Origin of the sequence: Anabaena sp. CCY 9910 (assembly GCF_963920875.1) — a bacterium.
In the GTDB taxonomy this organism is placed as follows: domain Bacteria; phylum Cyanobacteriota; class Cyanobacteriia; order Cyanobacteriales; family Nostocaceae; genus Trichormus; species Trichormus variabilis.
Genome location: NZ_CAWUDJ010000014.1, coordinates 57,672 through 115,342, shown reverse-complemented (window position 1 = coordinate 115,342; position 57,671 = coordinate 57,672). Strand labels below are relative to the sequence as shown.

The 57,671-nt window shown below is 41.9% G+C and carries 56 protein-coding genes and 2 tRNA genes (2 of these 58 cut by a window edge); 20 read left to right on the top strand and 38 right to left on the bottom strand.

Translation table 11 applies throughout. The features are described from left to right. The 4 genes from ACM5QX_RS13190 to ACM5QX_RS13175 all read left to right on the top strand — a co-directional run. Positions 1-1,157, top strand: partial view of a 4-hydroxy-3-methylbut-2-enyl diphosphate reductase gene (locus ACM5QX_RS13190; RefSeq protein WP_414753902.1) — the 3' portion only. 52 nt of this gene lie to the left of the window's left edge; the window shows 1,157 of its 1,209 coding nt (coding positions 53-1,209); its start codon lies off the left edge, out of view; it ends in the stop codon at positions 1,155-1,157. 421 nt (positions 1,158-1,578) lie between these two features. Further along, a complete protein-coding gene (locus ACM5QX_RS13185; RefSeq protein WP_414753901.1) occupies positions 1,579-2,034 on the top strand; it encodes an EVE domain-containing protein in 456 nt (151 codons plus the stop codon). Positions 2,035-2,541: 507 nt separating this feature from the next. Then, complete coding sequence (locus tag ACM5QX_RS13180) at positions 2,542-3,624, top strand: M4 family metallopeptidase (protein ID WP_414753899.1); 1,083 nt, start codon at positions 2,542-2,544, stop codon at positions 3,622-3,624. A 133-nt stretch (positions 3,625-3,757) separates the two neighbouring features. Next, positions 3,758-4,060 (top strand): protealysin inhibitor emfourin, encoded by a 303-nt coding sequence (locus ACM5QX_RS13175; protein ID WP_414753897.1) that lies wholly within the window; start codon positions 3,758-3,760, stop codon positions 4,058-4,060. Here ACM5QX_RS13175 and ACM5QX_RS13170 read toward each other — a convergent pair. Beyond that, a complete protein-coding gene (locus ACM5QX_RS13170) occupies positions 4,055-4,981 on the bottom strand; it encodes a cobalamin-binding protein (protein WP_414753896.1) in 927 nt (308 codons plus the stop codon). The genes ACM5QX_RS13175 and ACM5QX_RS13170 overlap by 6 nt on opposite strands. A 443-nt stretch (positions 4,982-5,424) precedes the next feature. Between ACM5QX_RS13170 and ACM5QX_RS13165 the strand changes: the two genes are divergently transcribed. Next, entirely contained in the window at positions 5,425-7,146 is a 1,722-nt protein-coding gene (locus tag ACM5QX_RS13165) for an ATP-binding protein (RefSeq protein WP_414753895.1), read from the top strand. 65 nt (positions 7,147-7,211) lie between these two features. On the opposite strand, the gene ACM5QX_RS13160 is transcribed toward ACM5QX_RS13165, so the two are convergent. After that, the gene (locus ACM5QX_RS13160) at positions 7,212-7,646 is read right to left on the bottom strand and encodes a GNAT family N-acetyltransferase (RefSeq protein WP_414753894.1); all 435 of its coding nucleotides are present in this window, start codon (positions 7,644-7,646) and stop codon (positions 7,212-7,214) included. A gap of 58 nt (positions 7,647-7,704) precedes the next feature. Beyond that, positions 7,705-10,710, bottom strand: a complete 3,006-nt coding sequence (pruA, locus tag ACM5QX_RS13155; protein ID WP_414753893.1) for an L-glutamate gamma-semialdehyde dehydrogenase — start codon at positions 10,708-10,710, stop codon at positions 7,705-7,707. A gap of 270 nt (positions 10,711-10,980) precedes the next feature. Here pruA and ACM5QX_RS13150 point away from each other — a divergent pair, with 270 nt between their 5' ends. Then, entirely contained in the window at positions 10,981-11,691 is a 711-nt protein-coding gene (locus ACM5QX_RS13150) for a hypothetical protein (RefSeq protein WP_414753924.1), read from the top strand. A gap of 10 nt (positions 11,692-11,701) precedes the next feature. Beyond that, a complete protein-coding gene (locus ACM5QX_RS13145) occupies positions 11,702-12,514 on the top strand; it encodes a class I SAM-dependent methyltransferase (RefSeq protein ID WP_414753892.1) in 813 nt (270 codons plus the stop codon). A gap of 161 nt (positions 12,515-12,675) precedes the next feature. Here the strand turns inward: ACM5QX_RS13145 and ACM5QX_RS13140 are convergent, their stop codons facing one another. The 16 genes from ACM5QX_RS13140 to ACM5QX_RS13065 form a co-directional block, all read right to left on the bottom strand. Then, the gene (locus ACM5QX_RS13140) at positions 12,676-13,437 is read right to left on the bottom strand and encodes a phycobilisome rod-core linker polypeptide (protein WP_011319684.1); all 762 of its coding nucleotides are present in this window, start codon (positions 13,435-13,437) and stop codon (positions 12,676-12,678) included. Positions 13,438-13,546: 109 nt separating this feature from the next. After that, on the bottom strand, positions 13,547-14,260 hold the full coding sequence (locus ACM5QX_RS13135) for a phycobilisome rod-core linker polypeptide (protein ID WP_011319683.1): 714 nt from the start codon (positions 14,258-14,260) through the stop codon (positions 13,547-13,549). Positions 14,261-14,298: 38 nt separating this feature from the next. After that, positions 14,299-15,042, bottom strand: coding sequence for a phycobilisome rod-core linker polypeptide (locus ACM5QX_RS13130; protein ID WP_414753891.1), 744 nt, complete (start codon positions 15,040-15,042; stop codon positions 14,299-14,301). A gap of 92 nt (positions 15,043-15,134) precedes the next feature. Then, on the bottom strand, positions 15,135-15,974 hold the full coding sequence (locus tag ACM5QX_RS13125; protein WP_414753890.1) for a phycobilisome rod-core linker polypeptide: 840 nt from the start codon (positions 15,972-15,974) through the stop codon (positions 15,135-15,137). A 36-nt stretch (positions 15,975-16,010) separates the two neighbouring features. Next, positions 16,011-16,613, bottom strand: coding sequence for a HEAT repeat domain-containing protein (locus ACM5QX_RS13120; protein WP_414753889.1), 603 nt, complete (start codon positions 16,611-16,613; stop codon positions 16,011-16,013). 94 nt (positions 16,614-16,707) lie between these two features. Further along, entirely contained in the window at positions 16,708-17,538 is an 831-nt protein-coding gene (locus tag ACM5QX_RS13115; protein WP_414753887.1) for a HEAT repeat domain-containing protein, read from the bottom strand. 13 nt (positions 17,539-17,551) lie between these two features. After that, on the bottom strand, positions 17,552-17,797 hold the full coding sequence (locus ACM5QX_RS13110) for a phycobilisome linker polypeptide (protein WP_414753886.1): 246 nt from the start codon (positions 17,795-17,797) through the stop codon (positions 17,552-17,554). A gap of 93 nt (positions 17,798-17,890) precedes the next feature. Next, positions 17,891-18,751: a phycobilisome rod-core linker polypeptide gene (locus tag ACM5QX_RS13105; protein WP_414753884.1), complete on the bottom strand. Its 861-nt coding sequence runs from the start codon at positions 18,749-18,751 to the stop codon at positions 17,891-17,893. Positions 18,752-18,888: 137 nt separating this feature from the next. After that, positions 18,889-19,380: a phycocyanin subunit alpha gene (gene cpcA / locus ACM5QX_RS13100; RefSeq protein ID WP_010994705.1), complete on the bottom strand. Its 492-nt coding sequence runs from the start codon at positions 19,378-19,380 to the stop codon at positions 18,889-18,891. A 90-nt stretch (positions 19,381-19,470) separates the two neighbouring features. Continuing rightward, a complete protein-coding gene (locus tag ACM5QX_RS13095) occupies positions 19,471-19,992 on the bottom strand; it encodes a phycocyanin subunit beta (RefSeq protein ID WP_010994704.1) in 522 nt (173 codons plus the stop codon). Between the two features lie 559 nt (positions 19,993-20,551). Then, positions 20,552-21,193 carry a HEAT repeat domain-containing protein gene (locus tag ACM5QX_RS13090; RefSeq protein WP_414753883.1) on the bottom strand — a complete coding sequence of 214 codons (642 nt, stop codon included), beginning with the start codon at positions 21,191-21,193 and terminating at the stop codon, positions 20,552-20,554. 92 nt (positions 21,194-21,285) lie between these two features. Further along, positions 21,286-22,047 (bottom strand): HEAT repeat domain-containing protein, encoded by a 762-nt coding sequence (locus ACM5QX_RS13085; protein WP_414753882.1) that lies wholly within the window; start codon positions 22,045-22,047, stop codon positions 21,286-21,288. A 72-nt stretch (positions 22,048-22,119) separates the two neighbouring features. After that, positions 22,120-22,956, bottom strand: coding sequence for a phycobilisome rod-core linker polypeptide (locus ACM5QX_RS13080; RefSeq protein WP_414753881.1), 837 nt, complete (start codon positions 22,954-22,956; stop codon positions 22,120-22,122). A 146-nt stretch (positions 22,957-23,102) separates the two neighbouring features. Then, positions 23,103-23,591, bottom strand: coding sequence for a phycoerythrocyanin alpha chain (locus tag ACM5QX_RS13075; protein WP_010994700.1), 489 nt, complete (start codon positions 23,589-23,591; stop codon positions 23,103-23,105). 74 nt (positions 23,592-23,665) lie between these two features. Then, a complete protein-coding gene (locus tag ACM5QX_RS13070) occupies positions 23,666-24,184 on the bottom strand; it encodes a phycocyanin subunit beta (RefSeq protein WP_190566267.1) in 519 nt (172 codons plus the stop codon). Between the two features lie 740 nt (positions 24,185-24,924). Further along, positions 24,925-25,863 (bottom strand): RluA family pseudouridine synthase, encoded by a 939-nt coding sequence (locus ACM5QX_RS13065; protein ID WP_414753880.1) that lies wholly within the window; start codon positions 25,861-25,863, stop codon positions 24,925-24,927. Between the two features lie 827 nt (positions 25,864-26,690). Between ACM5QX_RS13065 and ACM5QX_RS13060 the strand changes: the two genes are divergently transcribed. Continuing rightward, positions 26,691-27,830 (top strand): response regulator, encoded by a 1,140-nt coding sequence (locus ACM5QX_RS13060; RefSeq protein ID WP_414753879.1) that lies wholly within the window; start codon positions 26,691-26,693, stop codon positions 27,828-27,830. Positions 27,831-28,001: 171 nt separating this feature from the next. Here ACM5QX_RS13060 and cobA read toward each other — a convergent pair whose 3' ends face one another. The 3 genes from cobA to ACM5QX_RS13045 all read right to left on the bottom strand — a co-directional run bounded on the left by cobA (position 28,002) and on the right by ACM5QX_RS13045 (position 29,957). Next, the gene (cobA, locus tag ACM5QX_RS13055) at positions 28,002-28,784 is read right to left on the bottom strand and encodes a uroporphyrinogen-III C-methyltransferase (protein ID WP_414753878.1); all 783 of its coding nucleotides are present in this window, start codon (positions 28,782-28,784) and stop codon (positions 28,002-28,004) included. After that, positions 28,781-29,494 (bottom strand): sirohydrochlorin chelatase, encoded by a 714-nt coding sequence (locus tag ACM5QX_RS13050; RefSeq protein WP_414753877.1) that lies wholly within the window; start codon positions 29,492-29,494, stop codon positions 28,781-28,783. The genes cobA and ACM5QX_RS13050 overlap by 4 nt, the downstream gene beginning before the upstream one ends. A 79-nt stretch (positions 29,495-29,573) precedes the next feature. Then, the gene (locus ACM5QX_RS13045; RefSeq protein ID WP_414753876.1) at positions 29,574-29,957 is read right to left on the bottom strand and encodes a DUF4359 domain-containing protein; all 384 of its coding nucleotides are present in this window, start codon (positions 29,955-29,957) and stop codon (positions 29,574-29,576) included. Positions 29,958-30,084: 127 nt separating this feature from the next. On the opposite strand from ACM5QX_RS13045, the gene ACM5QX_RS13040 reads away from it, so the two are divergent. Next, positions 30,085-30,157, top strand: a tRNA-His gene (locus ACM5QX_RS13040). Between the two features lie 476 nt (positions 30,158-30,633). Here the strand turns inward: ACM5QX_RS13040 and ACM5QX_RS13035 are convergent. From ACM5QX_RS13035 to thyX, 3 genes are all read right to left on the bottom strand, one after another. Then, positions 30,634-31,611 carry a carbohydrate kinase family protein gene (locus ACM5QX_RS13035; RefSeq protein ID WP_414753875.1) on the bottom strand — a complete coding sequence of 326 codons (978 nt, stop codon included), beginning with the start codon at positions 31,609-31,611 and terminating at the stop codon, positions 30,634-30,636. Positions 31,612-31,795: 184 nt separating this feature from the next. After that, on the bottom strand, positions 31,796-31,966 hold the full coding sequence (psb34, locus tag ACM5QX_RS13030) for a photosystem II assembly protein Psb34 (protein ID WP_414753874.1): 171 nt from the start codon (positions 31,964-31,966) through the stop codon (positions 31,796-31,798). A gap of 265 nt (positions 31,967-32,231) precedes the next feature. Beyond that, on the bottom strand, positions 32,232-32,954 hold the full coding sequence (gene thyX / locus ACM5QX_RS13025) for an FAD-dependent thymidylate synthase (RefSeq protein ID WP_011319665.1): 723 nt from the start codon (positions 32,952-32,954) through the stop codon (positions 32,232-32,234). Positions 32,955-33,127: 173 nt separating this feature from the next. Between thyX and ACM5QX_RS13020 the strand changes: the two genes are divergently transcribed. Continuing rightward, positions 33,128-33,346, top strand: coding sequence for a chlorophyll a/b-binding protein (locus ACM5QX_RS13020; protein WP_414753873.1), 219 nt, complete (start codon positions 33,128-33,130; stop codon positions 33,344-33,346). A gap of 144 nt (positions 33,347-33,490) precedes the next feature. Further along, a complete protein-coding gene (locus ACM5QX_RS13015) occupies positions 33,491-34,054 on the top strand; it encodes a thioredoxin family protein (RefSeq protein WP_414753872.1) in 564 nt (187 codons plus the stop codon). On the opposite strand, the gene mazG is transcribed toward ACM5QX_RS13015, so the two are convergent. Both mazG and ACM5QX_RS13005 read right to left on the bottom strand, forming a co-directional pair. After that, positions 34,044-34,850 carry a nucleoside triphosphate pyrophosphohydrolase gene (mazG, locus tag ACM5QX_RS13010; RefSeq protein WP_414753871.1) on the bottom strand — a complete coding sequence of 269 codons (807 nt, stop codon included), beginning with the start codon at positions 34,848-34,850 and terminating at the stop codon, positions 34,044-34,046. The two genes, ACM5QX_RS13015 and mazG, sit on opposite strands and share 11 nt — an antisense overlap. 28 nt (positions 34,851-34,878) lie before the next feature. Next, positions 34,879-35,475 (bottom strand): metal-binding protein, encoded by a 597-nt coding sequence (locus tag ACM5QX_RS13005; RefSeq protein WP_414753870.1) that lies wholly within the window; start codon positions 35,473-35,475, stop codon positions 34,879-34,881. A 92-nt stretch (positions 35,476-35,567) separates the two neighbouring features. On the opposite strand from ACM5QX_RS13005, the gene ACM5QX_RS13000 reads away from it, so the two are divergent. The 8 genes from ACM5QX_RS13000 to ACM5QX_RS12965 all read left to right on the top strand — a co-directional run bounded on the left by ACM5QX_RS13000 (position 35,568) and on the right by ACM5QX_RS12965 (position 44,329). Then, a tRNA-Val gene (locus ACM5QX_RS13000) sits at positions 35,568-35,640 on the top strand. Positions 35,641-36,012: 372 nt separating this feature from the next. Then, positions 36,013-37,200, top strand: a complete 1,188-nt coding sequence (locus tag ACM5QX_RS12995) for a DegT/DnrJ/EryC1/StrS family aminotransferase (RefSeq protein ID WP_414753869.1) — start codon at positions 36,013-36,015, stop codon at positions 37,198-37,200. A 272-nt stretch (positions 37,201-37,472) separates the two neighbouring features. Beyond that, positions 37,473-38,393, top strand: coding sequence for a cyanoexosortase B (crtB, locus tag ACM5QX_RS12990; protein WP_414753868.1), 921 nt, complete (start codon positions 37,473-37,475; stop codon positions 38,391-38,393). A 315-nt stretch (positions 38,394-38,708) separates the two neighbouring features. Continuing rightward, positions 38,709-39,437, top strand: coding sequence for a cyanoexosortase B system-associated protein (locus tag ACM5QX_RS12985; protein WP_414753867.1), 729 nt, complete (start codon positions 38,709-38,711; stop codon positions 39,435-39,437). A 44-nt stretch (positions 39,438-39,481) separates the two neighbouring features. Next, on the top strand, positions 39,482-40,822 hold the full coding sequence (locus ACM5QX_RS12980) for a polysaccharide biosynthesis/export family protein (RefSeq protein ID WP_414753866.1): 1,341 nt from the start codon (positions 39,482-39,484) through the stop codon (positions 40,820-40,822). A 285-nt stretch (positions 40,823-41,107) separates the two neighbouring features. Further along, entirely contained in the window at positions 41,108-43,291 is a 2,184-nt protein-coding gene (locus ACM5QX_RS12975) for a GumC family protein (protein WP_414753865.1), read from the top strand. A gap of 75 nt (positions 43,292-43,366) precedes the next feature. After that, a complete protein-coding gene (plsY, locus tag ACM5QX_RS12970; RefSeq protein ID WP_414753864.1) occupies positions 43,367-44,047 on the top strand; it encodes a glycerol-3-phosphate 1-O-acyltransferase PlsY in 681 nt (226 codons plus the stop codon). Positions 44,048-44,074: 27 nt separating this feature from the next. Further along, a complete protein-coding gene (locus tag ACM5QX_RS12965; RefSeq protein ID WP_414753863.1) occupies positions 44,075-44,329 on the top strand; it encodes a TIGR03643 family protein in 255 nt (84 codons plus the stop codon). Between the two features lie 143 nt (positions 44,330-44,472). Here the strand turns inward: ACM5QX_RS12965 and ACM5QX_RS12960 are convergent, their stop codons facing one another. The 11 genes from ACM5QX_RS12960 to ACM5QX_RS12910 form a co-directional block, all read right to left on the bottom strand. Then, positions 44,473-45,576 (bottom strand): polysaccharide pyruvyl transferase family protein, encoded by a 1,104-nt coding sequence (locus tag ACM5QX_RS12960; RefSeq protein WP_414753862.1) that lies wholly within the window; start codon positions 45,574-45,576, stop codon positions 44,473-44,475. Between the two features lie 335 nt (positions 45,577-45,911). Beyond that, positions 45,912-46,874 (bottom strand): hormogonium polysaccharide biosynthesis glycosyltransferase HpsE, encoded by a 963-nt coding sequence (gene hpsE, locus ACM5QX_RS12955; protein WP_414753861.1) that lies wholly within the window; start codon positions 46,872-46,874, stop codon positions 45,912-45,914. 352 nt (positions 46,875-47,226) lie between these two features. Beyond that, on the bottom strand, positions 47,227-47,898 hold the full coding sequence (locus ACM5QX_RS12950; RefSeq protein WP_414753860.1) for a hypothetical protein: 672 nt from the start codon (positions 47,896-47,898) through the stop codon (positions 47,227-47,229). 132 nt (positions 47,899-48,030) lie between these two features. Next, positions 48,031-50,712, bottom strand: a complete 2,682-nt coding sequence (locus ACM5QX_RS12945; RefSeq protein WP_414753859.1) for a DEAD/DEAH box helicase — start codon at positions 50,710-50,712, stop codon at positions 48,031-48,033. Between the two features lie 148 nt (positions 50,713-50,860). Then, positions 50,861-51,673: a pyrroline-5-carboxylate reductase gene (proC, locus tag ACM5QX_RS12940; RefSeq protein WP_011319649.1), complete on the bottom strand. Its 813-nt coding sequence runs from the start codon at positions 51,671-51,673 to the stop codon at positions 50,861-50,863. Positions 51,674-51,771: 98 nt separating this feature from the next. Further along, a complete protein-coding gene (locus ACM5QX_RS12935; RefSeq protein WP_414753858.1) occupies positions 51,772-52,368 on the bottom strand; it encodes a cell division protein SepF in 597 nt (198 codons plus the stop codon). Positions 52,369-52,742: 374 nt separating this feature from the next. Then, positions 52,743-53,411, bottom strand: a complete 669-nt coding sequence (locus tag ACM5QX_RS12930) for a YggS family pyridoxal phosphate-dependent enzyme (protein ID WP_414753857.1) — start codon at positions 53,409-53,411, stop codon at positions 52,743-52,745. After that, entirely contained in the window at positions 53,408-53,686 is a 279-nt protein-coding gene (gene pipX, locus ACM5QX_RS12925) for a transcriptional coactivator PipX (RefSeq protein WP_010994661.1), read from the bottom strand. Before pipX ends, ACM5QX_RS12930 begins: the two co-directional genes overlap by 4 nt. 512 nt (positions 53,687-54,198) lie before the next feature. Continuing rightward, a complete protein-coding gene (locus ACM5QX_RS12920; RefSeq protein ID WP_414753923.1) occupies positions 54,199-55,125 on the bottom strand; it encodes an energy-coupling factor transporter transmembrane component T family protein in 927 nt (308 codons plus the stop codon). A 120-nt stretch (positions 55,126-55,245) separates the two neighbouring features. Next, complete coding sequence (gene der, locus ACM5QX_RS12915; protein ID WP_011319645.1) at positions 55,246-56,607, bottom strand: ribosome biogenesis GTPase Der; 1,362 nt, start codon at positions 56,605-56,607, stop codon at positions 55,246-55,248. Positions 56,608-56,863: 256 nt separating this feature from the next. After that, positions 56,864-57,058 carry a hypothetical protein gene (locus ACM5QX_RS12910; RefSeq protein WP_011319644.1) on the bottom strand — a complete coding sequence of 65 codons (195 nt, stop codon included), beginning with the start codon at positions 57,056-57,058 and terminating at the stop codon, positions 56,864-56,866. A gap of 319 nt (positions 57,059-57,377) precedes the next feature. Here ACM5QX_RS12910 and ACM5QX_RS12905 point away from each other — a divergent pair, with 319 nt between their 5' ends. Further along, positions 57,378-57,671 carry the 5' portion of an SRPBCC family protein gene (locus ACM5QX_RS12905; RefSeq protein WP_011319643.1) on the top strand. The gene runs 270 nt beyond the window's last position, so the window shows 294 of its 564 coding nt (coding positions 1-294); it begins with the start codon at positions 57,378-57,380; its stop codon lies off the right edge, out of view.

The window sequence follows — 57,671 nt, the reverse complement described above, 5'->3', positions numbered from 1 at the left end:
GTAAGGGTTTCGGTCATCAGGCAGAAGTAGCTACCCAATTGCAGTCTGAGTATCAGAGTAGCTTAATTCAAGAAATACGCGATCGCAATTACACTCTGCAAAGAGGCGATGTCACTATCCGACTAGCCCAAGCTTTTGGTTTTTGCTGGGGTGTGGAACGTGCTGTAGCTATGGCTTACGAAACTCGCAAGCATTTCCCCACAGAACGTATTTGGATTACCAATGAAATTATTCATAATCCCTCTGTTAATCAACGAATGCAGGAGATGCAGGTAGGATTTATCCCTGTGGAGGCTGGTAACAAGGACTTTTCCGTTGTTGGCAATAATGATGTGGTTATCCTCCCCGCCTTTGGCGCTAGCGTTCAAGAAATGCAGCTACTCAGCGAAAAAGGTTGCAAAATTGTTGACACTACTTGCCCTTGGGTGTCAAAAGTTTGGAATACAGTAGAAAAGCACAAAAAAGGCGATCACACCTCAATTATTCACGGCAAATACAAGCACGAAGAGACTATTGCTACTAGTTCCTTTGCTGGCAAATATTTAATCGTCTTAAATTTAAAAGAAGCCCAATATGTCGCTGATTACATTCTTCATGGTGGCAACCGAGAAGAATTCTTACAAAAATTTGCCAAAGCTTGTTCCGCAGGATTTGACCCTGATAAAGATTTAGAACGAGTCGGTATTGCTAACCAAACAACCATGCTCAAAGGCGAAACTGAGCAAATTGGTAAACTGTTTGAGCATACCATGTTACAAAAGTATGGGCCTGTAGAATTAAATCAGCATTTTCAAAGTTTTAATACCATCTGTGACGCTACCCAAGAACGTCAAGATGCAATGCTGGAATTAGTACAGGAAAATTTAGATTTAATGATCGTCATTGGCGGTTTTAATTCATCTAATACCACCCAGTTGCAACAAATATCTCAAGAACGTGGACTGTCTTCTTATCACATCGATGTTGTGGAGCGAATTAAATCGGTAAATTCCATCGAACATCGGCAATTAAATGGAGAATTAGTAACAACAGAAAACTGGTTACCAGCAGGAAAAATTGTTGTGGGTGTTACTTCTGGAGCTTCTACACCAGATAAAGTAGTGGAAGATGTGATTGAGAAAATTTTTGCGTTGAAAGCAACAGCAGCCGTAGTTTAGACATTAATAAGGTAGGATTTACATACCCAGGTTGTCTGTTGAGACTGGGTGTAATACCGTTTCTTGATGTAGCTTGTCTGGCGTAGCCATAGATGCACTTTATTCTGTACTGTAGAGACGTTGCATGCAACGTCTCTACATCATTTATTCGGCGCAACTGCATAGAGAATTGGCATAAGGGTATAGGGGTGTAAGGGTTTTAAACATTTACACTCTTATACAGATACTTGATGAAGATGCACTTTATTCTCTACTTATTTATTCGGCGCAAATTCATAGAGAATTGCTATTACAACCTTTTCCAAACCCTAGCATCTTCCCTGCCTAGAAAAATCTGATTAAGACAAAATATCAGATAAAAACTCGCACACACTACACAATAAAGTTTAAATTTACCCTTTATTTTAAAAATCTCAACTCGATGAATTATTGGTTAATGAAATCAGAGCCGGAAGTTTATGGTATTACTCATCTACAAAAAGATCATCAAACTATTTGGGATGGTGTCCGTAATTATCAAGCTCGCAATTTTATGCGACAAATGCAACCAGGGGACTTAGTTTTTTTCTACCATTCTAATACCAATCCTCCGGGTATTGTTGGGTTAATGCGTGTAGTCAAAACAGATATTACCGACCCTACTCAGTTTGATTCCAGTAGTGAATACTATGACCCAAAATCAACTCCAGAAGCCCCACGTTGGCAAACAGTAATAGTAGAATTTGTAGAAAAATTTTCTGATTCCATCTCATTAACAACTCTAAAAGAAAATTTTAGTTCAGAGGAGTTAATGGTGGTAAAACAAGGAAACAGATTATCGGTAATGCCTGTTTCTAACTCAGTAGCACAGAAGATTTTGGCAATGAAAAATACCTGAATTATTAGGTATTTCTGGAATTAATTAAAGAAATACAGGACTTACGCAACTGGCACAATAGTAGGGTGCGTCAGATGCGGAAAATCCTCTAATGTGTACGAAATTATTGGGGCTGACGCACCCTACAGTTACTCATGGTTTTGGTAGGTAATGCTCACCCTACTTTATTCTGGACTGTAGAGATGTTGTATGCAACGTCTCTACATCATTTATTGGGTGCAATTTCATAGAGAATTGGTATAAGCTTTGCCATGCCTCAAAAATATCTGGTGTGAATACATAATATGCTTTATTTCTGAGTTCATTAACTATTAAGAAACTAGAAATATATGTATTTCCACAGAATATTCTATCTGCGATCGCTCTTTAGAAGTACTGTTTACTTTTTAGCAAGATATTGGAAAATGAAGATTAGAAACGGTTCATCAAACTATTAACCAGGGAATTGCCATCTACCTTATTTCCTCTCCTTTCTTAATGCTGAATTCCTTCAGGAGAATAGATTAGATGGCTAGAAATAAAAATAAATCATCTAGATTGAAATGTAATCATACAGTCAATACTAGATGTCCTATTTGCTGTGTCATTCCACCGCATATATTAGAAAATATTGCCCTTAATGGTACGCCACTGCAAAGAAATTGGGCTTTTCAAACATTGAATGTTTCAGCCCAATTGCGCGGACGGAGAAACATCGTTGGCAACGTCTTTCTATCTCCTTCTCCTGGGGAAAAAAGTCGTACTATTTACGATGCTCAAAACACTGAAAAATTGCCAGGAAAGATAGTCCGTGTTGAAGGTGATCCTCCTAGTAGCGATGTGGCAGTCAATGAAGCTTATGATGGGGCTGGAGCTACTTATGACCTGTTCTACGAAATATTTGAGCGCAATTCTATTGACGATAAAGGATTACGTTTAGATTCTACAATCCATTTTGGTGTTAAGTATGAAAACGCCTTTTGGAATGGCGACCAGATGGTTTATGGCGATGGTGATGGTGAATTATTTGATCGCTTTACCAAGTCAATTGATGTTATTGCCCATGAACTAACTCATGGTATAACTCAATATGAGGCAGGACTAATATATTACGGCGAACCAGGAGCTTTGAATGAATCTTTTTCTGATGTGTTTGGTGCTTTGGTCAAACAAAGGGTAAAAAATCAGAAAGCTGGAGAAGCTGATTGGCTGATTGGTGATGCTTTATTAATGCCTACAGTCAAAGGTGTAGGTGTCCGTTCCATGAAAGAGCCGGGAACAGCTTATGATGATCCTGTTTTAGGAAAAGACCCCCAACCAGGTCATGTAAAAGACCAATATACAGGCTGGGCGGATAATGGCGGGGTACATATCAATTCAGGGATTCCCAATCGTGCTTTTTATCTAGCAGCAGTAGAGATTGGTGGCTATGCTTGGGAAAAAGCAGGTAAAATTTGGTATATTGCTTTGCGCGATCGCTTACGTGCTAAAGCTGATTTTACAAAGGCGGCTGATGTCACTACCCAAGTTGCTAGCGAACTCTATGGCGACGGTAGTCTAGAACATAAAGCTGTACAGAATGCTTGGAAACAGGTGGGAGTTTTGAGTTAATTTGTCATAGCCTGCAATTAATCTAACGCCAACGTCATTCGTCATCCCATATTTACCCAATAATTACGCCTGAGTGAATGACTCATTTTTGTTAAACTGGGAGGTGAAAATATCATCTTCCGGTCTGATTTAAATGCGGGTATTATTGGAACGCACAGGCGGATTTGCGGGGATTAGTAAGAAAATTAATATTGATACCAGCCAAATACCGCAGCAGCAGGCTGAGGAACTATCCCGACTGGTGACAGCAGCAGGTTTATTTCAACTACCAACACTTCAAGGTGATGGCGTTCCACCCACCGCAGGCGATCGCTTTCAGTATCAGATAACTTTAGAAGATAATGGTAAAATCCATACGATAATTGTTAACGAAGCAGTATTACCTCATAGCTTAAAAATGCTGATTGAATGGCTAAATCAAGCAGCTTCTTTATAAAGGTTCCCAAGCAGTACCCTTGTAACCATAATCAAAAATTTCTGGATGTAAAATCTCTGACAATATCTCTAGAGAATCTACCAGTCGGGGGCCTGGACGGTTGAAATAGGAATTACCATCAGTGATGTAAACTCTACCAGTTTGGCTGGCGTGCAGTTTTTTCCATTCTGGGTTTTGAGTGAATAGTTGGGCTTCTTGACGAGTTCGTTGTAAGTTAAAGCCACAAGGCATGAAAATTATAATATCTGGATTACTAATTAAAAGATTTTCCCATTCCAAATGTGGGGAAGGCTGACCTATAAGGGAAAATAGTGTTTGTCCCCCAGCTAAGTTGACTAATTCAGGAATCCAATTTGCTGCGGCCATCAGTGGGTCTGTCCACTCAATACAAGCCACAGTCGGTACTTCTTCTAGAGAAAGCCCTTGAATTTTTTGTTGGCAAATTTTGACACGGGCTTCTAAATTATCTAGTATTTTTACTGAGTCTACACCAAAGATATGAGCTACGCGCTCAATATCCTGCCATACATCCTCAAGCAGATTAGGTTGCAAGGAAATGATTTGGGGAGAACTTTGGGTAAGTTCTTTAACCGCTTCTTCTACATCTTTGAGGCTGACTGCACAGACATCACACTGGTCTTGGGTCAAAATATGGGTAGGCTTTAATTGCTCCAAAACGTCTAATTTTACCTGATAAATACTCAGCGCAGATTGCAGTACATTATTCACTTCATGATGAATCTCGCTGCTGGAAGCATCACTATTCAGCCGTGCTTGCGTACAAGTTGGACGATTTTGGATTTCTGGGGGATAATCACATTCATGCGATCGCCCGACAATAGCATCACTCAAGCCCAAGTTTGCTAAAATCTCTGTTGCACTAGGAATCAGAGATACAATTCTCACACTACTATTTTCCATTAGACACCTCTACAACAGCATCTGTGTTCTTAATTCAATTGTTACAGACTTCTAATTCTGGGGTATCTTTCTTCAGGGGAGATTATTTGGCGAAAACCAAAATAGTGAAATCGCAAGCATCACATATTGGTTGGAATGCCCCTAGCTACCCTAGTAATAAATTTACTTATGTTAAATTTATTATGATCAAGTTATAAAAACTTTAAACTTTTTACTTCAGTATGATCGCTTACTACCATTGTGGCGATTATAGTTATAAATGATGAAATTGCGGAACAGATGTTACAAAATCTTGTTCAATTTTTTATCTTAGAAATTATCACCTTTAAGAAAAAAAGATTTTCCAGATATGTAAAACCTTATCTCGTAATTGTATCTACAAAAACAGTTCTATTTTATTTAAAGAACTGCAAGGCAAAGTGATTTCTTTCCAGGAACAACACATGCAGGTGGTAGTGGTTAAAGATATTACAGCAAGCCAGGCAAATCAAGAGGGTATGCGAATCACAGAAAGCGTGCGCCGCAAACAAAATCAGACCCTAGTGCAATTGGCAAGAAGCAAAACATTCCAGCAAGGGCCTCTCAATGCTGTGTTACAGGAAATCACAGAAGCTGCCGCTCAGACACTTTCAGTCGCACGAGTTAGCGTGTGGTTATACAACCAAGATGGTTCAGCCATTGAGTGTATTGATTTATATGATGTCAGCCAGCAAATTCATAGTTCTGGCCAGTCTCTATTAAAGGAGAGTTATCCCATTTACTTCCAAACATTGGAAGAAGAGCGCAGCATTGCTGTATATGATGCCATTAACGATAAAAGAACTCAGGAGTTATCCGCAACTTATCTATCTGTCGCTGGAGTTGTATCTTTGCTTGATGCCCCCATTTGGGTAGGTGGTCGTTTAGTAGGAGTAGTGTTTCATGAACACTGTGGTGAATTACGCCAGTGGACTGTAGATGAAGAAAATTTTGCAGGCTCAATCGCTGATTTTGTCTCTTTAGCGATGGAGACAAGAGAGCGTAATATTGCTCAAGAAGCACTACGAAAGAGCGAAGCACAATTCCGAGCCATTTTTGAACTTTCCTCTATTGGTATTGGACTTGTTGATATGAAAGCTCAGATAGTGGATGCGAACCCTGCTTTGTGCCAAATGTTGGGATATCAACGAGAAGAATTATGTGGTAACCGTTTTACAGATTATATTTCCCAGCAAAGGGGAGATGTAGAACGTTACAAGCAACTTATGACCGAAATTTGTATAGATGCTCAACAACACCACGAAAAGCCGCACCTGGAAATCGAAAGAGCTTTTTTGCATCGAGATGGTAGGTTAGTGTGGACGAGGTTGTCTGTTTCTGTAATTCCCGGTTCTTACGGTGAACCAGAATATTTTTTAGCAATTATTGATGATATTACTGACCGGAAACAAACAGAAATGAAACTGCGTGCTTCCCAAGCCGCAGCCGAAGCTGGTAGCCGTGCCAAAAGTGAATTTTTAGCGACGATGAGTCATGAACTGCGGACACCGCTTAACGCAATTATGGGATTGTCACAGTTATTACAACAAGAAATAGTCGGCTCTCTCAATGAAAAACAACAAGAATATATAAGTTGTATTTATAGCAGTGGGGAACACCTGCTGGCGCTGATTAATGATATTTTAGATTTATCAAAAGTGGAGGCAGGTAAAGAGGAGTTATTCCTGATTCCTTTGCTAGTAATAGATGTGTGTAACGATGTTTTACTAACAGTACGCGATCGCGCTATCTCCAAAGGCTTAAAACTTACTCAAGAAATTGATCCAGAGGCTAGTATTTGCATAGCTGATGACCGCCGGATTAAGCAAATGCTCCTGAATCTACTCACGAATGCAATTAAATTCACCTCGGTAGGTGAAGTATCTTTGACTGTCAAAAGAGTGCCTGAAGGGATTAATTTTATCATCTCGGATACAGGCATTGGCATTGATTCAAATCAATTTCCACTTTTATTTGAACCATTTAAACAACTAGATAGTCGGTTAAATCGTCAGTATGAAGGCACTGGGTTAGGTTTAGCTTTGACTCGGAAATTAGCACGGTTGCATGGTGGTGATGTAACGGTAAAATCTACCCTGGGTGTGGGGAGTCAATTCACTTTATTTCTGCCAGATCAGGAAATATAAATTGAGAAGTTTGTATTTTTGATTTTCAGTCAAAACCCATGCCGATGATTTAAATCCTTGTAAGATTAGATTTTCTTTCTCATCTCTATATGGGGAATACTAGCTTCTATAAATATTTCTCCTACTTCGGTAAAATTTAATTTTTGGTACAAAGATTTGATATATGTCTGGGCATGGACTACAGCTTCAGTAATATTTTTATGAGCGATTATTTCTAATGCTTTCTCCATAATTTTCTGACCGATTCCTTGCCCTCTAGCTATAGATAAAACAGCCAATCTTTCGATTTTGACGGTCTTATTATCTAAATATCTAAGTCTGGCAGTACCTACAGCTTGATCATCTAAGTAAGCGATTAAATGCTCACAAATATCGTCTTTACCGTCAAACTCTAAAGCAGCATCTACTCCTTGTTCTTCCTGAAACACAATTTTCCTAATTGTTGCAACTACCGGAAATTCTTCAGGCAATTGAGCAACTTTAATTATGACATCTGACATTACAAATTCATCTATAAATAAACACAGGTAGGGCATTTGCCCCACCTATTTTTATAGCTTATTCTGCACCTTCAATTGGTGCAAAACCTTGGCGCTGAATGTTTTCTGTGATTGTCCGTGGTTCTAGGAATTGCAACAGATAATCAGGGCCGCCAGCTTTGGAACCGACACCAGAAAGCTTAAAGCCACCGAAAGGCTGTCTGGCAACGACCGCTCCTGTAATGTTACGGTTGATATATAAGTTACCCACTTCAAATTCTTCCTGGGCTTGCTGAATATGGGAAGGTGTGCGGGAATAAAGCCCTCCTGTCAAGGCGTAGTCGGTATCATTAGCAATGGCTAAGGCTTGGGCAAAATCTTTAGCTTTAATTACCGCCAACACAGGGCCAAAAATCTCTTGCTGGGCTATTGTCCCATGAGGGGGAACTTCCCCAAAAATGACAGGCCCGACAAAATAACCATGTGTAGGTGCGCTTAACTCCAACGCCACCTGAGATTCTGCCTTACCTTTCTCAATATACTCGCGGATGCGATCGCGGGCATTAGCATCAATCACCGGGCCGACTTGTGTACTAGGTAACTCCGCCTCACCAATATTTAAGGATTTTGTCGCTTCCACCAACCGATGGATAAAAGCATCATAAATGGCTTCCACGACTACCACCCGCGAACAAGCAGAACATTTTTGCCCACTGTAACCAAAGGCTGACTGTACCACCCCGATAACAGCTTGGTCTAAATCAGCACTTTCATCCACAATGATGGCATTCTTCCCGCCCATTTCCGCAATTACCCGCTTCATGTGCCTTTGTTGGGGTTTCAGGGTAGCAGCTTCGGCGTAAATCCGACAACCAACTTCCTGAGAACCTGTAAAGGCAATTAGATGAGTATCGGGATGACTTACCAAATAAGCCCCGATTTGAGAACCCTTACCGGGGACGTATTGAAATACACCTTTAGGTATGCCAGCTTCTAGCAAAATCTCCGTTAGTTTGGCAGTAATCACAGAAGAAGTTTCCGCCGGCTTCAGTAGGGTGCAATTGCCTGTAACCAAAGCGGCAACAGTCATACCGCAGGCGATCGCCAAAGGAAAATTCCAAGGAGAAATCACCACAGCAATACCCCGTGGCTGATAAATATAACGATTAGTTTCCCCTGCTACATCATAATTTATACCTTGATACAGCCGTTCCATCTCATCAGCGTAATAGCGACAAAAATCTATCGCCTCCGAAACCTCCGCATCTGCTTCCTTAACAGGCTTACCCACTTCCAAAACTATCCAAGCCGACAACTCCGCCCGACGCTGTTCCAACAAATCACCAGCCCGACGCAAAATCGCCGCCCGTTCCTTCACCGGAGTCCGCCGCCAACCAGGAAACGCCGCCTTCGCCGCCTGCATCGCTTGCTGCGCCTGTTCCACACTAATCAACCCAACCTTACCAATCACCTCACCAAAATTAGAAGGATTAACAGAATCAATCACCTCTGCCGTCTGCACATACTCCCCATTAATCAGAGGTAAGTATGTCCTTCCCAACTCCCCACGCACCCCCGCAAAAGCCCGCGCCGCCTCCTTTCTCTCCTCCTCTACGGCATAATCAGTATCCGCCGCCCCAAAAGAACCCTTCTCTTCTTTGCGACTACCCTGCGGGAACGCCTCTGGCGAATGCGCCTTTGTGTGAGCCAAATCAACATCTGGAGCCGCCAACAATTCCTCAACCGGCCGATTCTCCAAATTCTGCCGTAAAAAAGAACTATTCGCCGTATTCTCCAACAATCGCCGAATCAGGTAAGCCATCCCCGGCAATAAGTCACCATAAGGACAATAAACCCTCACCCGATAACCCCTATCAACCAAAGCTTTAGCTAACTTATCCCCCATCCCGTACAGCACCTGCATCTCAAACCGCCGCCGGGGAACCTGCAAAGTCTCAGCAATGGCTATAGCTAAAGCTTGCGATCGCACATTATGACTACCAATGGCAGAATAGACATACTGGTGATTTTCCAGCAATATTTGAGTAATCGCCTCAAAATTGGCATCTGTCGCTGCTTTATCATTAAAAACAGGCTGCGGCCAGTGTTTTTGTGCTGCTTTAATAGTCTCTTGATCCCAATACGCCCCTTTTACCAAGCGAATAGTTAAAGGATAACCGCGCTGTTTCAACCAAGCGATCGCATTTCTGGCATCTTGCTCACTATCTCTTAGGTATGCTTGAATTGTGATGCCAATATCTGTACGTTGACGAAACTCATCTTCTAATAAGATTTTTTGCAAAATATTCAAAGTTAAGTCTTTATAAGCATACTGTTCCATATCAAAATGGATAGCTGCCCCTAACTCCTTAGCACGACGTAATAAAATGCGAATGCGATCGCTAACTTTCTCCTCACTACCTTTAGCATCTAATGGGTCAAATTGGGAATAAAAAGCCGTTAATTTCACAGAAACTTGGACTTTTGCTAGCTGTTCGCCATCTGCTTCATCAATAGCCGCAATAGTTCCCCAATTCTTCGATGCTTCTGTTAATTGGCTAATTAATTCTAGATACCGTTCTAGATAAGATTGTGCCTCTGTTTCTGTAATTACCGCCTCACCAAGTAAGTCAATGGTAAAGGCCATTTTTTCTTTTCGTAATCGTTCAACTGTCTTGATGACTTGTTTAATATTTTCACCAGAAATATATTTATGAGCTAAAGTCTCAACTGCTGTAGAGACGGTAGTTGCAGCCACTTGTCCGGGTACAGAGTCAGGGTTAGCAAAATTGAGCATTCCCTTTAAAGCGGCGGGAAGTTCAACAGATTCATCCCCTAAATATTCTTGTAAATGTGCCGCAATTTCCGCTTTACTATGCAATGCAGGTAAAGTATCGATAAACCGAAATAATTGCACCCGTAAACCGGGATTACTCATCGCCCAAGCCAGTAATTTGTCATCCCAACGCATTTGATCACGTAAAGAAGCAAAAAACGAGCGATTTTCTTGAGTTGCTCCTAATAATTGTCTAGCAATTTCTTGAGTTTTCGCTTCGTAGGTGCTGGTTTTTACTTGTAATACCACTGATAGGAACTCCTGAGTTAATTTAAGACTTTATATAGGATCAGTATTTGATTTCTGAAATGTAGGTAGGACAGTCAATGCCCACCGTATCATGGTTGTGGTGGTCATTGCCCACCCTACAGATACTTAGATATTTTCAATAATCAAATCGGATTCCTATATGTAAAGTCCGTGTTTTCTATTGTGACTCGTCAATTTTATTGTCACCACCCATAAGCGATTTAAAATTGCAATTTGCAAAAGTCCTACAGTTATTTAAGTAGGACAATGATGATGGAAATTGCTCTGATGCAGACAGCAGAAAATTTTCTATATTATCAATGGCAACAAACACTGCAACATTTCTCAGTGGACAAAACATCTGCCACCCAGGTATTTACGCACTTAATTCAAGCTTATTCTTCCCCTAATCGCCATTACCACACGCTAAAGCATATTAGTTGTGTCCTCCAGACAATCCAAACTTTAGGAACTTACGCTCAAGACTTGCCTGGGGTGGAACTTGCGGCTTGGTTCCATGATGTAATTTATGATACTCAAGCCCAAGATAATGAAGAAAAAAGCTCTGACTATGCTGGTGAGGTACTCCAGAGTTTAGGTATTCCCCTCAGTTGCATAACCAAAGTGAAGCGCCTCATCCTCAGCACCAAGCATCACCAAGCTGATGATATTGATAGTCAGGTTTTATTAGATGCCGATTTGGCAATTTTGGCGACTAACCCAGTAGATTATCAAGAATATGCTCACGCCATCCGTCAAGAATATGCTTGGGTGTCAGAAACTGATTATGTTCAAGGACGGACACGAGTTTTAGAAAAATTTTTGCAAAGACAGCGTATATATTTCACACCTTTGATGTATGAAATTGCTGAAGAATCTGCTAAAGCTAATTTACAAGCAGAAATTAAACATTTAATGAGTGGAGACATTCCATGCAACGTCTCTACATCATTTATTGAGTGCAACTTCATAGAGAACTAGTATTAGATTTATGGATAACAGAGAATACGAGCAAAAATATAAGACTGATGTAATCAAATTTTTCGACAGTAGAACCAGTTACGACAACGACTATACAATCCGTCGCGCTCTGCCTTTATTAGAACTGATTCCCTTAAAAACTGGGCAAAAAGTCTTGGATTTGGCGACGGGGACGGGTATTATGGCGATCGCTGCTGCTGAAATTGTTGGTTCTACTGGCAAGGTAATTGGCGTAGATTTTTCTTCAGGAATGCTGGCTCAAGCGGAACAGAAGATTAAAACACTAGGGTGGCAAAATATCGAATTAATAAAAGCAGATGCCGAATACATCAACTTTGAAGATGAAAGTTTTGATGTTATTCTTTGTTCTACCGCGATCGTCTATTTCCAAGATATTCCGGCTGCTTTAGGTAAGTGGTATCGGTTTCTCAAAAAAGGTGGAATAGTAGGATTTTCTTGCTGTTCTGAAGAGTCATGCGAAGCGCCAACTCTGATTAAAGCTTGTGCAGAAAATGATATTTTACTCGTTAATATCAATGAACCAACAGGTACTATCGAAAAATGTCATCATCTCATGCAGGCGGCTGGTTTTGAAAATATTGAGGTGAAAACTCAGCAACTTGGTTTCTACCGCAGCCTAGAGCAAGCTAAAAGATGGAATGGCGGATGGTTTCACCCTAGAGAAAATCCTTTATTAAATTTGCCATCAGAACAGATGGAAAAGTTGCAAGCAGAATATTGTCGAGAAATTGAAGCGAAAGCGACAGAGCAAGGTGTTTGGTACGAAAATTTAACTTTTTTCGTCAGTGGTCAAAAAGTATAGTAACCGAAGCTAGAACTTACGCACCCCTAAACCCCTAAAAACAACTGGGTCTAGTCTTCACCCAATGTAACGCCCGGCTAACAGAAAAATTGCTAACTTTTCGTCACATCAACGCAAAAACTAGACCCAGTATCAAATTATCAACACTCAGATTTTAAATCTTAGCGTCTGGTACGGTTTGGCACTGCATTTAGATAATCGATATCAAAAGCAGAGATTCTTTGTGCGTAGTTACCTTGGTTACCAACTGAAGCTGCTAAATCTGCAAACTTCCGAGGATCGCCTTCGCGCAGTTGTTTTTCTTGGGACTTGCGGCTGTAGAATTTGTCCAAGGTAAAGCGCCAGTCGGTTTGAACTGTGCCTGCTTTTTCTTGGAAGTCTTCGCCGTAGCGTGGTGTTACCAAGTTGTAGGGGCGACCTTCCATCCGTTTGCGTTGGTAAGGTACGATGTTTTCGCCAAAGTTTTTGGTGTACTCTTCACTGTCGATGAGTGCATCAACAAAACCGCTAAAACCTTTAGTACCGATAACAATAGACCAAGCGATTTGCTCGTCTTTATTGTAGGAAGAACGACCTAACAGGCGTTTGAGGGTGATGTCAACTAGGCGGTAGTTGTTGTTAACTGAGACTACTAAACGGTAAAAAGCTTCAGACTTAGCTAAACCACGAATGAAATCTCTGACGGAAATAGAACCGTTCTTCACCTGGGATTCCAGAGTTTTTTGGCGGTTGAATTTGAGGATTTCATGTTCGCTGAAGACTTGGCGATAGGAAGCCCAAATGATGTTTTGAATATCAGTGTATGAGCTGACATCTTCTATACGATAGATGTATGGTGTATCTTCATTTTGGTCAGCCGCACCAAAGCTGGCAACCCGGTGATTTTGAGAGCTTGGTTTGTATTGGAGTAATGGCAATGCCATGCTGAGTTATTCCCCTTATTAAAAAGTTAAACAGCTAGCTTTATTAACTGAAAGAGGTTTGATTTCTCAAAATCCTCCTTCATGCTTTACTTATTTTCCCGCATTAGGTTCAGAAGCTAGAACTGATTCCCAACCAATTTAGGACGAATAGAAAAGTCAGTCCGGTACTGATGGCTAGCAATACGCCTAATATTGCCATTCCATCATAATTTTGGTTGGCGCTGTTATTCCAGTTACTCATACGTCCTGGTCTAACAATACCAGCGCGATCGCGGTAATCTGCACCATAACGGGGTGTAAAGCTGAATGGTCGGTCTGTAGTCAACCGTTTGCGTTGGTAGGGTACGGCATTATCACCGAAGGCTTGTTCATACTCTGTACTATCAATTAGTGCATCAACAAATCCTCCCCAACCTTTGCTGGCAATTTGAATTGACCAAGCAATTTTTTCTTCTTCGTTATAGGGAGAGCGTCCCAATAGCCGCTTGAGACTCATTTCCACCAGCCGATAGTTGTTGTTGGGTGTAACAACTAGCTGATAAAAGCGCTCTGACTTGGCTAAACCCCGAATAAAATCCTTAACTGTGATTGACCGATTTTTGAGTTGGGTTTCTAAGCCGATTTGTCTGTTGAACTTGAGAATCTCTTGTTCGTTAAAGACTTGGCGATAGGCAGCCCAAATCAGTTCTTCAATTTCACTGGGAGAGTTGGCATCTTCTAGACGGTAGATATAAGGGGTGTCCTCATTGACATCCGCCGTCCCAAAACTCTGAACTCGTTGATTTTGAGTTGTGGGTTTGTATTCCAATAAAGGTAATGCCATTGTGAAAATCTCCGGTTTTAAAGAAGTAGGTCGGCAACTTACCGCACGGGGAAATTGGCGCTAGGATTTACGGAGATGGGAATCCCTGTTGGTGTGGTGTTCCGAGTTGTATCGGGAATGTTAATATTGGCAGTGCTGACTGGTGTAAAGGTGACGGTCTTAATTTCTATGGATTTAGCTAATTCCAAGAAATTCTTAATATCACCTTCTATGTAGCGCTCACTTTCCAACTTATCGCGCCAGTAGTTGCCGTAGCGTGGGGTGACTAGATTGAAGGGTCTATCTTTGTAGCGTCGCCGTTGGTAGGGGACTATGTTCTCACCGAAGTTGCTCTGATATTCTTCCGAATCTAGCAGCGCATCAACAAAGCCATCCCAACCATTGGTTGCTATCTTGATTGACCATGCAATTTCTTCATCCTTATTATAAGGCGCACGACCCAAAAGGCGTTTCAGTGCCAATTCTACAAGGCGGTAGTTAGAGTTACTCTTGATGACTAAAGTCTTGAAAGCCTCTGATTTTGCTAGACCCCGAACGAAGTCGCGGACGCTGATTGCCCGATTCTTCAGTTGCGATTCTAGGTTGCCTTGGCGGAAAAATTTCAAAATGACGTGTTCGCTAAATACTTGCCGATAAGTAGCCCAAATGATTTCTTTGAGTTCGCTATCGTAGGCGGCATCTTCGATGCGGTAGATTCTGGGGGTATCTTCGTTAGGAACTTCAAAACCAGGAACACGCTGGTTTTGAGAACTGGGTTTGTATTCAAGTAATGGAATTGACATAGTTTGGTTAGTTGTCAGTTGTTGGAGACGCGATGAATCGCGTCTGTACAATTGTTAGAAATGTGATGAATCGCGTCTGTACAGTTATCGCTTCAAGTGGTCTTGTTACCAGGAATATAACGATATGGCAAAGCTACGGCCACTGGTTTAACGGTAACTTCGGGGGTTGTTACTTCGCGGCTGGTGTCAGGAATTTTTATATCTTTAATTTGGGAGGTGACGGAAGCGATGGTGCGCTGGTAGTTCCGTTCTGGGGTGAGGATTTTACCTGCCAATGCCATGAAGTTGGCGGGGATGGCGCGACGAATATCGTCTTTTGTTAAAGTGCCAGAAGTACGGGCGCTGTAGAAGGAACGTCCTCCCAGGGCGGTGAGGGTTTGGCGATCGCGCCAATATGCGTTATACCGGGGGTTAACTAGGTTAAAGGGTCTGTCTTTAAACCGACGGCGTTGGTAGGGTACGATGTCATCACCGAAGTTTTCTCTATACTCGTCGCTGTCTAACAGAGCATCAATAAAACCATGTAAACCCTGAGTGCCAATGACAATTGACCAAGCGATTTCTTCATCTTGGTTATAAGCTGCACGTCCCAAAAATCGCTTTAAGGTGATGTCAACTAAACGGTAGTTGGAGTTGAGTTCTGCTACCTGGGTGCGGTAAACTTCTGATTTGCCCAATCCCCGGATAAAATCACGGACGTTGATTGCCCGGTTCCGTAGTTGAGATTCTAAGAAGGATTGACGATTGCTTTTAATAATCAGGTGTTCGCTGAAAATTTGCCGATATGCTGCCCAAATAATGGCATCAACATCGGCATCATCGATCGCCGCAGCTAACCGATAAATAGTTGGGGTATCTTCGTTTGGTACTTCGTAACCTTCTACACGTTGGTTTTGTGAAGAAGGTGCATATTCCAGCAGAGGTATTGACATTTTTACTTTCACCTTTTCTTATGAAACTCAATTTAACTATTGACTTTGAGCCAATAGAATGCGGGCGCGGACTGCCTTTTCGGTATCAGTTACCAGCATTTCTTTGAGTCTAGTATGGATGGGCTGTTGTAAATCGGGTATGTTTACTAAACCTTGCAGACCGACGATCGCTGCATAGCGAATCGACCATTCTGCATCTTGAGAAATAAACAGCAGTGTTTCCAAAGCTTTTTGGGGTGCTGTTTGGTTGTCGGGAAAATCTAGCTTGTGCCAATGTAAGTTCCCTAATCCTTTAGCCGCAGCCCGGCGGACACTAGGAGCAAAGTCTGTAGCAGCAGCGTCGATTAATACATCTAAAGCACGGGGATCAGCGATCGCCGCGAGTGTGCGAATCGAATAAGCCCGTGCGCCATAGTTATAGTCATCTATTTGAGTGAGTAAATGGGGGACTGCTACTTCTCCCATCTGCACCAAGGCAGTAGAGGCGATTGCTGCTGCTGTTGGGTTGTTATAACCAAATACAGCTATTAAAGTGGGAATTGCAGCTACATCTTTGGCTAGTGCCAATTCCTGTACTGCTTTTACCAGTTTCTCTGGCGTATCTGCCAGAGCAACGCCATTAATTAGTTCATCAGTCATTAGTCAACGTTTAATAGTTAATAGTCAACAGTCAATAGTCAATGGTCAATAGTCAACTACTATGGACTACGGACTATGGACTACGGACTATTGACTACAACAATGAATCCATGAGCTTCATGACCCGGATAGCTTGATCAGATATTGAGAGGGCGTTTGACTCTGCTGACATCTGATGTTCTAGCAATCCTTTGAGGGCTATGAGTTTGAAGCTGTTTTCGGCTTTGGCGTTGGCGATCGCTTCTGCTGCTGCCAAGTATCCAATTGCACCCAAATCTCCCAAAGCAACTCGTCGCAGGTTGAGGTCATTACCTTCTAACACTTTTACCAGCAGCTCTCCATATACTGGTTCTTGCGTCAGTTGATACATTGCTCTAGCGGCGGCGCACTGCACTCGTGAGACTGGATGCTTTAGAAATGGCTGAATCAGAGGAATGGCATCAGTAGCACCAATAGCTCCTAAGGCTTCTAATACTGCTTCGTAGGGTTGGACTAGATGAGGTCGCCCTGTTACTTGCACGGCCTGTGCGACTCCCCCATCCAGTAATTTGATGAGTGCTGGTGCTGCTGCTTTATCTTTGAGCATTTCCAGAGATTGGGCTGCTGCTTCACGCACGTAAAAGTCAGGACAATCCAAGCAGTTAATTAAGCTTGGTACGGCTTTACGATCGCCCAATTTCCCTAATGCCCTGGCTGCATTGCGCCGCAAAGGATAACCACCAAGTTCAGTTCTATCGGCTTCATCCTCTAAGGCTGCAATTAAACCATCAACAGCAGCACCTTCCTTCACCCGATACTTACCTAACCACCAAGCAGCATAATAGCGGAGACTTAAGTCTGATGATTGCAGATTAGCTATGGCTAGTTCTGGTGTTAGCTGTGGCCCGTTGTCTGCGGGAAATTCTTCCACACTGGGTTCTATCATTACCAGGGCGCTGTTATGCCTCTGCGGAAGTCAATTGCTCAATCTTGACGATTTTGCCACCCAAGCGAGTAATCCTTTGGTATTCTTCATTCAGTCGGCTATATGGCACTGTAATAAATACGCTGCCACTATTACGAATGTTGTATTTGTTTTTGTCGGTTTCTGAGTTTTGCCGCAAGCCTACGACTTCGTAACGAAATATCCGGCTAGCAGAGGAAGAAACGCTACCAGCAGACCCAAGTGTGGTTTGACCGAACATTACTTCTCTATCTCCTATTGTTGTAATCTTAGTTGACAGTTAACCGTTGATAGTTAACCGTTTAACACTGACTACTGACAAAATCAACTTATTTTACGCAGAGGTGACGCTAACGATTTTGCCACCTTGCTTGTGAACTTGCTGGATCTTGTCAGAGAGTCGCTCGTAAGGTACTATGAATACCGTGCTACTCCGTCGTACACTGGGGTAGCCAGGACTACGGATTCCGGTAACTTCTAGTCGATATACGCGATCGCCTTCTCCAACGGCATTACCCAAGTTTTTCTTGGGAGCGACATCTGCTGAAGCCCGGAAACCCCAACTATCATTAGTTCCAGATGGCCCAACAATTGTAGAAGCTTTGTTGCTAGCTAACTCCCGCGCTAATCGAGATTTTGTCCCTTCTACTTGAGCGCGATCGCTGTTGGCGTAACCACGGTATAAACGGAATATCCGGTTAAAACCTGCGGTTTTCTGTCCTACTTGAGTCTCGAAACCACGGTAGTAAGGAACGACGTTATCACCGAAATTGCTTTGATACTCCCATGAATCTATGTAGGAGTCTATTTCGGCATCGTAACCTTTGTTTTGGTACAAGTCCAAGTGGTAAACAACTTCTGACTCATCATAAGGCGCGCGACCTAACAGGTGTTTGTAGTTAAGTTCGATTAGCCGAGTTTGGAAGCTGTTGTAGAAAAATTTCTTTTTGTAGAGTTCTGATTTAGCAACGCTACGCACAAATTCACGTACTGTCAGATTGCCATCTCTCAATAGAGACTCTGCACTTACAAGGCGCTCTGATGCCAGTATGTAATCATTGCCCAAAACGTGCCGATAGACGGCGCGAATTACTAACTCTACTTCTTCTCTGCTAGCTTTGGGGCGTAATTCTACTTTAGGTGCGTCGCTAAAAGGCTCTGTTCCCAGCCTAGATGCTGCTGCTGTAATTGCCATTTTAAGTTTCCCCTATTGTTTTTGCCGATTATAACTACCGACAGCTATTCCTAGATAAAACTATGCCCGGAACGAGATTCAACTGCTAGGTGATGACTACATCCAGCACTTGCACCCCTTTCCGGGCAGGAAGCTATCTAGCTGAGAGCGTTGATAGCGTAGTCGATGTAGGTGTTAGCTTCGTTAGCAGCTTGACCGCTCAAACCATGATTAGCTTTGATGTGCTTCAGAGCTTCAACATACCAGCTAGGAGATAGGTCAAAGGTGCTGTTGATTTCAGCCAAACCAGCAATTAGGTATTCATCCAAGGGGCCAGTACCACCAGCAACTAAGCTATAGGTGATGATGCGTAGGTAGTGACCAACGTCACGAGCGCACTTGGATTTACCACGGCTGTCAGCAGCGAACTGAGGGCCAGGGGTTTGGGTGGTGTAGGGGAATTTTTGGTAAACAGCTTGGGTTGCACCATCGATCAAGCGCTGAGCGTTGGAAGTCAAACCGCGAGCAGCTTCTAAGCTAGCAGCAGCGCGCTCATAACGACCACGAGCTGATTGTAATTCGGTGTTACCTAAGAAACGACCTTGGGTATCAGCAGCTGCGATTGCTTCGGTAATGGGGGTTTTAACCATGATGTAAAATTCTCCTTAGTAATTTCGTAGTTTTTACCTGTTACCTAAAATAATTAGGTTTCAGTAGGTGCTGGACTTGTTCAGTTAAAATTAACCAACAGCAGCAGCAGCGCGATCAAAGTAGCTAGCAACTTCAGAGATCAATTGGCTGCAATCACCTTTGGTGATACCGTTGGGGTCGTTAGCGATGCCAACAGCAGCATCTTTCATTTTTTGAACGCCAACAGCTACGGAAGAACCAGGAGTTCCCAAAGCTTGGTATGTTTCGCGCAAGCCGTTCAAGCAGCGATCGTCTAGAACACTAGCGTCGCCAGCGAGGATAGCGTAGGTGACGTAACGCAAGATGATTTCCATGTCGCGTAGACAAGCAGCCATGCGACGGTTGGTGTAAGCGTTACCACCAGGAGCAATCAACTGGGGTTGTTCTTCAAACAACGCACGAGCAGCGTTGGTAACGATCGCAGAAGCGTTGCTGGTGATGCGGTTAACAACATCCAAGCGCTTGTTGCCTTCTTTAACAACGTTTGCCAATGCGTCTAGTTGTTCGTTGCTCAGGAACTCGCCTCTGGAGTCAGCTTGAGAAACCACCTTGGTAAATACGTCTAATGTCATGGACTTTAATCTCCTAATTCTGGTTTGAGAGATGTCTGAATTAAAACTGGCTATGTTTTATTTCTTGGAAACGGTTGTCAACAGACCAGGGATCAAACGGCTTCTCAGGTAGTCTCAAAATTTCTTGCCACTTCCATGAATGAGAAAAATGAGAAACTGGGGTGATTTTATGAGAAGCTGGCAAACTTTGTGAATCGATTGCCTCGTTTAACTTTTGTCTGTCGTTTAACCCCTCCAGCTTATGTTTATACAATGCTATAGATCCTTATTTTGTTACAAATTGTGAATAAATAAGTTGCATGAATAAGAACCCCCTCAAATGCTTTACATACAAGGGCTGGAACTGAGAAAAAGGCTATTCTTTCGTAACACAACTTCATAAATCAGTGATTTTAGGCAAAATATTGGTGTCTTAATTATTTTTTAAGAGTTGCAAAAACCTAGTGATAACAATCTATTGCTGTTTTACGCCATTTTTTTCCACAGGATGGTTTTTGTGAATAAACGTAAAATTAATCTTTCGCAACATTTTCAGGGATCTAAGGATTGGGGAAATCTCTCAGTTCCTCTCCCTTGCTTCCTCACTCAAAGCGATCACCATACGTGTGCGAACAACGGGATCAGTTTCTTGGGCGATCGCTTGTTGTAAAGCAGCTTTAGCTTTTGGCGTGGCAATTTCTTGTAAAGAGACCGCAGCAGCATAACGTAGACCCCAATCTTCAGGCGTAAGTAATGCCCAAATTAACTTTTCTTGGGCGTAGTTGATAATTTCTGTATTGCTGGTGGTGCTGGCGATTTTGCCTAACCCTCTTGCAGCAATGCGGCGGACATTACCTTGACAGTGATTAGCTAGACTTGTCCCCACCACCTCGGCTAATAAGTTTAGCGCCTTTGCATCACCAATTTGAGCTAAAACTTGAATGATTTGGGCTTGAAAACCTTGATCTTGAGAATCATCATAAGCAGCAATTAACAAATTCACTGTGATGCTTCCCAATTTGATTAATTCATCTACAGCCGCACTTCTAACAGCAGGATGGTGATGATGTAATGCTGCGATTAAGGTGGTAATAGCGGCGGCATCTCGTGTTGCATCGGCAGCCGTAGAGTGAATAGTAGGATTAGCGTAGCTTACCGTAGGCATCGCTTCTTCCGGGGTTCCATTGCTATTGATTTGTACGCTAAATGAGGCTTGATTCATAAATTTCTTTGTGGATAAAACAATGCAGCACAAAATGGACTGGAGATGTAAGAACAGACCAATCCCCAATCCTTAATATTCAGTTATTAGTTTTAAAGTTGAATTAATAAATCATCAATTGCTCCAAATAATACAGATGCTTTTTCCTGATTAACACTATTGTTGTTCAACATAGCTTCAAGAATACGCTTTAAATTTAAGAGCTTTAAGCTATTAGGAACCTGAGCTGCTAAGATTGCCTGTACTGCCTGTTGATGAGCAACTGCACCCAAGTCAAATACCGCCGCCCAACGTAAATACATATTGTCGTGATTGAGATTTTTGACAATACGTTCAATGTATTCAGATTCTTGGGTTAGCAGATACAAATATCGAGCAGCTGCACATTGCACACGCTCAGAATAATGCTTCAGAAAAGGTTCAATTTGTGGACGGGCTGACCAAACTTGTAGAGTAGCTAAAGCCTCGATTAAAGCTTCATAAGGTTGTGCTTGAGTTGATTGCAAAAGATTGAGCAAAGGAATCACAGCTCGTTTGTCACCGATCGCCGCTAAAGAGCAAATTACTGCTTCCCTGAGACGTAAATCCTCATCACATTCTAATGCTGCAATTAACGCTGGTACAGCTTGGGGATTTTTCAACATTCCTAAAGCCCGTGCAGCCTGACGACGCAGAGGATACCCTCCTAGTGGTATGCGATAGCGTTCATCAAATAAGGCTGCACATAGCGCCGCACAACCAGCCTGTACGTTATGTTTACCCAGCCACCAAGCAGCATAATAACGAATTTGGTTATCCTCATCAGATAAAGCAGCGATCGCTGTTTCTGGAGAAAGAATTGGTTCAGCAGTCACATCACTTCGCTCCGAAATTTAAAATTTACTCAGATACCCGACTTGAGGGAGTCGGGTATCTAGCAACCATTTCTACACTTGGGAAATCTTGACTATCTTTCCACCACGCTGATGAATTTCTTGGTAAGTAGCAGAAAGTCTTTCATAGGAAACGGTGTAAACCTGGCGGCTGCGACGGACTGCTACATTTGTATTCAATCCACCAGCGATCGCTTCAATCACAAACATCCGATTATCACCCTTTGTCGCAGAACTGATTAACGTTGGTGCTGCGGAAACGAAATTTGTCCCGGCGGAAGTTGGTGGCAAAATTCCATTAGGCAAATTCAGGGAAACTTTTGTTCGTAAACGAGAATTTTTCCGTCCTATTTGTGCATTATCGCTATTACCCCTACCACGATAAAGCTCACATATGCGATTAAATCCTACTGTTTTCATCCCAGGAATTGATTGAAATCCTCGGTAATAAGGAACAATAGAATTACCAAAAGCATTTTCGTATTCTGAACTGTAAATGTAAGCATCAATGTCAGCATCGTAGCCACGAGCAGCATAAATGTCTACATGATCAGCAATCTCTGATTGATCGTACGGTGCGCGTCCCAGTAAATGCTTATAGTTTAATTCGATCAAACGCACTTGAGAGTTTTTATAAAAAAAGCATTCTTTGTAAAATTCAGATTTGGCTAAAATCTCCACAAATTGCCGCACACTGATTTTGCCATTTCTTAACAAAGCTTCCGCACTCGTAAATTTTTGGCTAGCATATATTCCTTGCCGCCCAAAAATTTGTTCATAAGCAGCCCGGAATACTTGTTGTAAATCATCTTCGCTCCAATTTTGGCGCAGTTCAACTTTATTACCGATGGCATCTCTAATTGCCAGCCTTTCTGCGACTGAACTACTCATTTTGACAAACGCTCCTTCCTCAATTTTTTTGATTATAAATTTGGGTCTTGGGAATTAGGAAATGCTGCAATTATGTTCAAAGCAGTTACAAAGTAACTCACTTAAATTGAGCAATTACCTATTTCCCAAGACCCACAAGCTTTGTCTTAACTTAAAGCGTTAATTGCATAGTTCAGGTAGATGTTAGCTTCACCTGCAACATCACCATTTAAACCGTGATTATCGCGGACAAATTCTAGTGCAGCTACATACCAGCTAGGAGATAAACCAAGGGCGCTGTTGAGTTCGCTTAAACCAGATACTACATATTCATCTAAGGGGCCAGTACCACCAACTACGCAGCAATAGCTAATAGTACGAAGATAGTGGTCAATATCACGAACACATTTGGATTTACCTTCTGGAGTAGAAGCGTATTGAGGCCCACTCATTTGAGTGGTGTAAGGGAATTTTTGATAAACATGATTTGCTGCTGCTTCTGCCCATTTTTTGCCATTGTTAGAGAATGCTTGAGCAGCTGCTAAACCAGCACGAGCGCGGTTAAAACGACCAAAAACTGCTTGCATTTCAGTGTTGCTGAGGTAAGAACCACGAACATCAGCAGCAGAAATCGCTTCGGTCAAAGGTGTTTTCATACTTCTCCTAATCTCCTTGATCTGTGATTAATTACTAACAGTCAGTTTGAAAAAAGTTTTGGAAAAAAATCTAATTAAACAACCGCAGAAGCAGCGCGATCAAAATAGCTGGCTAATTCAGCAATTAACTGACTACAATCCCCTTTAGTAATGCCTTTAGAGTCATTGGCAATTGCAATTGCAGCATCTTTCATTTTTTGGATTCCAGATGCTACTGCATCGCCAGGAGTACCCAAAGCTTGATATGTTTCCCGCAGACCATTTAAGCAGCGATCGTCCATGACACTAGCATCACCTGCTAATACAGAATAGGTGACGTAACGCAGAATAAATCCTAAATCACGGATACAAGCAGCTTGGTTACGGTTGTGGAAACAAGCACCACCAGCATTAAATATTTGTGGACGCTCAGCAACTAAAGCACGATAAGCATTAGCCACAATGGAGGAAGCATTACTTGTTAGTCTGTTAACTATATCTAACCGCTTATTACTATCAGCAACTAATGCCGATAATGCGTTGATTTCATCTCCACTGAGATAATTACCTTTTCTATCTGCCTGTTCAACTACTTTGGAAAAAGCATCAAGCATCTTTCTTTCCTCCTAAAGTTCATTGCAGCTTGTTATAAGGTTGATAGCAATTATTATTGCTACTTAGAAAACAAATTTTTCAGCAGCATTCACCCCCATTAATTATTTTGGAGAACTGCAAATATGTACTATTTCTTATTAGAAAAAACGGCAATTTGTTTTCTGTTTTTAATTGCTTTTAAAACCTTAGTTCGTATTTTATATATGGCTTGAGTAAATTTATTGTTAAGTTTTGTAAGATAGTATTAATCCATACAGACTTATCCAAAAATTATTATTTTATAAAGCTTGTAATGCTTTTATATGAAAACCTGTTTAACAATTAAATAATATTGTTTACTTTACTTAATAAACCCTCAAGTACAATTTATATTGTGGTAGCAAATCAAGCTTATATATGCTTTTATGCTGACAGTAGGAATTGATAAAAAAAGCTAAAGCAGGCTTTCTGTCAAAAAAAGTCTGTGTTTTAAATAACAATCTTTGGTTTTTATTTTGTAGCTAAAAATGATAATAGTTTTCAAGACTAATATTCATCATAATTATTAATAGCCTGTTAACTGCTGTCTATAAGCAATTCGCGCATTATTAGGAGCAATTATTTGATTTATCAAGAAAAACCTATATGTAATGTTTTGTGAATTTGAGTAACAAAACATCGAAAATTTTTTTATCGCGCTTCCCTGCGGGATGCTTTGCAAACGCGCATCATTATTTATAGACGCGGTTAATCGCGTCTGTTAAGAATAGATAGCTGCTCTGCGTCTAAGAATTTCTAAGAGCGTTGTAAAACTTTGTGGAGGCGTTGCCGTAACTTCAACCGAATCTCCTGTAATTGGATGTTGCAATCTCAATCGCCAAGCGTGGAGTGCTTGACCAGGTAAATTTACACCAACAGAACGACCGGAACCATAAACGGGGTCGCCGACGATAGGATGACCTATTTTGGCGCTGTGAACTCGAATTTGGTGAGTGCGTCCGGTTTCGAGTTGGAAATGAATTAGGGTGAAGTTTCCCAAGCGTTCCTGTATTTGCCAATGGGTGATGGCTGACCTTCCCCCTTCTTCTACAGGGACAACAGCCATTTTCTTGCGGTCTTGGGGATGGCGACCGATGGGTAAATCTACTTTGCCACTTGAAGTTTTTGGCGCACCGTAAACTACACCTAAATATTCTCGTCGTGCGGTTTTGGTTTGGAGTTGTGCTTGGATGTGTTTATACGCGATGTCGGTTTTAGCGATCGCAATTGCCCCTGTTGTATCTTTATCTAAACGATGGACAATTCCCGGCCTCTGCACACCACCAATACCAGGAAGATGAGGACAATGTGCCAACAAAGCATTTACCAATGTGCCATGAGAATGTCCTGGTGCAGGGTGGACGACTAAACCAGCCGGTTTGTTGAGAATGAGTAACTGGTCATCTTCGTAGAGAATATCTAGGGGAATATCTTCTGCTTGTAGTTCTAGGGGTTGCGCTTCAGGAACCTCTAAAGTGATGCGATCGCCTACTTTCAGGTTAATCTTTTTAGATGTGCAAACTTCGCCATTAACTTGGACTTTCCCCTGTTCAATTAACTGCTGAATCCGAGAACGGGATAAATCTGGTAATTCTTCTGCGAGGTAACGGTCGATGCGTGCGCTGTTTTCTTCAACTTCTAGGTAAAATTCGTTCAACATTCAGGATTGGGGACAAATGAATCAATTCAATGTTAAGTAATTATAAAAATTTGGTTTCTACTGTACGGTTTTTTACCCTCAGGATAACTAATGAGTCAATACGTGTTTAAACACCATTCTGATTTTACCGTCATTCACATTTCCTTTAAGCATTAGTCATAAAGTTTATATATTATTTTTATTTGCCTAGATAAATTGGAGTAACCTAGCTTTTAGTGAGCCATTACTTGCGTATCTACCGTTGGAAAAAATAGGATTTTTATAATGAAAATATGCTATTGACATTTTGCAAGTGATGGCAGTAGAAAATCTGGCAAACAACATCTCTAAAATCTCAAACTTGGGTAACTACTAAAGCAATACTTACGTAGTAAGCAAAAAAACTAGTATTTTGTGATGTAACCGTATTTAAGTCTGATATACCTTAATTTTACGTTATACAGTAAAAACACAGATAATACTTTTGCTACTGATGGGTTTGAGCCAATAACTATACGTGTAGTACTTAAGGTACTGTTAGATTAGCCAAGTTAATGAAAGATACAGAAAAGCAACCTGATTTTTGAAAGAATGTTTTCTAGTAATCGGTTGAGCAATTTTTCTGTTTGACATCATGAAACTATTCCACTCAGGGGAGTTGCACATCTTTAGGGCAACTGCTTAGTGGAAATATTGCCATGAAAATAAAAAATAAAGACTGACTGTGTTGACTTAACTGTAAATTGCCGAATTTAGCTAAACAGATCCTCAGAAATATATTTGCCTACAGTAAAAGCCTTTTCACTAATTTTTATTTTAAATCTTGATTTAATAACAGAGCGATCGCCATGAAAACACTTCCGATTACTAGATACAGATTTTTTCAGAAAATACAACCCCTATCTTTATTAAAAAAAATCACTGGGAAGACAATCACTGGTTGTTTACAAGTATTTAGTACTTCAGGCACCTGGTCTATATACGTAGAAGAAGGTAAGCTCATTTATGCCTGCTATTCAGAGAGGATGTTTGAACCTCTTTATAGACATTTAGGAAACTTAAGTCCACAAATTGCCACCCTACCTAAAGAAATTAACGAGCAGTTACGAGCAATATTTGAAACAGGAATTGAAAATCAAGCTATACCCAATCCTGATTATTTAGCTATTTGTTGGTTAGTCAATCAGAAATATATTAGTTCATCACAAGCAGCCGTCCTGATAGAACAATTAGCATTAGAAGTAGTAGAATCATTTCTCATGCTGGAAGAAGGAAGTTATGAATTTATTCCTGAAAGTTTTTTAGATGATTTGCCTAAATTTTGCTATTTGAATGTTCGGTTATTAGTCGAACAGTGTCAACAGCACGGGCGTGTTCCTGAAGCATTCCGCAGAGAAGCATCTAGTCAAGAGATATCTACGTCTACAGAAAGTAACCAAATACCAGTTAACAGCAAACGTAGTACTAAATTTACGCCTCCTCCGCATACTCAGCCTAAGCCTGAGCCACGCTTACCGCAAATAAATACTAATAAATCTATAGAATATTCAAAGCGATATGTATCTCAACCTAATACTATTAATCACGGATATTCACAGATATCGCCCACGTCGGCTGATAAGAAGATATATACAATCTTTTGTATTGATGATGATCCAACTGTGCTAAATAAGATTAAAAACTTTTTAGATGATCAAATATTTGCAGTAATTGGCGTTACAGATTCTCTAAAAGCATTAATGGAAATTCTCTGTACAAAGCCAGATATCATTTTAATCAACGTTGATATGCCTGATTTAGACGGCTATGAGTTATGTTCTTTATTACGCAAACATTCATATTTCAAAAACACACCTGTAATTATGGTGACAGCAAAAGCTGGACTAGTCAATAGAGCGAGAGCCAAGATAGTCAGAGCATCAGGTCACTTAACTAAACCTTTTAATCAAGGTGATTTGCTAAAAGTAATTTTTAAACACATTACCTAATATCAACTATTAGCAATTACCTGCTTATACCAATTCTCTATGAAGTTGCACCAAATAAATGATGTAGAGATGTTGTATGCAACGTCTCTACAGTACAGAATAAAGTGCATCTATGGCTACGCCAGGCAAGCTACATCAAGAAACGGTATTAGATGTAGACACATTGACAAATCAATGAACACGACCTGCTACAGATAAAATACTGTGCATATTGACCACAGAGCCAATGACTGCGATCGCTGGCGCTTCAAATCCGGTTTTCTCCACTAGTTCTATAATTGTCCCTAACTCACCAATTAATTCTTCTTGTTCGGGACGTGTACCCCAACGCACTAAAGCAATCGGTGTTGCTAAACTCAAACCAGCCGTCTTTAACTGTTCCACAATATAAGGTAGATTGTGGATGCCCATATAAATGACAATCGTTTCCGAACCGTGGGCGATCGCTTGCCAATTTACTTTCGGTCTATACTTACCCGCCGACTCATGCCCAGTCACAAAAGTCACAGATGAACTATACAAGCGATGAGTTAAGGGAATCCCCGCATACGCTGGCGCTGCAATTCCAGATGTAATACCTGGTACAACCTCCACCGGAACCCCAGCCGCAATCAAATCAGCCATCTCTTCCCCACCACGACCGAAAATAAAGGGGTCGCCACCTTTTAAGCGCACAACAACGGCGTGATTTTGGGCTTGTTCAATTAGTAGTTGAGTTGTTTCGTCCTGCAACAACGAATGTCTCCCCATACGCTTACCAGCGTTAATTTGCTCTGCTTGGGGATTAATCATTGACAAAATCGCTGGACTGACTAAAGCATCATATATGACCACATCGGCACATTCTAATATACCTTTGCCTTTCACCGTCATCAGTCCTGGATCACCTGGCCCCGCACCTACTAAATAGACCTTACCCAAACTCTTTTGCCCCTCATTGTCTGTGCGGTTCATGTGTAAATCAAATCCCCAATTAAATCGGCTAATTCTCCACTAACTCCCAAAGGTTCAGCCAAGTATAAACTTACCCCAGGAAATTGTAATTTTAGCGCTTCAACCGCTTGAGCGATCGCATCAGTTATGCCGCCGGAGAATAGAAAGTATGGCAAAATTGCAATTTCTCTGTAACCGATAGCAATCAATTCTTGAACTCTTGACTCTAAACTAGGAGCCACAGACCAGTAAGCAGCCACTCCGCCTATATATGTCGCCATTGTTTCCACTGGTTTTTGAGAACCTGGGCGACGGCTACCATGAGATAAAAGAATCCACGCTTCTGCCTTTATAGTAGCGATTTGCTTTTGGAGAAATATTGGTAAACCCGGATGACTGCCCAAGTATGGCTGTAATTCAATCAGCGTATCTTTACCTACAGCCTGTTGCGCCTGTGTTACTTCACTAGGAATGTCCGTCATCACATGAACACCCGGAAGCAGAAACAAAGGTATAATTTTCAGATGATGACACCCACAAGCTACAGTAATTTGAGCAAAATTTCTGATCTGCTCATGCAAAGGTTCAGAAACCACCTCCAAATATCCTGTTCCCACCAACTTTTCTGGAAGATGTAATTTTTCAGCTACCAGTCCTGCTATTTGCTGCATAGCGATTTCTGGACGTGGATCTCGGCTGCCGTGGGATACAAGCAGATAAGCAGATGTCATGGGCAATGGTGAAACTTTTTGTAACTATTTTTATTATGTTACAGAAAGTCAACAGTCATTAATTTTTCTCATTTACCTATCACTGTTCTTCTGCTGTATAAGTGTAAAAATTATTAAAAGCTCCCACCGTTTCAAACTTGTAAGACGGCATCCAAGTACTTAATTTTAATTCTGTACGGTAAATGCTAAACAGAGCAAAGTCTTGTCTTTCTGTCGTAGCTGAGAGGAGTTGCCGGAGTTGAGGGTTAGCGGAATCTATCAATTTGTCACAGTTGTAATTAATTAAACGTTCTAAGAGCTTTGTTGTTTTATTGCAGACATCATTCTTTAAGTATCCTGTCAACCGTTGCACAGCATACTCTTCATATTCAGTCTGATTAGGGTTGGTTTTCGCCATTGTTACTCCCAACACAGCCGCTAATCCTAAGGCTCCTACCGATGCCATAATGGTCAGGGGTTTCATATTTCCTAACTTTAATTCGCTAAATCAATTTGCATTCCCAAGACTCTCAATCAGCAAAGTCCGTTCCTCACAAAAAAAAATTCTGGATAAATTTACTAAACAGGTGCTATAATCAAGAATGTGTGTGGCGGGCGTAGCCAAGTGGTTAAGGCAGTGGATTGTGGTTCCACCATTCGGGGGTTCAAGTCCCCTCGTTCGCCCTTTTTTGATAAAAGAAAGATAACACAGTAATGTATACTGTGACTCGATTTGAAATCAAATAACCGAAATACCCTGGTAGGCAAAACTCTCGGTTCTCCTCTAGTTAGGCAAGAGATAACAGAGCAGCCAAATTGAGTGCTACAACTATAACTATTTTAGATAGATTTTAGTCACGGAAACCTCAGGCATTGATTGAGCTAAGGCAAAATAAGTGTTGAGCAGACAGGTTTACTGGGAAATTTTGGAAATAATGCTTTAGGTAGAGGTATCACAGCGAGAAGCGACAGTAGAGAAGGCAGTCCCAATGAAATAAGTTTCACAATCATAAATAAAAGATATCTTCCCCCTACACCCCTACACCCCTATACCCCCTTTCAAGTCACAAGCAAAGAATTGGAACAGGGCTTTAACCCCAATCAATTCATCTCACCGCTTACTCCGACAGCAGAAGCAATGAGATGAATTGCTGTTTTAGCTAACTTTTATGAGAGGCTAGAAAAGTTTCCACTTCCATAGCAGTGGGTTGAGAAGCGATCGCACCTGCTTTAGTAGTAGTCAACGCCCCTACAGCACTAGCATAAGTAATAATGCGCTTTGCTGTCTCTGCATCATTCAAGTTGTGAATGCCATGTTGACTCAGTTGATGGATAAACCCTGCCAGAAAGCTATCTCCTGCACCCGTGGTATCTACTACAGAGACTGCAAAAGCAGGTATTTTACCTTCATTCTCACCTAAGCAATAAGCACAGCCATTTTTGCCATCAGTTACTAATACCCCCTCAATGGAGCCTAAACGGTAAGTAATAGCGCCTGGATCTGAGGTGTCGAATAACCATTCAGCTTCTTCTTTGGCAAGCTTGAGAAAATCAACGCGTCTGAAAATTTCCTGAATTTTTTGCCTAGCAATATTTTCATCATGCCAAAATACCGGCCGCCAGTTAACATCCAGCACAATCTTCAGGTCATACTGTTCAGCTAGTTCCAAAGCTCGGTGAATAGCTTTTTCACTGTCGGGATAGGCTAACTCCAAAGTACCCAAAATCAGGAAATCTGCTTCTTGAAACACGGACTCTGGTAATTGCTTGGCTTGCAAATGCGTATCAGCAAATTCAGAAGTATCATACTGACCGAAGCCAGCGAAAGTGCGATCGCCTGCTAGATCCCTAACCACATAGACTTGTCTTGTTGGGGCAGTAGAATGACGTTGTACACCCGTTGTATCTACACCTACTTCTTGTAATAGCTTAACCAGCGCATTTCCTGGCTCATCCTCACCAACAGCACCAATAAATCCGGCGGGAGTTCCCAACTTCACTAAAGCACAAGCCACATTAGCTGGCGCTCCTCCTGGATAAGCAGTCCAAGACTTTACCTCTTCCAGCTTTAGCCCTAATTGATCAGCTAAACAATCGAATAGAACTTCGCCGAGGCACAAAACACGGGGATTACTCATTTCATTTTAGTTTTTCACGGGGATTGCTCATCTCATTTTAGTTTTTTGGCTTTAGATTAGTGATCTCATATTGATCTATTCGCATTCACGCTCCGCGCAACAAAAAACCCCGGCGAAACTAACCGAGGTTTATAGAAGAAGTACGAATGACAATGAGATACGGCGATATTGAAATTTAAAAATCTTAGCTAATGCCCAAAGCAACCAAAACTAAAGTTGTGATCATCAATGTAGCAAACGCACCCTGTAAAGCATATTGGCGTTGTTGCTCTTGGTTGGGGTAGGTAGCGTAATACATTTTGGGTTCGGTAGCGTAGTTATTTAAAATGCCTGCTTCGTTAACGGTGGTATACATAGTTTTTTTCTTGGTTTGTTACTTTATGTAAATTAATTTAACAATATTGTTACAAAAGGTCAATAGGACTTGACAAAAAATAATGGATGCGATCAATCAGAGCAACTTATGTTTGGGTGGGGGGTATAGGGGTACAAGGGTACAGGGGTATAGGGGTATAAATATTTGAAACCCTTACACCCTTACACCCTTACACCTAAAAAAAACCCTCGGTGGCTAGCCGAGGGTCGATAAAATTACACCTATGAGTGGAAAGGGATCTGAATTATGGTGATAGCCTGGCTCGACCCAGACGTGATTTTTCATACCATTGAGCGATCGCCGGAGACCACTCTGCAAAATGAGGCCACATCAGTTCACACAACTTTTGAATTTCCAGTTGTGCATCTTTCTTATTGCGTAAATCACAAAAGTGCAAAAATGAGCGCAGGTTAAAGCTGACGACAAAATGCTGGCGATAATCAAAGGGTACTTTACCCCGTGCGTGTTCTTCAGACATTCCCCCTTCAAAATCAGCTTTGTAACGTTTAGCCGCTTCTAAACACCACTGCAAATCTGCGGCTCTTTGTTCTGGAGAATAGTAATATTTTTTGCCCTGTCTATCTGTGTAATAACCAACAGGACGCAGGTAAAAAACATCTTCAATGTCTTTTCTACCTTCGACTACATCAATAAACTGGTTACCCGTATACCTAAAAGATTGTACATCAAATGATACTGAAACCCTATGTGTACGCGCCTGCTGCATAACGCTGTGGGGAAAATAGCCGCAGTTGAAAACAATCTGGGGATGTTCTAACGGGCCATAGTGTCCTCTTTCCCCAGCTAACAGGCGTTTAATAATAATGTCGCCACATTCGGACTCCGAGGGCCAGGAGTCGCGCTCATCAAACACGAACCCATCAGTATAGTCTTGGTGCATTGCGGCGTAAATCACCTGCTGGGGGTTTGGTGTTTTAGCTATAACTTCTACTCGGAATCGATCCATTGGCTTCTGGGAGTTTTATGTGTAACTGAAATTGTCTAAAAGCTAAAGGTGTTCTTTAGACGTGGTTGTGAACTCGATTCACCATGATATATCTTCAGATGGACTCAGATACTTTACAATAGTTAATATATCTGTTACAGTTCTTAACAACAGATTAAGCTGGGGAAAATAAAATGCGTACAAACAATGCCATCGTTGACGACCAAGGTTTGATGAACAACTTTGCGATTGAGCCAAAAGTATATGTAGATGAGCAAGGCGATCGCACTGGGTTCACCCCTTATGCAGAAATACTCAACGGTCGTTTGGCAATGATTGGTTTCATCTCCTTAATCGCATTAGAAGTATTTACAGGAAAAGGAATTTTAAGTCTTTTGACAAACTTGCAATAGATAAATCTTAATTTTTGTAAAAAAATAACTTAACAAAAACAGAGGCGGGAATTTTTCCGCCTCTAAATTTATGAGATATTTCATGTTATTTTGACTGTGACAAACAGCAAGAGCCGTTGTCAAAATCAAGATACCGGGTGAACTATGGCTTTAACTGCTTCGACAATGGTGCCTATTGGCACACAAGCGCCAGATTTTCATCTACCAGACGTAGTATCTGGCAAGACAATTTCTCTCTCTACATTTGCCGATAAAAAAGCCCTATTAGTAATGTTTATTTGTCGGCATTGTCCGTTTGTGAAGCACATTCAAGATGAATTAACACGAATAGGCCAGGATTATTCCACAAGTGATTTAGGAATCGTCGCCATCAGTGCCAACGATGCAAAAAATTACCCAGATGATGCGCCTGAATCTCTCAAAGCATTGGCAATAGAATTAGGTTGGCAATTTCCTTTTTGTTATGACGAAACACAGGAGACAGCTAAGGCTTATACTGCTGCTTGTACCCCTGATTTCTTTGTATTTGATAGCGATCGCCACCTGGCCTACAGAGGACAATTAGATGATAGCCGTCCTAGCAACGGTAAACCCGTAACAGGTGAAGATTTACGCGCTGCCATTGATGCGGTATTGGCGGGTGAACCTGTGAACAGTGAGCAAAAACCGAGTATTGGTTGCAATATCAAATGGAAGTCTACTCCTTAGCAAGTTGGGCTTTAGCCTGTTGCCAAAGAGTTTCTAACTCATCCAAACTGTAATCAGAAAGGGGGCGATCAACTACCGCCTCCATTTTTTGTAACCGTTGGACGAATCGCTGATTTGTTCCTTGCAATCCTTCGCTAGGGTCAAGATTATGCCAACGGGCTAACTGAATTACGGCAAATAGTAAATCACCTAATTCGGCTTGTTGGCGTTCCGGTGTTTCCTCAGCTAAAGCTTGTTGAAATTCCTGTAACTCTTCATGGAATTTTGCCCACACACCATCTATATTCTCCCACTCAAAACCCACAGCCGCAGCTTTTTGGGAAATTTTCATCGCGGCTGTGAGTGGGGGTAGGGTACGTCCATAGCGACTAAGTTTTGTACTCAGCTTTTGACTTTCTTCTGATGGTTTGCCTTTTTCTGCCGCTTTGATTTGTTCCCAGTTCTGCCGCACCTCATCTACACTATTGACCGACACATCACCAAATACATGAGGGTGGCGGCGGATTAACTTTTGAGTGATACCTTGGGCAACGTCTTGCAGAGAAAATTGCCCGTACTCACTAGCGATTTGGGCTTGTAAAACTACCTGTAATAATAAATCACCCAACTCCTCAGCGATCGCCTCCTGATCTCCACTCTTAATGGCATCTACAACCTCGTAAGCCTCCTCAATTACATAAGGTGTCAGCGTTTGGGGTGTTTGTGCCAAATCCCAGGGACAACCCCCATCAGGCGATCGCAACTTCGCCACCACCTCAATTAATTCTTGCAAAGCTGCCAAATGATTTGATTCCATACTCCTTGTACCTGTGCATTTCCCAGTATTACCGTTTTTGATTTTTTCTCCCGCCAGTAGACCGACGACTCGTCACCTTACGTTTCTTAGTTTTGCTACTAGGAAATATTCCCCGAACCCCCTGCTTGCGGAAACGCTTGTAAGCCGAACCGCCCCAATCACTGAGAGAATGACTCATCGCCCCCAGTTCCAGACCCAAAAATAAAGCGAAGAATTCCATGCTGTAACTAACGAGCGATCGCCCCACTGTCACCTCTACATCCTGCCATGTCACAGTCACATTCCAGAGCTTATCAGCAACTGCTAAAATCACAACTGTCAAGATAGCCAACAAGCTGCTGAGATAGACAACCCGCAGTGTTGTCCCAATTAGCGGCCCGTGGGATAGAAAAGAACGATGCCGGAGACTTTTTTGATAAGGTAGCCAAATCCAGCGCAAAAAACCCCAACGCTGATATTGACGCGAGTAAATATCTAAATCAGGGCCGAACATCAACCCACCAAACATAAACCCACCAGCCACCAACAAAGTGACATTGCCAGAGCGAGTCTGCCAGAAAGTCAGACCAGCCACCAACGGCAACGCCCATAAAGTAATGCGATCGTGCGTCCGACCAGAGGGCATTTACAGGTTCTCAAAAATACTTAAAAAAATTTTCCTCAAAATACTAGCGCGATTCAAAATATTTTGCTATATTGATTGTTAGTGAAATGAACGGGCGGTTAGCTCAGTTGGTAGAGCGCCTGCCTTACAAGCAGGATGTCATCAGTTCGAGTCTGGTACTGCCCATATATTAAGAAAGCCGTCCTCGTGGCGGCTTTTTTGTAACCTTACCCATAACTTTGCTGCAACGGCAAGCTTATAGTTCCAATAGAATCAGCAAAGTTATGGTTCCAGCTTTTGAAGCCCATAACAAACCCGAAGCACTTTTTTCTTTTGTCCGTTTTTTCCGTTGGTCATTTATCTCTCGTAGTGGGCGGGCGATCACTAGCACCGCCAAGAACCAGTATCTAAGCAACGTAAGATTAACACACAAGCAGAATTCATGAAATATTTATGAATTTGGAGTGATATAGTTTTTCTCCATTGGCTGTTATGTAATAAATACATCATATTAGAACTAGATAAATTACTGGTATTTATTCTTGAGGCTAATCAGCAATGAGTAAAATGACTATAAAAATTCCTTTTGTCGATTTGCAGTCACAACACCAGCCAATCGAAAATCAGATACAGCAAGCGATTCAGAAAGTATTACAACAGGGAGACTTTATATTAGGCAAAGCAGTTTCCGAGTTTGAATCTGCCTTTGCAGCCGCCTCAGGAGTGGGTTATGGGGTGGGTGTAGCTTCGGGAACTGATGCGATCGCCTTGGGTTTAAAAGCCTGTAATATAGGCCCTGGTGATGAAGTAATCTTACCCGCTAATACTTTTGTCGCCACACTAATTGGTGTTCTCCAAGTAGGTGCTAAACCCATTCTCGTAGATTGTGACCCCCTAACAGCCTTAATTGACTTAGAAGCAGCAGCCAAAGCCGTCACCACCAATACTAAAGCGATTATTCCTGTACATCTGTATGGACAGATGGTATCACCCCAAAAGTTAATAGATTTTGCCCAAACGCACAAGGTGTTAATCTTTGAAGACGCAGCCCAAGCACACCTAGCCCATAGAGAAGGATATCAAGCTGGTTCCGTGGGGACAGCCGCCGCTTTTAGCTTTTATCCCAGCAAGAATTTAGGTGCATTGGGTGATGGGGGAATATTACTAACCAGCGATGCAGATATAGCCAAAAAAGTTGCCAGCATACGTAATTATGGTTCATCCCAGAAGTATGTTCACGTCGAACTGGGTACAAATAGCCGTCTGGATACCTTACAAGCAGCCGTATTGCTGGAAAAACTGCCTCATTTATCGCAATGGAATAGCGATCGCCTCACCATCGCCCAAACATACGATCTAGAATTAGCACCACTAGCATCTGCTGGTATTATCCCCATGCAAAACCAGAGTGGCACGGGTCATGTTTATCATCTTTACGTGATTAAAATTGATGATTCCTGTCCAGTCGAACGTCAGCACATCCAAGAACAACTGACAGCCGTAGGGATTCAAACCGGCATCCATTACCCGATTCCTTGTCATTTACAGCCAGCATTTACTGATTTAGGTTATAAACCCGGAGATTTTCCCCAATCAGAAAAACTAGCCAGGCAAATATTATCCTTACCGATGTATCCTGGTTTGAACCAAAGCCAAATTAGAGAAGTTGTAGCAGCTATAGCCAAAGCAGTAGAAGATTTTCCCGAAAAACCAGCATCTACTACCCAGGAAAGTAAAGTAGCATAAGTTTCAGTACTGCATTTTTTTAAACACCCACAAAGTTATATAGGGCTACTCTCTGATTTGTGAATCATACGTAGCGTGGTGGACATTACCCACCCTACAAATACTTACGTTTGTTCAATAATCAAATCGGATTCCTATATCGTAATAAGTAATTGGTGTTTTCAAAATTACCAATTACCAATGGCATTCGTAATTTTGAACTCCCTCAAAGAGAGTTGATCAACTTATATATTCTGATTTTTGAACACTTAAAATTTGAATTGCTTACGCTTATGGCACTTCAGCAACAAATTAGAACCCGAAACACGGATCAATTATTAGGCATAGGCATTTTAGGTCTTTTGGCCCTGCTATATGCTCCTGTTTTACTACATTGGTTAAACGGTTGGCTGTATAAAACCATCAGCACAGAACACGAATATTTCAGTCATGGCATTATCGGCATCCCATTTGCTGCTTATCTGAGTTGGGGTAACCGCAAACAATGGCAACGTCTACCCAATAAAACCCATCCCTTGGGAGCAACTTTACTCGTCATTGGAGCAGTGTTTTATTTGACTGGTGTTACCGAATGGGTGAATCTCTCCTTACCCGCAATCTTGGCAGGGTTATGCTTGTGGTTCAAGGGTTTTCCTGGCTTGAAATTACAAGGCTTTCCCTTACTTCTGCTATTTTTAGCCACCCCAACGGCTATGCCTTATCTCATAGCCCCTTATACTTTTCCTTTGCAAAGCTTTATTGCAGGTACAGCTGGTTTCATTCTCAATCAGTTTGGTATGGATGCAGTTGTTGATGGTATCAATATTTACGTATCTGGCAGAATAGTTGAAGTAGCTCCCTACTGTGCGGGTTTAAAGATGTTATTCACAACTATCTACGTTTGTTTAATGCTGCTTTATTGGACAGATAATTTATCTTCTCGCCGCACAACTGTTTGGTTTTTATCGACTGCTGTTCTTATTAGTGTAATTGCTAATATCATCCGTAACACCATACTTAGCTTTTTTCATGGCACAGGCCAAGAAGCAGCTTTTAAATGGCTACATGATAGCTGGGGAGGCGACCTCTACTCTGCTTTGATGCTGTTGTCTTTAATACCAATATTGAATCGGATGAGTGATTATTTCTCCGCACCTCTAGAGAGTGAAATAGAGGGGGAAAGCCAGCTAATTCCACCTGAGATTACTGATTAAATCATCATCGTGCAAGTATGATTACATAGAAGATTCGGTTAAGAAATTTTTTGGTGAAGGTAGGGGAAGAGAATAATTCTGAAAATAACCCTCTTTCCTCCCCTGCTTCCCCTGCTTACTTGAACCGTATTGATCTATAAGTAAATTCTGGGTATCTGGCAGAGAAAATTTACCAAGACTTCACATACTAGGACAGAGTGAATAAATTTGTTGTACAGATTCTAGGGTATAAACGTAGATAGACTGACGATTTTACTGAACCTATAGTGTCATTTTTTCCAGTAAAATTTTGCGTAAATATAGCAATTTTTACTAATGATCCCTTTATCTAAATTTCTCAACCACAAGCACTTAAATACTTTGATAGTGCTTTTGTTATTCCTACTACTATTGACAGTGGGAGCAGTACCTGGTTATCTGAGTGGACGTTGGCAGTGGAAACAACCACCATCTATCGCCAACCTCAAAGAATTGAGAGAAATACGGAGTAAAGGCTTAAATCTTCCTGGCTGGCAAACTGTTAATCAAATAGAGCAAGTTATCGGCCAACATAAATGGTCTTTGCAGATTCTTAAGCAAGCAGGTTCCAACAATCAGGCACTATTGCTGTTACTGCCGCAAAACGGCCCCAAAAATCAACCAGAAGTAGAGTGGACAGATGTTAGTGGTTGGGGAAAATTACGCTGGGGGAAATGGGATGTAGCACAATCACGTTCTGCTCAACTTACCGCCACAAAACCTGGGAATGTCGGGGAAAATGGAAAAGTTCCAGTTGAAGCGATGTTTTTTCGCGTATCTACGGATCAGGAAACCTTTGCAGTCCTGCAATGGTATGCCTTACCCAACGGTGGCTATTCATCTCCATTGCGCTGGTTTCTGGCGGATCAGTTAGCACAATTGCACAAAAGTCGCGCTCCATGGGTAGCTGTCAGCATTCTCATTCCGATGGAACCTTTAGGCCAGGTGGAAACTACTTGGCCATTAGCCAAGTCTATAGGGGAAACAGTACAATCCACATTGATGGGCGGGCCGTTTAAAAATTAGTTCATAATGGCAGCTACTCCTTGCGGTATATTCTGAATTCAACAATGTTAATAGTTTTCAATGATTATATGCGTGCATTCTGCGCTTTATCCCTTGTAAGTATACAGGTAGGGGTTTTCTTGGCTACGCCCTTTCAGCCTGTAATTGCTCAAACTTTACCTCCTTCCGGGCAACTATTTCCTACACCTCCACCAGAGACGGAAGCTGTACCCCAGAATCCAAATAACGAAACTTCTCCCCAATTTACCCGTTACTTATTGGGGCCTGGTGATGTAATCAACGTCACATTTCAACGCCCACCTGGTGCTTATCGCTTGGGGCCGGGAGATGCAGTTAGCGTTGTTGTTCAACGCTTTCCAGATTTGAGTTTTCAAGCAGCGATTAATCCAGAAGGCAATATCATAGTGCCGCTACTGGAGACTGTTCCCCTACAAGGTTTAACCTTGCTAGAAGCACAAGAAAAGATTCGCTCTTTGCTGAATCGTTTTGTGATTAATCCTGTAGTAGTTTTATCTTTGTCTTCACAGCGTCCAGATGCAAGTTTTCAAGCCCAAGTGAATGCAGAAGGCAATATTGTCGTTCCCCAGGTAGGAATTGTATCTGTACAAGGCTTGAGTTTGGAAGAAGCACAGGAAAAAATCCGCTTGAGTTTGAGCCAGATTCTTAATGATCCGCTTTTTGTCGTCACTCTAGCTAACCCACGTCCTGTACAAATTAGTATTAGTGGGGAGGTTTTCAGACCAGGTATTTATAACTTGAATGCTGCACTACCCCGAATTGGGGATGCTTTGCAAGTAGCGGGTGGTTCCACCATTGGCGCAGATTTGCGCCAAGTGCAAGTACGTCGGCGATTAGTTGATGGTTCGGCAATTTCGCAAACCATTGATTTATATGCAGCATTACAAAATGATGGCTCAATACCTAGTTTACGTTTGCAAGATGGCGATGCGTTAATTATTCCCCGCCGCGAAATCGGCACAGACGACGGTTATGACCGCAATTTAGTGGCCCGTTCAACCTTAGCGACACCACAAATTAGAGTCCGGGTATTGAACTATGCTGCTGGTGGTCTTGTAACTCAAGCTTTGCCTAATGGGAGTACTTTTATAGATGCACTAGGTGGAATTAATCTTGATACTGCTAACGTTAGGGATATTGCTTTAGTCCGTTTTGACCCGGAACGTGGCAAGGCAGTTACACAAAGACTAGATGGGAAAAAGGCTTTAGAAGGCGATGTATCTCAGAATGTGCCACTACAAGATAATGATGTTATTGTAGTTGGACGAAACTTGATTGGCAGGATTACAAATTTCCTCAGTACTATTACTCAACCATTCTTTAATGTCCGCTCATTTCTCAACTTCTTTGATACCTTTAGTCGGTAGTCAGGGAATGCTAAAAAATAATCAACTGCTAGGGAGATTGGGGAAACAGAAATTTCACCTTTGTACTGGATACATCTGGATACATTAATTAAGTAATTAAATTTCCCCAGATTACAAAGGTAAAGTGTTTCTGCACGCGATTGCATTGAATACTGATGTCAGAAAATAAAGAATTAAGTAACTCAGGTGACTTATGAATCATGAATGATGAATAATAGCTACTAAATGTGACAATATTTTGTTGATTGACCGCATAAATTTTCATTAATTTTATATGTCTCTTTTATGACCCCACCAATTGTTAAGAGCTATATTATTGCTTTTGAAAAATATAAATGGATTGGATTAGCCAGCTTTGCTTTAGTTGTAGCGGGGTCAACAGTGGTGGCTATCCAACCAGAACCAGCACCTACTTATACAGCAAGCGGTACACTGACATATTCTCGACCCCCGGTATCATTTTCTACGACAGGTAGCGAAATTCAGCAACAAGGTCAGGAATTAAACCAGGAAGTTCTGCTATCAGATCAAGTAATTGATAATGTGTCGGCAAAGGTGAAGATTCCGTCAAGAAGAATCGCTTCCAGCGTAGCAATTACACCGCCGAGAAGAAACTCCCGGACTGGAGAATTAGAATCTAATGTCATTTCTCTGGCATATAAAGATAGTGATCCCAAGCGGGCGCAGGAAATATTGCTGGAGCTGATGCAGGCAATGGTCAAGCTCAGTAGTGATATTAATACTGGGCGACTAAAAGCTATTATTGGCAAAATCAATGAACGCATACCACAAGCAAGGTCTGAGCTACAAGCAGCCGAAAAAAGATTGGAACAGTACGATCGCATAGAACGACCTGCTATATTAGCCGCAGAAAATGGTAGTTTACTTGGTGCTGTTACTGGTAGCCAAAATCAGCAACGGGTAATTCGCCAAACTATTACGGGAATTGAGGCGCAGATTTTCAGCTTGCAAGATAAGTTGGGTTTAGATGTCGGTCAATCTTATGTTTCTTCGGCGTTGAGTGCTGACCCAATTATCGCCAACTTGCGATCGCAAATTTATCAGACAGAATCACAAATCGCTTTACTCCGTAAAGATTTGCGCCCAGAACACCCGAATATGATTCAGTTGCAGCGTCAAAAGCAAGCATCTGAAGAATTACTCCAACAAAGGGCGGCGGAAGTAATTGGCGGTGGTGGTACAGCAGCACCCTTGGCAACAAATATTAGTGGTATCCGCGCCCAAAGTAGTTTAGATCCAGCCCGACAGCAGCTAGCTAACCAGATGGTAGCTTTGCAAACGCAAAAAGAAACCCTACAACAACAATTAGCCCAGCAAATACGAGACGAAATCCGACTGCGGCAAGAATATTCCCAAATACCCAACAAACAATTAGAGCGATCGCGTTTAGAACAAGCGGTAGGGTTGAAGAAAGCAGTTTATGATCAAATGCAAGCCAAGCTCACCGATGCTCAAACAGCCGAAGCAGAGACAGTGAGCAGCTTTAGTATTGCTCAACCCCCTGTAGTAGCGGCTGATGCCAAAAAACCCAAAAGTGTACCTTTAACCTTAGGCGTGGGTGGTTTCTTAGGATTGATAGTCGGTGGTGGGGTGATTTTCTTACTAGGTTCCTTGGAAGGGACACTCCGCACCAGAGAAGCTATCAGAGACAGCCTCAAACAACGGGATGTGGCAATGTTGGGAGAAATACCCGTATTGCCAGTGGATGATTTACCACCAGAAGCTCTACCCGTCATCCTTTCTCTAGATTCCTTGTATTTAGAATTTTATGAGAAATTACGCAGTAACTTAAGGCGCATTGGTGGTAGAAACTTAAAAGTGGTTTTGGTGACTAGTACTAGTAGCCAGGAAGGTAAAACAACCAGCGCCTATAACCTGGGTATAGCCTCCGCCCGCGCTGGCAAAAGAACCTTGATCATCGAGACAGATTTGCGATCGCCTTCACGTTCCACCTCTTTGAAAGTTTCTCCCGACGAGGATGCCACACTTGAACCCCTGCGTTATTATGGCAGCTTAAGTGAATGTATTCGCTTAGTCCCTGAAGTCGAAAATTTATACATTATCCCTAGTCCTGGGCCTGTGCGTCAATCTGCCGCTATTTTAGAATCTAGCGAAATGCGGCGGCTCATGGAAGATGTGAGAGAACGCTATGATTTAGTTATTTTAGATACTAGTCCGTTAAGTGTATCTAATGACCCCTTGTTAATTCAACCCTATAGTGATGGCATAGTACTCGTATCACGAGTTAACTATACACAAGACAGTATGATGGCTGAAGCCATTGATCAACTAGTGGAAGCAGAACTAGGACTAGTGGGAGTTATTATCAATGGGGCTGATATCACCGTTTCTTTACCACCCTCGGCTGAATTCTCCGATTCAGTACCTGGGGAAGAACGGACACGAGATGAAGAGTCAGAAATTTCCGTTGGTGTCAGCAATAACTAGCTGCAAAAGTCATGACTCGAAAACTGCTGGAGTGTAAACTATAGACCATAGACTATCAATTCTGGTGAATCGATTATGGGCTTGTGGTTGAGTTTATGCGGTGCGGTGGTGGTGGTGGCTTACCTGTTGGGTTCTTTTCCTACCGGGTATATTGCTGTAAAACAATTGAAGGGGATTGATATTCGTGAAGTGGGTTCTGGTTCCACGGGAGCAACCAATGTTTTGAGAACCTTGGGTAAAGGGCCTGGAGCATTTGTTTTAGGACTTGACTGCTTAAAAGGCGTACTGGCGATCGCTTTAGTTTACTATTTATTCAACTTTGCCACTAGTCAAAGTTTGATTCCTACAACGGTAAATATTCAACTGTGGCAACCTTGGTTAGTGACTCTAGCAGGTATCGCCGCCATTTTAGGACATAGTAAATCAATTTTCTTAGGCTTTACAGGCGGCAAATCTGTTGCTACCAGCTTAGGGATTTTATTAGCCATGAATTGGCAGGTGGGTTTGGCTACCTTTGGTGTATTTGCTGTTGTGGTAGCAATATCAAGGATTGTATCACTTAGTTCCATCATGGGAGCGATCGCCGTCTCTATTGTGATGGTGGTTTTACAGCAACCCTTACCCTACATTTTATTTGGTATCGCTGGTGGCTTGTATGTTGTTTTGCGTCACCGGAGTAATATTGAGCGTTTGCTTGCAGGTACAGAACCAAAAATTGGGCAGAAACTAACAACAGAAACAGAACAGAGTGTTTAAAGATTGCTTGTTCCCATTCTCAATATTATGAAACTACCAGAATTAGATACGGAAACTATAGACCGCATTATTGAAATGGCTTGGGAAGACAGAACTCCTTTTGAAGCAATTGAAGCTCAATTTGGGCTGTTGGAGAAACAGGTAATCGCCCTCATGAGACGCGAAATGAAAGAATCGAGTTTTCGGATGTGGCGAGAGCGAGTTACTAAACGTCAAACCAAGCACTTAGGTAAACGAGATTTCTTTGCAGGTAGATTTAAGTCAGATAATCAAAAAACGTAATTTTTGTCCAGACTAATAGACTCACGTAGAGATGATCCTACTATGTGAGAATCATCTCTACATCGCATTTTTGAGATCATTAGGGCATCAGGCTAAGACAAAACCCTGACAATACAAAGCCTTGAAATCCTTCAACAGCCATATTAATTGATTGCTTTACCTGTACTTGACGCTAATAGCTCTTGAACAGCAATTTTTACTTCGGAAGTATCCTTAATAAACCTGCAATCAGGAATTTCTTTTGTCCATTCTTCGTAGAAAGCCTCATTCTTGTAATAGCTGTTTGGTAAAAATACATGAGGTATATTGAAAAGGACACAAATAATATGTCCATGTAAGCGATTGGTTATAACTAGTCTATGTTGCTTTAATTGATAAACGCCACTGTGCATTAAACTCCATGATAGTTGATGTATGGATGGTTGATATACATGATTGAAATCAACTTCATATGGATACGAATTTTGCCATTTTTGTCGAGAATTCCATTCAATTGGAGTAGCTAGTCCCCTTTGCCATACCTCTCTATATAAAGTAGAAACGTACTTGGCTAATTTTTTCGTAGGATGTCCAAACTTCCATTCATAGGCAATCCAATCTTCAACTACTAAATTAGGCAAATCAAAAATATTCTCTGATTGCTTTTGATTGATTTCTCTATCTTTTCTAGAAAGATACAATATTGATGATTTAGTATTTTGAATATGGAAAATATCTTGTAAGTCCGTCATCTGAAAAGCCATGTCAGGTGCCTTAAATACTTGGCACTTATCAAAAGCTTCTCTTGCTATTTTATAACTACGTTCATCACGCAGAAATATAGTTAAACTAGGATGAGAATTAAATATATTCGCTGTTTTTATTAAGTTAACCTCATGCCTAAAATATAAACTTTGAGGTAGAATAACAATCGGGCGATCGCGGTATTTGGAAATAATCCCTTCTCTAAATTTTTGTTGTTCAGTCCATAAATCTCCTAAATTGCCACCCCCATGAAACACTATGGGTGATTTACCAATATTATCTTCCAACGTTTTTGGAGAGAAATTATGTAGGCTACAAGTATATTTAATCTGGGTTTTCATAACATTGGTCAGATAAATTACCCCACCAAGCCATATTAAATGATCTCCGATATTAGGATGATCTGGATAATCAAGTAACGCACATGATTTAAAACTTTCTATTTTTCCCAGAGCATTGTGAAGAGATGCTCTAATGGTTTCCGCGCTAGAGAGACTCATCATATTTTAACTTGTTATTTTCTTGTATTCAAAAAACTTTTCTACGGACTCGCCTAATTTAAAGATGTCAAAAAATCTTATATCTCTATAAACTCTGCTGCATTTATTCCATGAAACTTAGACAACATAAAGCCAGCTTATTTAGGTATATCCGTTCTGGGAAAGAACATAATTATCTAATTCCAGAAACCCTATGATATTGTTTGTCTAAACAAGCAGATATAACAAAATCAAACATTTGCACTAATGTCTTGCTTGTCAAGGGCTGCCTTTATGAGTTCAATCTTTTTTCTTGAGAAAAAAATACTTCTGTAACCCTTAACAAGCAAGTGCATACATTAAGAATAACTTTTTTCCTTGTTTTTATGTATCCAGAAAAGATAAAATGGACTAACAAGGCTGCTTAAAAGAAACTCTAACTCACAACTTGTAACTAAATTATCGTTAATATTCCCTTTATGCTTCCATAAATGAATCATTAAACGCCTGACATCACTGATTAAGTACATGATAAAAAACAATGGTCTTTGCCAGGATTGTAGACGCAGCATACGGATGTGGTGTCTCGCTAATCCAATACCACGCACTAACGATATTAGATAATTTTTTTCTAGTCGCCAGTGAGGTATTTGATGATACATAAGCATTGCGGGATTATACCAAATTTCCCAACCAGCATTTTGGATATATACGAGCGCTTCTAAATCTTCGCTTGCCAGCATAGATTTTTTAACTCTACCGACTAGGAATAGTTGGCTAGGTACATTTTCTAACCAGACTTCTCTACGAACTACTAATCCTGCTGCCGGTGGAAGTACACCTTTACGTCGTTCGTAAATATAAGCATTTGCTCCACGATCAATCACTGCGAGAAACAATGCTAATTTTTTAAAGTCCTGGGGAGGATTCTTTTCAAAATTAGCTTGAATACGACCACCATATGCGCCTGCTTGAGGATGTTTACAACCAAAATCATAGGCAGACGCTACCCAATCGACAGTTGGTAGATTATCATCGTCGAGAAATCCAATAAATTCACCTCTGGCTTTTTCTACTGCGCTTTGTCTGGCATAGGCTAAACCTTGCTTTGGTTCAAAAAAATATTTAAGATTGCAGAATAGAGGCCAGTTTGCTTGGAACTCAAGTACAACTTGTGATGTTTTATCTGTGCTGTTATTGTCAATAACAATAACTTCCCATGTAAAGTGTTCTGTATTAATTTGCTCTTTAAGCTTATTTAGAACTAGGGGTAAGCGGCTAGCTCCGTTGTAAGTACATATAGCTACACTAAAATTAACCATTATTATTTGATTTAGGGTAGACATCGAAAGCTAATTTGTAAACGTAAGCAAAGTAGTTGTGTTGTAAGAGTTCAGTGATTTGGGCTAATAAAGCGCCTATTCGCTAAAAGTCTTACCTAGTAAGGACTTGATATTATTAAAGTTTTCTTTACAAATTAGCTATCAGTATATTTTCCCATTAAATCTATTAATTAAGTTAAGAGCAGGTAAAATTTTAGTCAAATAGCTACAAATACGTAAGCATTCATGTATAGCACCTGTAAGAAGTGAGAGCGATCGCCTACTTTTCCATCAGGTGGGGAAAAATGAGATAAATTGGATCACCTAGTGATTTAGGTATTGGCCAGTTTTATTAATTGGGATTGAGGATAACAATTAACTGTGATACCTTCATCCCTAGAGGCTTCCAGTGGCGATCGCTAGAAGAGAAAGTACTATCGCCTAAAACTGCTTGGTAGTCTTTAGGATATCTCTCACTAGCATTGGTAGCCGCATCTACCCGTACAAGCAATTTTCCTTGGTAGCGTGATAACTTGCTACTTTCTAACAGAACTGTACCGCCGTAGTCCCAACCCAGTCCATATAGTTTAAAGTTACCTAACTTATTGCGTAACTCACTCCAAGGAGTTCCGACTCCAATACCTTCACGAGTTTTCCATGCACTACCCAATTCGCGCACATCTGAGGGTTTCGTGCGAGTTTTATCGCTCCAGACCACTAAAAATGATCGCCCACGACTGAGATTTACTTGGGTAGCAGCAAAACTACCTATACCTTCAGCACCAGCAATAGTTTTATCAACCAAGCGGGATGCGCCGAAAGTTTTGGCTAAATCTCTCCTAGTAGTTTTGCGTGTCACTGGGCCGACCCTTTCCCCTGGGACAATTAAGGTATCTGTTAACTGTGGTGTTTGGGCTACGGTCAGGTTTTGATGATTGTTAGTTGGTAGTGCAACTACTGGGTTAGCTGAATATCCCAGTAGTAAAGCTAAGGTGGTAGCAATGGCTGGAAGAGATGGGTTCACAATTCACCTCGGCGTAGAAAAATAACTTCGTTCTTAGTTTCTACAATTCCCTATTGCCGATTTCCCGTCACTCAACAACAAATAAGTTTTGTTACTGTCAACAGTTAACAGAATTAAATATTGACCCACTCCCTACTCCACAACTTCATTCACCGGGAATCGATCAATTAGCTGCATAGCACGATAGGCATTACGCTGTAAAACATCGGGTAAGTTAGGAACGTGGGGTATCTGGGATAATAAGTCTAAAGAACGGCGTAAAATTCGCACCACATCACCTTCATCTAAGGTAGTATTTTGGCAAAGTTCAGCCCATTCGATTCCTAAAGCCCACTGTTCCACAAGGGCAATCAAGCCGATATAGCGGTTTTCCAAACCTACAGGTAAGGCTACACCGTGTCGGTACTGCACCTTTAAAACCGCCCGACGAATTTTTTGTAATCTCGACCAAGCGTCGTCTATTTCTGGGGAAAGGTTGAAGTTAACTCTGCTATCTGGACGGGGAGTTTCTGTAACTAAAGCGGCGATAGTGGCTGCTAAATGGTGGGGGTCTAAGTTATTTAACTCTCCACTAGCTAAAGCTAGACCTAACCACAGTTCATTTTCCCCGCGAATAGCGGCAGCGATTTGACCCAGTGCGGTGGGGACTAGATTATCCAAGCAGTCGAATTGCTGCAAGATGGTAATTAAATTGAGAAACTCTTCCCAATAGCGCTGAGATTGCTGTTCTACTTGCGCCTGTACTTGTTCGAGTTCGGCTTCCAGTTCCACATAGCGGGCGCGAGCTTTGAATACTGTGGACACATTACCCGATTGATGCAGGGGATTGGCTTCTAATTGAGCTTGGATAGCGGCGGTGCGACTGAGTTGTTCGGCTACCTCTGGGGACAGATGCAGAGATTGTTGAGGATCGGGGATACTTTGAGCGATCGCCATTGTTTCCTTTGCACCACGACTGGATTGCCCTGGTTTGAGCATCAATTCTGGTGGTGGTAGGATGTCTGGCGGCACATCTACCCGTGGTAATTCAGCATATAAATCCACCACATCCGCCGTAGAGGCAACATACCATCTGTTATCTTGTCCCAAGCAGACTAAGCAAGCAGATTGAGTAGAACCGGAGGTTTTACCAACTAAAACTGCTGTTATGGGTGTGGACGCTGTAATGTTTTTACCCTTCAGACTCAACAGGGTTCCCGAAATGGCAAAATCCAAGAGCATTTTAATTTGTTCTTGTCGCTCCTCCTGGGCTTGCTCTTGTAGAGTCTTTAATAGCTGACGTTCTACTTTCAACCGTTGCCGTAATTTTTCATAAAGAATAACGTCATTTTCGTTAACGGCGTTGATTTGTTCTTGTAGTTTGGCTAATTCCCCCTCTAAAGCCGCAATTTCTTCGTAATCTGGTCTTAAGTGCAAAGTCGCCATATACTGTCCAAAACTGCGTTCGATCAGTTCCTTGGCTTCATCTATGGTGTGGGTTTGCAGCAAATTCAAAACCATGCCATAGCTAGGCGTAAACTGACTGACTAGGGGGTCTGGTTTGGATGTAGCTAAATAGGCCGCTTCTTTTGACCCTTCAAAAGGAGTCTGCACCGTCACCACATGACCTTGCTTATCCATCCCCCGACGGCCAGCCCTACCCGCCATTTGTAAGAATTCCGAAGCGTTCAATAGGCGGTGTCCGGTATCGGTGCGTTTGGATAGGGTAGAAATAACCGTTGTCCGGGCAGGCATATTAATACCGGCTGCCAAGGTTTCTGTAGCAAATACGACTTTAATCAGCCCTTGTTGAAATAGTTCTTCTACCAAAACTTTCCAAGCTGGTAAAATCCCGGCATGGTGAGCCGCAACACCTCGATAAAGAGGGGCTATTTGTCCAGAACGACCAGCTTCCGGATTACGGGCTAAAAAGTCATCAATTTGTCGTCGTAGTATCTGGGATTCTTCGTTATTAACTAGCCATAAATCCCCCACTTCCGCTACGGCTTTATCGCATCCCCGACGGCTGAAGATGAAATAAATCGCCGGCAGCATATCTCTTTGTTGAAGCTGGTTCAAAGTGTAGATAAGGCTGGGGGCTTCTGGTCTGCCATTTTTGCCTCTATCCCCTTGCCGTTTTTTACCTCTATTGGCTAGACGGGGATTGATTTTAGTTTTGCTATCATTCAACAGGGGAAACAGTCCCTTGGGATTGCAGTAGTGAAACTCTAAGGGTACAGGGCGAAAATCAGAGTAAATCAAATCAGTGGGGCCGTGGACGCGACTTAGCCAATCGGTAAGTTGGTCACTATTGGCGACAGTGGCGGATAAAGCTACTAACTGTACTCCACGAGGACAGTAAATGATTGACTCTTCCCAGACTGTACCCCGTTGGCGATCGTTCATGTAGTGGCACTCATCTAGTACCACCGCTTCCACATCTACCAGAGAGATACCGACTTGCCCGATTGGTGTACCGTAGAGCATATTCCGAAAAATCTCGGTAGTCATCACCAAAATTGGCGCGTCTCTGTTGATGGAAGCATCACCAGTTAACAGTCCAACTTGCTCAAACCCAAATTTCTCACGAAAATCACGTAATTTTTGATTAGATAACGCCTTTAAGGGAGTGGTGTAAAACACCCTCTTCCCCCGTGCTAAAGCACGATAAATGGCATATTCTCCTACTAAAGTTTTGCCCGAACCTGTGGGCGCACACACGACAACAGAGCGTCCCGCGTTAAGGGACGCGATCGCATCTTTTTGAAACTGATCCAGATCAAAGGGAAATATCAACCCTAAGTCCAGTTCGGGAGACGGCGCGGGATAATTCACTCAATTAATTTTTCAACCAGACTGTTTACTATATTAACGAGTCTTTTGTCAACTTCGACATTAGTTAAGAGTCAATGGTCAATAGTCAATAGTCATTAGTCATTAGTCAGTAGTATTGGACTATGGACTATGGACTGTGGACTATGGACTATTTTCCCAATTCTTGCGATCGCCAGGTAGCTGCTTTGACGGCTTCAATTAAGGCTGAACGAAATCCCGCTTTTTCTAGTTGGGCAATCCCCGCAATGGTAGTACCGCCAGGGCTGGTAACACGGTCTTTGAGTTCGGCTGGGTGGAGTTTACTTTCGTGTAATAATTGGGCTGTTCCTAGCACAGTTTGTAACGCCAGTTGATTGGCAATTCCTCTGGGTAAACCAGATGCTACTCCCCCATCAGCGAGGGCTTCTACTAATAAAGCGACATAAGCCGGGCCGCTACCAGAAAGCCCAGTGACTGCATCCATCAAACTTTCGGAAACTTCCACTACTTCCCCCACTGCCGAAAAAATCTGTTGCGCCAATTTCTGATGTTGGGCGTAAGTATAAGCACCAGAGCAGATAGCGGTCATCCCTGCGCCTACAGTGGCTGGGGTATTGGGCATAGCTCTAATGACTGGTGATTGGGGAAATGCCGCTTCTAGCTGGCTTAAAGACACCCCTGCGAGAATAGAGACGACAAGGGGGGAATGGTCTGTGAATACTGTATCTGCTAATTCTTGAGCGATCGCACTAAACACTTGTGGTTTCACCGCCAAGAATACAACGTCTTGAGCTTGTGTGAATACCAAACTGTTATCTGTAGTCACACCCACATGATATTTTTGTTGTAAAAAAGCTTGTCGCGCTGTTTGCGGTTCGCTGACTATGACTTCTGATGGTTGATAAATTCCCCGCGCAATAAGGCGGGATAAGAGCGCTTCTCCCATTACCCCGCCACCAATTAAACCAAATTTTATAGTCATTAGTCGTTAGTCGTTATTCGTTAATCAATAGTCAATAGTCAATAGTCAAAAATTTTCTAATTTGGACTCTTGACTATGGACTAATGACTAATTTAACTTTATTGTGCCATCCGGTTGGTTTCGTTGCCCCAAGCTGGTGGATTAGTTGGAGCCGGACGTGCTGGACGTGCTGGGGGTTGGGGTACTTCATGAATAACGCCACCTTGGGTGCTAACTTGCACACAGCTGGGGGTAAACAAAAAGATACTTTCGCCAATACGTTCTTGATGTCCATCTAGCGCGTAGGTTCCACCTGCAACAAAATCAACAGCTCTTTGTGCTTGATCTGGGTCCATGATGGTCAAGTTCAGCACTACTGATTTACGTTCGCGCAATGCTTGAATCGCCTGGGGCATTTCTTCAAATGTACGAGGTTCAAGCACTAATACTTCAGAAATCCCGTTAATTGCTCCTGGCATACCAATCACATTCCCCATCGCAGATTTTGTTCCTGTTGCTACGTCATCACCCATTGTAGTCATGGGTTCGCGCCAACGTCGATTGTTTGGGGCAGCCTCTGCTGGTGCTGGTTGGGGATTTTCTTGTTGATACAGGTTTTGGTAGTTATCTGTATCTGCTTCTTCTTCGTAGTACTCGTATTCTACCTGCTCATTGAGACCAACAAAGTCTCGCAGTTTAGAAAATATATTGTTCATATTAGTTGCACTCCTTCTGCAAATTGCCTCTAATTATCCGGTTAATCGTTGATGTAGCTGTTTAACTAGCTACAAAGGGCAAATAGCCTATTAATTTTATCGCTATTTGTAGCATCTACTACTGCTATTGGCAATGGACTGGCGCTATTGGGAACGCCTGTACATTAACCTAGATACAATAATTGAGTCAAGATTATATCCCAACAATTATCCGAAAGAAAGTTGACTAAAGTTATTTTTAGTGCCTTCTCGTGATTATTTACTTTTGTTTACAGTAAAAATTTTGTAATTTATTACACTGGTATGAAAAATTATTGTCCGTAATTCATACCCAGGGCTATTTGATACTAGAAAAAAAATCTGAGTAATACGTCTTAAGTACGCTGGCCAAATAATATGGTTCCCAATCGTACCATCGTTGTTCCAGCTTGTACTGCAAGTTGGTAGTCCCCTGACATACCCATCGATAACTGCTCCATGTGAATATGATCCCAGTTTTGTTCAGCAATATCTTTTGCTAATTTGGAAGTGCTATTAAATACATGAAGAATTTTCTCATCATTTAAACCAAAAGGTGGAATTGTCATTAAACCCTGAATTTGTAAAGTTTTACACTGGTTGAGTGCGGGTAAATCTGCCAGCAGTTCTGGTACGCTCCAACCAGACTTATTGGGATCTGGGAGGATTTTCACCTGTAGACAAACTTGAGGATTGACTCCTAGCTGTTGCGCTAATTGGTCTAAACGCTGTGCTAGTTTCAAATTATCTACAGAGTGAATCCATTGAAATTGTTCTAGAGCTTTTTTGGCTTTGTTCGCTTGCAAATGTCCAATAAAGTGCCAAGTAATATCCGGTAAGTCTTGTAACTGGGCTTGCTTACTAGCAGCTTCTTGGATACGATTTTCGCCAAAATCGCGGACACCAGCAGCATAAGCAGCACGAATAACTTCAGTCGGCATTTGCTTTGTGACAGCAATTAGCCTGACTGAAGGCGGTAGGGAAGCCCGAATTTGAGTAATACGTTCGTTGATCGAACTAATCATTGGAAGGTGCGTTGGAAAACACTCTGAAGCTGATCGTACTCCTGTGATTGACCATTGCGGCGCAAATTACGCAAGCGATTTTCTAACAACATTCTTGCCTCAGTGCGTCCTATCGGTTGAAACTTTATAGCTTTAATGTCATTCCCTACTAGAAAGAATAAGCGTTGAGCGTAAAGTGTTGTGAACAGATCCTGGCTTTCATCAACCATGCAGATCCGATATAGCAAACCCCAAGTAGGGTGATTTATGTAGGTTTCCGAGTTTTCTGGATTCATCTATCAATCGAGTAGGAGAATCTATAATTTTTTTTCGCAGTGAAAGACAAATATTCGGACAATAATACCTCTTGTGCCGGAATATTTGCATAAAGTCAGGTGAGAATCAGCAAATTTTACCCTTAAATGGAGCTTGTAAAGACCTTGATCTCATCCCTGTAGGTAGAAGATGCTAAGAGAAGAGGTAGGGGAGCAATTGCGGAGGAGCAGGGGAATAGGAAAATTATCGACAACGCTGAAAATCCCTGATGCGTTTGTTTGCGGTGTCCAGTGACATGGGGATGCGCCCTCTGAAGTTGTAGGCACAGACTCTCATACTGCTGTTTACTCTAACTTCTCTCCATGTTGCCATAATTATCGTTTGTTGGAGCAAAATAGCCCACAGGCGCATTCTCCTAATAACTGTTCCTAACAACAGTCTGCATTGCTACAGTTTTAGAGGAAATTTGTAATTGGTCATTAGTTTAGTTGTCAGTTGTCAGTTGCTTCCCTGTGTCTTCTCCTAGCTGCTATTAAATTTGATTGCCAAAGACCACTCTAATTCCCCAGAATACGGTTAAAGAGGCGATCGCTAACCAATCCCGTAATTTTAAGCGTAGCTCGTGCCAAGGGACTCGATGTTCGTTGGGACTGGTAAAACCGCGTACCATCATGGCGCTGGCCATTTGTGATGCCCTTAATAGCAAATTTTCTAACAGTCTCTCGGCGACAATCAACCAAACTTTAACTGCACCTTTTAAGCCCAATTTTTTCCAGTTAATCGCCCTAGTCATAACAGAACGGACTAAGTTCTGCACTTCTTCTAAGACTAAGGGAATAAAACGCAAGGATAAAGTTAAAGTCAAGGTAATTTCAGTTACAGGTATTTTGAATCGTCGTAGAGGCTGCATGAGGCTTTCTACACCAGCTGTAATTTCCTCTGGTGCGGTTGTCAAAAGGTATAAATTGGTGCTGTAGATAACAGTGAATATAATTGTACTTAGGCGCACCGCTAAATCTAAAGAACGACGAGTTACTCTCACCGGGCCTTTGTGAAACAGCACGTAAGTATAGCTTTTACTACTCTTTAATTGTTCTGTTGCTGTGGCAGAATTATTTGTATTGGCTGGCTGGGTTAAAACTTGTAGGTTAGCTGGTAGGCGTGATTGATAGTCTACACCCAATCCATCAGGACTAATGGCAGCGATCGCCAACACAAAAAATGATAATGTTAGCAACCAACCCATCTGCTGTTGCCACACTCGCCTGGGTATTCTGGCAATGACAGTAAAAAGGATTAATAATGCTACCAGTAGTACACGCCAGAAGTTATTGGCAAAACTATAGCTGGTAAGAAAACTCATCAACCAGATAAACTTGACTCGCGGATCGAGTTTATGTAGCCAAGTTTGCGGTTGTTCTAAGTATAATCCTAAAGGTAGCGATCGCAGTAAGTCCATAGTCAATAGTCCATAGTCAATAGTTCATAATCAATAATCCATAGTCAATAGTCAACAGTTCATAGCTAAACACTAATGACTAATGACCAATGACTAATGACTAATGACCATTGACAAATCTTAAACGCGAGTTGCCCGATTAGCGCTACCGCTTTCCACATCTCTAACTTTTTTACTGCGCCACAGTAAGCGAATGGGAGTCCCTTTAAAGCCTAATTGTTGGCGGAATTGCCTTTCAATGTAACGACGGTAGTTGTCGTTAAAGCGTTTAGCCTCGTTGACAAATAAGGCAATGGTGGGTGGTTGAGTGCTGACTTGTGTACCGTAGTAAATTCTCCCTTGGCGACCGCCGCGAGAGGTTGGGGGAGAGTGCCAACTAACTGCGTCTTCCAGAACTTCGTTAATCACTGATGTGCTAACGCGGCGTTTGTGTTCTTCATTGGCTTTAGTCACCAACTCTAAAATCTTTTCTACCCGTTGTCCTGTGACCGCACTGACGTAGATAGTGTCAGCCCATTCTGTAAAATGTAGCCGCGCTTCCAGATTTTTCTCGTAGTCGTAGATAGTGTAGGAGTCTTTCTCAACGGCATCCCATTTATTGACGACGACGACACAAGCCTTACCTTCATCGAGAATTCTGCCTGCTAACTTTTGGTCTTGTTCGGTGACACCATCCAAGGCATCTATGACCAACAAAACTACATCGGCGCGGCGAATGGCTTTAAAAGCACGGTTAATACTAAAGAATTCCGTACCATAGTCAATGCTTTTCTTTTTGCGAATCCCGGCTGTATCGATGAGGCGGTAGTTCTGCCCATTTCGTTCGATAAAAGTATCGATCGCATCACGGGTTGTCCCAGAAATGGGGCTGACTATTACCCGTTCCTCCCCAGCAAAAGCGTTTAATAAACTTGATTTGCCAACATTTGGCCTGCCAATAATGGCAATTTTGATTTCGTTATTTTCTTCTAATTCTGTAGTCGGAGGAAGGTGTTTAATGAGTTCGTCAAGTAATTCGCCTGTACCGTTGCCATGAATTGCAGAGATTGGGTAAGGTTCACCTAGTCCCAGTTCCCAAAATTCGGAGGCTTGAATCGATCCCTGGTCTGGGGATTCGCATTTGTTAACTGCCAAGAAGACTGGTACTGGTTGTTGGCGTAACCACTCGGCAATTTCTTCATCTGCCGAATTGGGGCCTGTTTGACCATTCACAACGAAAATAGCCGCGCTGGCTTCGTGGAGGGCAGCTAATGCTTGTTGGCGGATCAGGGGCAAGAATTCTGTGTCATCGTTAAAGACTAAGCCGCCTGTATCTACTACTTGAAATTCCCGATCGCTCCAGTAGGCTGGTAAGTAAGTGCGATCGCGTGTCACACCCGGTTCATCGTGGACAATCGCCGTTTGTTCCCCGGCGAGACGATTAACCAGGGTTGATTTGCCCACATTTGGGCGACCGATAATTGCAACAATTGGCAGTCCCATAAACCAAGGGTAAGTAAGAGAGATACTATATCACATCTCTACATTTTAGCTACTTTAAGTTTTGATTTAGCTAGGAATTACGCACCTAGATTTTTGTTGAGATCGGGTGTGAGGGTGTATGGGTGTATGGGTGTGAGGGTGTAAGGGTGTAAGGGTGTAGAGGAAACAACCAATAATTTAAGTCAAGATACCTTATTAATACAGTTCTTTTTCTAACCCCTACACCCCTAAACCCCTAAACCCCTACACCCCTATATTAAAAACGCCACCAAGTTTTTTGAGCATAAGCAATTAGACCGATCGCGATCGCCGCCAGAAAAAATAATAAAATTACTCCGCCAGGAATAAAGGTGAGAATACCAAAGCCTCTTAGCAGCCAGATAGCTATACCAATGCCTAGAATCACGCCTAGAAGCTGGATTAATCTGCGGTTTAAGGAAGATTGGCTCACTACTTTTTCCTTTAGTTTTCAAGTTTGCTCTATATTGTCAAGGTAACAGGGATTTTCTGCAATTCGAGTTGTCTAGATTTCGGACTTCTTGGAGAAGTCCGGGATCTGGTTTTTTACTGAAGAGCTTTAAATAAATTTCATATAGTAGTTAGATATACGGTTTTTTACGTAAATTTTCTGAAAAATAACCTAAAAATATTTAGTTCCGGAAAACTTGTGTGTTGAACTGGAACTAAAATTGGGTATGTTGAATTTGATGCCTGAGAATGGTTTTTCATTCAACTCCAAAGGTGGATAAGTTGAGGAGTGAATCTAAATTATGTCTGCATCTTATATTTCAGACCCAGTTATTGCAGGTACAAATATGACTTGGAGTCAAGAAAAGCAAAGCTTGTTGATGCAGGGTGAAATCTTAGTAGAAACACGATCACATACTGCTTGGGGTGGTGCTGTGTCTGCTTGTATGTACTTGCCCTTGAGGCGATCGCAGGTCTGGCAGCAAATCACTGATTATCCTCGCTGGGTACAATACTTTCCAGACATCACCAAGAGCGAAGTTTTACAGCGTGGGGAAGTTAAACGACTGTATCAAGCAGCACAAAAGGCATTTTTC

Excerpts from the sequence above, each read along its gene's own strand:
- ACM5QX_RS13150 (WP_414753924.1), top strand. The coding sequence starts at position 10,981 with ATGATGGAAATTGCTCTGATGCAGACAGCAGAAAATTTTCTATATTAT.
- ACM5QX_RS13020 (WP_414753873.1), top strand. The coding sequence starts at position 33,128 with ATGCGTACAAACAATGCCATCGTTGACGACCAAGGTTTGATGAACAAC.
- ACM5QX_RS13175 (WP_414753897.1), top strand. The coding sequence starts at position 3,758 with ATGCGGGTATTATTGGAACGCACAGGCGGATTTGCGGGGATTAGTAAG.
- ACM5QX_RS13035 (WP_414753875.1), bottom strand. The coding sequence starts at position 31,611 with ATGAGTAATCCCCGTGTTTTGTGCCTCGGCGAAGTTCTATTCGATTGT.
- ACM5QX_RS12975 (WP_414753865.1), top strand. The coding sequence starts at position 41,108 with ATGACCCCACCAATTGTTAAGAGCTATATTATTGCTTTTGAAAAATAT.
- psb34 (WP_414753874.1), bottom strand. The coding sequence starts at position 31,966 with ATGTATACCACCGTTAACGAAGCAGGCATTTTAAATAACTACGCTACC.
- mazG (WP_414753871.1), bottom strand. The coding sequence starts at position 34,850 with ATGGAATCAAATCATTTGGCAGCTTTGCAAGAATTAATTGAGGTGGTG.
- ACM5QX_RS12980 (WP_414753866.1), top strand. The coding sequence starts at position 39,482 with ATGTTAATAGTTTTCAATGATTATATGCGTGCATTCTGCGCTTTATCC.
- der (WP_011319645.1), bottom strand. The coding sequence starts at position 56,607 with ATGGGACTGCCAATTGTTGCAATTATCGGTCGCCCAAATGTGGGCAAA.
- ACM5QX_RS12930 (WP_414753857.1), bottom strand. The coding sequence starts at position 53,411 with ATGATTAGTTCGATCAACGAACGTATTACTCAAATTCGGGCTTCCCTA.
- ACM5QX_RS13160 (WP_414753894.1), bottom strand. The coding sequence starts at position 7,646 with ATGTCAGATGTCATAATTAAAGTTGCTCAATTGCCTGAAGAATTTCCG.
- ACM5QX_RS13165 (WP_414753895.1), top strand. The coding sequence starts at position 5,425 with ATGCAGGTGGTAGTGGTTAAAGATATTACAGCAAGCCAGGCAAATCAA.
- ACM5QX_RS13095 (WP_010994704.1), bottom strand. The coding sequence starts at position 19,992 with ATGACATTAGACGTATTTACCAAGGTGGTTTCTCAAGCTGACTCCAGA.
- hpsE (WP_414753861.1), bottom strand. The coding sequence starts at position 46,874 with ATGGTTAATTTTAGTGTAGCTATATGTACTTACAACGGAGCTAGCCGC.
- ACM5QX_RS13120 (WP_414753889.1), bottom strand. The coding sequence starts at position 16,613 with ATGACTGATGAACTAATTAATGGCGTTGCTCTGGCAGATACGCCAGAG.
- ACM5QX_RS12935 (WP_414753858.1), bottom strand. The coding sequence starts at position 52,368 with ATGAACAATATATTTTCTAAACTGCGAGACTTTGTTGGTCTCAATGAG.
- cpcA (WP_010994705.1), bottom strand. The coding sequence starts at position 19,380 with ATGGTTAAAACCCCCATTACCGAAGCAATCGCAGCTGCTGATACCCAA.
- plsY (WP_414753864.1), top strand. The coding sequence starts at position 43,367 with ATGGGCTTGTGGTTGAGTTTATGCGGTGCGGTGGTGGTGGTGGCTTAC.
- proC (WP_011319649.1), bottom strand. The coding sequence starts at position 51,673 with ATGACTATAAAATTTGGTTTAATTGGTGGCGGGGTAATGGGAGAAGCG.
- ACM5QX_RS13135 (WP_011319683.1), bottom strand. The coding sequence starts at position 14,260 with ATGGCATTACCTTTATTGGAATACAAACCCACAACTCAAAATCAACGA.
- ACM5QX_RS13105 (WP_414753884.1), bottom strand. The coding sequence starts at position 18,751 with ATGGCAATTACAGCAGCAGCATCTAGGCTGGGAACAGAGCCTTTTAGC.
- ACM5QX_RS13115 (WP_414753887.1), bottom strand. The coding sequence starts at position 17,538 with ATGATAGAACCCAGTGTGGAAGAATTTCCCGCAGACAACGGGCCACAG.
- ACM5QX_RS13110 (WP_414753886.1), bottom strand. The coding sequence starts at position 17,797 with ATGTTCGGTCAAACCACACTTGGGTCTGCTGGTAGCGTTTCTTCCTCT.
- ACM5QX_RS12985 (WP_414753867.1), top strand. The coding sequence starts at position 38,709 with ATGATCCCTTTATCTAAATTTCTCAACCACAAGCACTTAAATACTTTG.
- ACM5QX_RS12960 (WP_414753862.1), bottom strand. The coding sequence starts at position 45,576 with ATGATGAGTCTCTCTAGCGCGGAAACCATTAGAGCATCTCTTCACAAT.
- ACM5QX_RS13015 (WP_414753872.1), top strand. The coding sequence starts at position 33,491 with ATGGCTTTAACTGCTTCGACAATGGTGCCTATTGGCACACAAGCGCCA.
- ACM5QX_RS13090 (WP_414753883.1), bottom strand. The coding sequence starts at position 21,193 with ATGAATCAAGCCTCATTTAGCGTACAAATCAATAGCAATGGAACCCCG.
- ACM5QX_RS13070 (WP_190566267.1), bottom strand. The coding sequence starts at position 24,184 with ATGCTTGATGCTTTTTCCAAAGTAGTTGAACAGGCAGATAGAAAAGGT.
- ACM5QX_RS13130 (WP_414753891.1), bottom strand. The coding sequence starts at position 15,042 with ATGTCAATTCCATTACTTGAATACAAACCCAGTTCTCAAAACCAGCGT.
- pipX (WP_010994661.1), bottom strand. The coding sequence starts at position 53,686 with ATGAATCCAGAAAACTCGGAAACCTACATAAATCACCCTACTTGGGGT.
- cobA (WP_414753878.1), bottom strand. The coding sequence starts at position 28,784 with ATGAACCGCACAGACAATGAGGGGCAAAAGAGTTTGGGTAAGGTCTAT.
- ACM5QX_RS13180 (WP_414753899.1), top strand. The coding sequence starts at position 2,542 with ATGGCTAGAAATAAAAATAAATCATCTAGATTGAAATGTAATCATACA.
- ACM5QX_RS13170 (WP_414753896.1), bottom strand. The coding sequence starts at position 4,981 with ATGGAAAATAGTAGTGTGAGAATTGTATCTCTGATTCCTAGTGCAACA.
- ACM5QX_RS12995 (WP_414753869.1), top strand. The coding sequence starts at position 36,013 with ATGAGTAAAATGACTATAAAAATTCCTTTTGTCGATTTGCAGTCACAA.
- ACM5QX_RS13060 (WP_414753879.1), top strand. The coding sequence starts at position 26,691 with ATGAAAACACTTCCGATTACTAGATACAGATTTTTTCAGAAAATACAA.
- ACM5QX_RS13075 (WP_010994700.1), bottom strand. The coding sequence starts at position 23,591 with ATGAAAACACCTTTGACCGAAGCGATTTCTGCTGCTGATGTTCGTGGT.
- ACM5QX_RS13065 (WP_414753880.1), bottom strand. The coding sequence starts at position 25,863 with ATGTTGAACGAATTTTACCTAGAAGTTGAAGAAAACAGCGCACGCATC.
- ACM5QX_RS13050 (WP_414753877.1), bottom strand. The coding sequence starts at position 29,494 with ATGACATCTGCTTATCTGCTTGTATCCCACGGCAGCCGAGATCCACGT.
- ACM5QX_RS13005 (WP_414753870.1), bottom strand. The coding sequence starts at position 35,475 with ATGCCCTCTGGTCGGACGCACGATCGCATTACTTTATGGGCGTTGCCG.
- ACM5QX_RS12920 (WP_414753923.1), bottom strand. The coding sequence starts at position 55,125 with ATGGACTTACTGCGATCGCTACCTTTAGGATTATACTTAGAACAACCG.
- ACM5QX_RS13145 (WP_414753892.1), top strand. The coding sequence starts at position 11,702 with ATGGATAACAGAGAATACGAGCAAAAATATAAGACTGATGTAATCAAA.
- ACM5QX_RS13045 (WP_414753876.1), bottom strand. The coding sequence starts at position 29,957 with ATGAAACCCCTGACCATTATGGCATCGGTAGGAGCCTTAGGATTAGCG.
- ACM5QX_RS13185 (WP_414753901.1), top strand. The coding sequence starts at position 1,579 with ATGAATTATTGGTTAATGAAATCAGAGCCGGAAGTTTATGGTATTACT.
- ACM5QX_RS12965 (WP_414753863.1), top strand. The coding sequence starts at position 44,075 with ATGAAACTACCAGAATTAGATACGGAAACTATAGACCGCATTATTGAA.
- crtB (WP_414753868.1), top strand. The coding sequence starts at position 37,473 with ATGGCACTTCAGCAACAAATTAGAACCCGAAACACGGATCAATTATTA.
- ACM5QX_RS13140 (WP_011319684.1), bottom strand. The coding sequence starts at position 13,437 with ATGGCATTGCCATTACTCCAATACAAACCAAGCTCTCAAAATCACCGG.
- ACM5QX_RS13125 (WP_414753890.1), bottom strand. The coding sequence starts at position 15,974 with ATGTCAATACCTCTGCTGGAATATGCACCTTCTTCACAAAACCAACGT.
- thyX (WP_011319665.1), bottom strand. The coding sequence starts at position 32,954 with ATGGATCGATTCCGAGTAGAAGTTATAGCTAAAACACCAAACCCCCAG.
- ACM5QX_RS13080 (WP_414753881.1), bottom strand. The coding sequence starts at position 22,956 with ATGAGTAGTTCAGTCGCAGAAAGGCTGGCAATTAGAGATGCCATCGGT.